The organism is Microbacterium petrolearium (assembly GCF_054782875.1).
Map to the genome: position 1 here is coordinate 167299 of NZ_BAAGRQ010000003.1, position 43405 is coordinate 210703.

The window sequence follows — 43405 nt, forward strand, 5'->3', positions numbered from 1 at the left end:
CTCGGCATCGATGTCGACCCGCCGTCGGTCGAGCAGTACACGGCGGATCGGTCCACCGTGATCCAGATCCTCGGCGAGGACGAGGTCGTGTGGGTCGAGGGCGGGGGCGTCTACCACGTGTGCGCCGAGGTGCCCGATGTCGAGAACGCGAGCACGCCGCAGGCCACCGGGACGACGGCCGACGCGGTAGCGGCGGGCAAGACGCGCCTGACGCTGGAGTTCGCCTCCGAGCTGGCGGCATGCGGCCTGCCCGTGCCGGAGAACTCGGCCGAGATCGCGGACGCGATCCGGGCGATCCGCGACGGGGCGACCGACACGGTGCTGCCCGCACCCGTCTACGCCGACGGGGTCACGCCGCCCTTCACGCCCGCGTCGTAGGGCGGGCGGCTCGGGTTACCTGCGCCCGCCGAAGAAGCCGCCCAGCACGTCGCCGATCGCGCCGAGGTCGATCCCGCCGCCGGTCGATCCGCCCGAGGATCCGCCGCCGACGAGTCCGCCGATCAGGCCGCCCAGGTCGAAGCCCCCGTCCTGCTCGGCCTGCTTCTCGCTCTTCCGGTTCGCCACGACGTTCATGACGATCGGCGCGAGCAGCGGCAGGAGCTTGGCGAAGTCGATCCCGCCGGTGGTCTTCTCGGAGGCCGTCAGCTTCTGGGCGACCTGGTCCTGCTGCCCGCCGAAGATGTGCCCGAGGATGCCCTTGCCGTCCTCCTCGTCGATGTCGTCCGCCGACGCGACGCGCTTCTCGCCGGCGTGCTTCGCGAGTGCGCTCTCGAGCGCGGCGGCGCCCTCCTGCGTCTGCGTCTCCTTCTGCAGGCCGCCGAGGATCGTCTGGCTCCCCTCGCGCGCGGCCGAGAGCGCGGTGCCCTCGTCCACGCCGAGCTTGGCGGCGATGTCGCCGATCGGCAGGTTCTTCAGGATGTCGTCGAGGCCGGCCATGTGCCCTCCCGGGTGTGGGCGGCGCGGCCCGATCGGCCGCCGTCCCGCTGCGCTCACCGTATTGCCGCCGCCGACCGCGCGCCAGACCCTGGAGCGGCGGTGGGTTGCACCCATCGGCTGCGGAACTCCAGCGGCGGAGTCGCGGAGATGAAGCGACCACCGCAGCCGGCGTGGAGTTGCTGTGGTCGCTTCATCTTCGTTCGCTGGCGCTCACTTCGTTCCGCAACCGAGGGGTGGCACTGATCGGCTGCGGAACACCGCGGCGCCGCGTCAGGGGAGCAGGGCCGCCGTGCGGGGGCCCAGGCCGAGGGCGCGGGCCTCATCCAGCTGGGCGGCCGTGTCGACGTCGTGCCGCAGCGTGCTCGTCTCGGCGATGTCGAGGCGGGCGGCGCCGGCGGCGAGGTGCCGCGCGAACGAGTCCGCACCGAAGCGCAGGATCGCCGGCTCGGCGTGCGCGAGCAGCGTCGTCCCCGTGCCCTCGGCATCCGGCACCGCGGCCGGCCCCTCGCCGGCGGCGGCCAGCGCCGCGTCGAGATCGTCCGGACGCAGCGCCGGCAGGTCGCCGAGCAGCGCCGCCTTCGCGCCCCCGGCGGCCGCCGCCAGGCCCGCCGCGATCGCCGCGTTCAGCCCGCCGCCCGGGTCCGCGACGGCGCGCGGCCTGCACAACGAAGGAGATCCCTCCGCCGCACCCCCGGATCGGGCCGGATCCGCCCGATCCCCGCCCCGTTCTCCTTCGTTGTGCAGGGCGGCGAGGGCCGTGCGCACGCCGTGGTCGTCCGTCACCACGACCACCTCGGCCACGCTCCCCGCGCGGGCGACGGCCGCGACGGTGTCGAGCGCGATGGCGCGGGCCAGCGCGGCGCGGTCGACGCCGGGCACCTCCAGCCGCGACTTGCCGATCGCCGCGGGCTTGACGGGGACGACGACGCTCCAGGACCTCGACTCCGGCCGCTGCGCGGCCTCCGCTCGGCCCGTCTCCGCTGCGGCGCTTCGCGCCTCCGGTCGACGACCGAGGTCGCTCACGAGCGGTGCCGCTCGCGCAGGCGCGGCAGCACCTCCTCGCCGTAGAGGCGCAGGAAGGCCTCCTGGTCGTGACCCGGGTCGTGGAACACGAGGTGGCGGAAGCCGAGGTCGAGATAGCGCTCGATCGCGGCGATGTGCTCCTCGACGTCGTCGCTCACGATGAAGCGGCTCGCGGCGCGCTCGATCGGCAGCTCCTGCGCCAGGCGCTGCATCTCCATCGGATCGTGCACGCCCGTCTTCTCCTCGGGCTTCAGCGCCAGCGGCGCCCAGAAGCGCGTGTTCTCGAGCGCCTTCGCCTTGTCGGGGCGGAACGAGACCTTGACCTCGATCATCGTGTCGACGTCGTCGCGGCGGCGCCCGCCCTTCTCGAGCCCCTCCTCGAAGGCCGGGATGAGCTTGTCGGTGTAGAGCTCGTCGCCCTTGCCGCTCGTCGTGATCCAGCCGTCCGCCATCCGCCCCGCCAGGCGCGTCGCCGCGGGCCCCGAGGCGCCGATGTACACCGGCACGGGCTGCTCGGGTCGGTCGTAGATCGTCGCGTTGCTCACGGAGTAGTAGGTGCCCTCGAAGGTGACCCGCTCGCCCTCCCAGAGCCGGCGGATGAGGGTGATCGCCTCCTTCATGCGCTGGAACCGCTCGGGCGGCTCCGGCCACTCGAGGCCGAGGGTCACCTCGTTGAGCGCCTCACCCGTGCCCACGCCCAGGATCATGCGGCCCGGGTACATCGCCCCGAGCGTGCCGAACGCCTGCGCGACGACGCCGGGGTGGTAGCGGAAGGTCGGCGTGAGCACCGAGGTGCCCAGCAGCACGCGCGAGGTGCGCTCGCCGACGGATCCGAGCCACGGCAGCGCGGCGGGGGCGTGGCCGCCCTCGTGCATCCACGGCTGCAGGTGGTCGCTGAGGAAGACGGAGTCGAAGCCGACCTCCTCGGCCAGCACGGCGTAGTCGAGCAGCTCGCGCGGGCCGAACTGCTCGGAGGAGGCCTTGTAGCCGAATCGGATGGGAACGGTCATGGTGCTCCTACGGTCGTGGCGGATGGGATGGTGCGGATCACACGGTCGCGCACGCGGTCGAGGCGCGCGCGGAACGCGTCGACGGTGCCCGGCCACAGCAGGGTGAGCCGGCCGCTGCGCTCGTCGACGTACCAGCTGCGGCAGCCCCCGGTGAGCCAGGGGGTGCCGGCGGCGAGGGCGTCGATCTCGCTCGAGGCCTCGGCTTCTTCCTCGGCCGTGACCCGCACGGGGGCGCCGACGGCGACGAGCTCCGCGGCGAACGCGGCCTGCGCCTCGAGCACGAGCACGGCCGAGTTGTGCCCGAGCGCGGCGTTGGGCCCGCCGAGCACGAAGAGGTTCGGGAAGCCGTGCACGAGCGTCGAGCCGACGGCGGTGTATCCGCCCGACCAGTGCTCGTCGAGCGTGCGGCCGTGCGCGCCGGTCACGAGGTGCGCGTACGGCTGGCGCGCGGCCTGGAAGCCGGTGGCGAGGACGAGCGCGTCGGCCTCGTGCCGGGTGCCGTCGGCGGCGATGAGCGCGGATCCGTCGGCGGCGGCCAGCGCGCTCGGCACGAGGGTGACGGCGCCCGAGGCGATCGCGGGGTAGAAGTCGTCGCTGAGCAGCACGCGCCGGCACCCGAACGCGTACTCGGGCGTGAGGGCGCGGCGCAGGGCCGGATCGGGCACCTGCGCCTCGAGATGCGCGAGCGCGATCGCCCGCGCCTCCGCCGCCGCGCGCGGATCCCCCGAGCGCGACGCGAAGCGCGCCTCGCCCTCCGCGTAGAGGCGCTCGCGGACCTCCCGCAGCGCCGCGGGATCCTCGCGCCACGCCCGCTGCTCGTTCGGCGAGACGGCCCGGTCGCCGCGCGGCACGATCCACGCCGGCGTGCGCTGCATGAGCGTGACCCGCGCGCCGCGGCGCACGAGCTCCGGCACGAGCTGCACGGCGCTGGCCCCGGTGCCGGCCACCGCGATGCGCGCGCCGTGCAGCGGCACGTCGTCGCGCCAGCGCGCGGAGTGCACCACGGGGCCGGGGAACGTCTCCAGCCCCACGATGTGGGGGATGCGCGGCTCGGTGAGCCGCCCGCACGCCAGGATCAGGTGATCGGCGGTGAACTCGTCGCTGCACAACGAAGGAAGATCGTGCGGATCGGACGCCGCGGAGGCCCTTCCGGTGGGGGATGCGGCCGCATCTCCTTCGTTGTGCATCCGCGCGCCGCCCGCGGTGCGGACGATCCACCGCGCGCCGTCCCAACGGGCGCCGGCGAGCGCGGTGCCCAGGCGCAGGTGACGCTCGAGGCACTCGGTGCGGACGACGTGCTCGAGGTAGGCGCGGATCTCGTGGCCCGGCGCAAAGGTGCGCGACCACTCCGGCCACGGGTGTGACGCGAGGCCGTACAGGTGCGAGGGCACGTCGCACGCGACGCCCGGGTACGTGTTGTCGCGCCACGTGCCCCCGACGGCGTCGGCGCGCTCGAGCAGCACGAAGTCGTCGATCCCCCGCCGCCGCAGCGCGATCGCCGCGGCGATCCCGGCGAAGCCGGCGCCGACGATGACCGTGGTCATCCGGTCGTCTCCGAGGGATCGGGCGTGCCGACGGCGAGCGTGCCGGCGGCGCCGGCCTCGGCCGCCGCCTTGCGCTCGGCGGTCGGCTCGGCATACGTCGTCGTGCGCAGCCGGAAGGGGCGGAACAGGCGCTGCGCGATGCGGCGCGCCTCGGCCAGCGGCAGCTCCTGCCCGGCCTCGATGCCCGCCCGCGGCAGCACGCGCCCGTCGAGCAGCGTGCCGCCCAGGTCGTCGGCGCCGCTGCGCAGCAGCTCGGCCGTGGCGGCGCGGTCGTGGCGCGTCCACGGCACCTGCAGGTGCCGGATCGACTCCCCGAGCATGAGGCGCGAGACGGCCATCATCGCCCGGTGCTCGTCGAGCGCCGCGCGTCCCGGGACGAGCGGCACGCCGCCGGCCGGGCCGGGCAGGGGGATCGGCACGAACTCCGCGAAGCCGCGCGTGTGCGCCTGAATGGCCAGCAACGTGCGCAGGTGCGCGACGCGCTCGGCGGCGGTCTCGACGTGGCCGTAGAACATCACCGATGTCGACGAGAAGCCCGCCTCGTGTGCGGCCGTGATCGTCTCGATCCAGCGCTCGATCTCCAGGTCGCCCGGCGCGACGAGGGCGCGCACACGCTCGCTGGCGAGCTTGATGCCGGTCCCGGGCACGGAGTCGACCCCCGCCTCGCGCAGGGCGCGGAGCGCGCCCTCGACGTCCTGGCCGGATCGCGCGGCGAGGTCGACGACGTCCTGCGGGCGGTACGCGTGCAGGTGCATGCCGGGTGCGGCATGCTTCACGGTGCGCGCGATCGCGAGGTAGCTCTCGGCCGGCTCGGCGGGGTCGATCAGACCCTGGACGCACACCTCGCCGAGCCCGAGATCCCACGCGTCCCGCGTGGCCTCCGCGAGCGTGTCGAGGTCGAAGGCCTCGCCCTCCTGCTGCACGCCGGCCGCGCGGACGGTCGCCGGGCCGCGTCCCGTCGACCGATACCCGGACGAGGCGATGTTGCGGTTCGCGACGATGCTCACCGCCTCGCCCACCGTGTAGCGCCGCACGTCGTCGGCCGTGCGCACGAGGGCCTCGAGGTCGTCGCCCGTGGCGAGCAGCAGGCGCTCCCACTCGTCGTCCTCGAGCGAGGCGGGGTCCTGCGCCGCCCGGTCGATGACGGCGGCGATGAGGCCGGTGGAGCCGGACGAGATGACCCTGCCGGGTTGCCGTGCGGCTGCGCCGTTCCGTTCGGTTACCGGGGAGGGGGAACCCATCGGTTGCTGAACGGAGGCGCGCAGCGCCGGAGATGAAGCGACCACAGAAAGCGCCCCGGTCGGCCGCAGCCCCTCGACCGCCAGCCCGGCCTCGTCGGCCAGCGCGAGCACGGCCGGACGCAGGGCGGGATCGATCCATTCCGCGTCGCGCACGTACCGCGGGTGCGCGGTCAGCCGCTCGCGCAGCGTGAAGCCCAGCTCCGCGGTCGCCGCCGCGAGGTCGTCGAGGTGCGGCCACGGGCGCTCGGGGTTCACGTGGTCGGCGGTGAGCGGCGAGACGCCGCCCCAGTCGTCGATGCCGGCGCGCACGAGCAGGCCGAACTCCGCAGGGTCCGAGAGGTTCGGCGGCACCTGCACCCGCATGCCGGGCCCCATGACGATCCGCGTCACCGCCACGGCCGCGGCGTACTCGAGCAGCGACGCGTCCGGCGCCCCGGCGGCGGCCGTGCGCGGCTTGGCCCGGAAGTTCTGGACGATGACCTCCTGGATGTGCCCGTGGCGGTCGTGCGCGTCGCGCAGCGCCACGATCGACTCGGCGCGGTCGCGCAGCTCCTCGCCGATGCTCACGAGGATGCCCGTCGTGAACGGGATCCGCGCGCGGCCGGCGTCGTCGATGAGCTTCAGGCGCACGGCCGGATCCTTGTCGGGCGAGCCGTAGTGCACCTGACCCGGCTCCTCGAACACGCGGCGCGACGTGGTCTCGAGCATCACGCCCATCGACGGCGCGGTCGGCCGCAGCATTTCGAGCTCGTCGGGGCGCATGACGCCCGGGTTCAGATGGGCGAGCATGCCCGTCTCGGCCGTGATGAGGCGCGCCATGGCCCCGACGTACTCGAGCGTGGAGGAGTAGCCGTGCTCGTCGAGCCACGCGCGGGCCTCGGGCCAGCGGTCCTCGGGCCGGTCGCCGAGGGTGAGCAGCGCCTCCTTGCAGCCCATGGCGGCGCCGCGGCGGGCGACGGCGAGCACCTGCTCCTCGGACATGTACGCGGGCTTGTGCTTCTTGAGCAGCTGGCCGGGGGTGTCGATGAAGACGCAGTAGTGGCAGCGGTCGCGGCACAGCGTGGTGAGCGGGATGAACACCTTGCGCGAGTAGGTGATGATGCCCGCGCGTCCGGCCGCCTCGAGGCCCTCGTCGCGCATCCGGGCGGCGAGCCCGAGCACCTGCTCGAACTCGTCTCCCTCGGCGCGCAGCAGCGCAAGGGCGTCATCGGCGCCCAGCCGGGCGCCGCGCGCCGCGCGGGCGAGCGCGTCGGCCGTGGTGGGGGCCGGGTCGATCAGCGTCACCGCTTCAGTCTCTCACCGCGGGAGCGGGGTAGCTCGACGGTGCGGAACGCCGTCGCCGCGCCGGATCGCCGAGTGTGGGAAGCGGCCAAGGGGCGCCGTGCGCGTTCGTCGCGGACCGACGGCTCGGCGCGGGCCGCCGCATGCCAGGATGGGTCCATGGTGACGCTGCTCCTCGATCAGACGCGGCTCGAGATCGTGCTGTCGCCGACCGAGCGCGCTCTCGCCTTCCGCAGGGAATCGCTCAAGATCGAGCGCCAGGCGATCCGTCGCGTGCAGCTCACGGACGAGCCCTGGACGTGGCTGCGCGGGATCCGCGCGGCCGGCACGCACCTGCCCGGCACGCTGGCCATGGGCACCTGGCGCGCGTCGAAGGGCACGGACTTCGTGGTGCTCAACGGCCGCAAGCGTCACGGCGTGGTCATCGAGCTGCACGGTACCGAGCTGCACGGCACCGAGCCGAACGGTGGCGAGGCGTTCTCGCGCGTGATCCTCTCGACGCGGCACGGCGTGGCGCTCGTGCAGGCGCTGCGGCTCGACGAGGTTCCCGAGGCGGCCGACGTCGCGCAGCTGGCCGGCACGGCGGCCCCGAGGAAGCCGGCGACCAAGAAGGCGCCGAACGGCGAGCCCGCCCCCGCGAAGAAGCCCGCGCCCAAGCGCGCACCCGCCGCACGGCCCGCGCCCGCGAGCTGAGCCCGCCGGGGCGTCGACGCGAGCGGTGCGCTCAGTCGCGCCGCTCGGTGTCCTCGCCGTGCGGCGCGTCGCCGTCCGCCTCGCCCTGCTCGGGACCCTGATCCGCGTCGCGCTGCTCCTCAGCGCCGTGCGGGTCGTCGATCAGCTCCGCCTCGACGACCTCCGCGTCCGCCTCCGGATCGGCATCCGCGACCACGTCCATCGCCTGCGTCTCGAGCAGATGGCTCGGGAGGAACTCCGCATCGAAGGGCTCATCGCCCGCCGGCGCGTCCGCCGCGCCGCCGAGGCGATCGGCGAAGCTCGGGCCCACGGCCCACGGGCTGTCGGCGGCATCCTCGGATCCCGCCTCGGCGGGGGCCTCCGCAGGCGTCCCCTCCGCGCCCTCGGTCGTCTCCTCCCGCGGGCCGTCGAACTCGGCCGACTCCCGCTCCACGGCGGCCAGCACGTCGGCGAAGCTCGGCGCGGCGTCCGCCGGGGTCGCGGGCGCCGCATCCTCCGTGCCGGGTTCGGCCGACGCCTCCGCGTCGTCCGTGTGCGCGTCGGCGGGTTCCGCGAACGTCGACGCGGCCTCCTCCGCCGGCTCCGCACTGCCGTGGTCCGCGTCGCCGGCGGACTCGCCGTCCTGGTCGCCGTCGCCGGCGGCCTCGTCCGGGCGCCCCTCGTCCGTCTGCGCCTCGTCCGTCTCGTCCGCGTCAGCGCCCGCGTCGTCCAGCTCGGCCGCGGTGCGCGCGCCCGGCAGCGGCTCGGGGTCGCTCGTGGCATCGGCGGCGAATGCCGTGGCCGCCGCGCCCGCGAGGCCCGTCACGCCCGCCGCGCCGCCCAGCCCGGCGATCGCGGCGAGGTCGACCTCGGCGTCCGGGTCGCCCGCGGGCTCCGCGGTCCCGGCCGCGTCGCGCGCGGGGTCGTCGGCGACCGCGGGCTCCTCGTCCGCCGTCGGCGCGATGATCCGCTCCTCGACCGCCGGCACCGCGGCGGGCGTCGCGGGCGAGGCCGTCGGCGCACCCAGCGCGGCGGTCTGCTGCGAGCGGCGGCCGCTCACGAGGTCGAGGAACACGTCCTCCAGGCTCGGCGTGCGCTGGTGCAGCGTCGACAGGGGGATGCCGGCCGATGCGGCGAGCATGCCGATCTCCTCGGCGGTCGCGCCGCGCACGTTCACGCCCGAGCGCAGCACCTCGCAGTCGAAGCCGCGCTCGCGCAGCAGGGCCGAGAGCGCGGCGCGGTCGGGCGAGTCCACCGCGACGACGGGCGCCTCGACCTCGGCGAGCTGCTCGATGCCGCCGTTGAACACGAGGTTGCCGTTCGACATGATCAGGATGCGATCGGCGATCTGCTGCACCTCGCTGAGCAGGTGCGACGACATCAGCACCGTGCGGCCCTCGTCGGCCAGGCTGCGCATGAGCAGGCGCATCCAGCGGATGCCCTCGGGGTCGAGACCGTTCGCGGGCTCGTCGAACACGAGCACGCCGGGGTCGCCGAGCAGGGCCTGCGCCACGCTCAGGCGCTGGCGCATGCCGAGCGAGTAGCCGCCGATCCGCATGTCGGCCACATCCGCGAGGCCCACGAGGTCGAGCACCTCGCGCACGCGCGCGGTGGGGACGCCGGCCGACTTCGCGATCGACGTGAGGTGGCGCACGGCGGTGCGGCGGGGGCGGAAGCCCATCTCGGACTCGCCCACCCAGCCGACCGTGCGGGCCGGAGCGGAGATGCGCGCGTAGGGCGTGCCGCCGATGGTGGCCTGCCCGCTCGTGGGCTTGAGCTGCCCCAGCAGGATGCGCAGGGTGGTCGTCTTGCCGGCGCCGTTCGGCCCCAGGAAGGCGGTAACGGAACCGGGCTCGATCCGTGCGGTGAGGTCGGAGACGGCGGCGACGTCGCCGAAGACCTTCGTCACCCCGGTGAACTCGAGCACTTTCCCGTCGGCCATGCGGCCCCTCTCGTCATGAAGCGTTCACCTCTATCTTGGCGGATGGACCGGGGGAATACCGGATCGACGGGCCCGCGGCCCGCGCGCGGCGCCCCGACCATCAGCGGCGCCGGCTCGCCGTCGCCCCGGTAACGTGGCCGACGTGAGCGCCACCGACAGCCCCGACCGCGTCCTGGTCCGCACCGCAGGCGGCGTCGGCCGCCTCACGCTGAACCGCCCCGAGGCGATCAACGCCGTCGATGTCGGCATGGTGGAGACGATCCTCGCGACGCTGCGCGCCTGGCGCGACGAACCGGACGTCCAGATCGTCCTCATCGACGGCGCGGGGGATCGGGGCCTGTGCTCCGGCGGCGACGTGCGCGCGCTGCGCGAGGGCATCGCGTCCGGCGACCTCGCGTCCGTCGACGCCTTCTTCCTCGCCGAGTACCGGGCCAACGCGCTCATCGGCGCGTACCCGAAGCCGGTGGTCGCGTTCATGGACGGCGTCACGATGGGCGGCGGCATCGGGCTCTCGGCCCACGCGTCGGTGCGGGTCGTGACCGAGCGCTCGCGGCTGGCCATGCCCGAGACGCGGCTCGGCTTCACGCCGGACGTGGGCGGATCGTGGCTGCTGTCGCACGCGCCGGGCCGGCTCGGCGAGTTCCTGGCGCTCACGAGCTGGACGATGGGGCCGGGCGACGCGATCCACTGCGGCTTCGCCGACCACCTCGTGCCCTCCGCACACCTGGGCGACCTGCGTCACGCGCTCGAGACGCGCGCCGATCCCGGCACGCCGAACGAGCTCGTGCTGCTCTTCGACGAGTCCCCCGAGGCGGGCCCCGTCGAGCGCGCGCGGCCGTGGATCGACGAGGCGTTCTCGGCCGGCTCGGTGACGGAGATCATGGACCGCCTGCGCGGCATGGGCGAGGGCGAGGGCGAGATCACGCCCGCCGCGGCCCTCGCCGAGCTGGAGCGGCGCGCGCCGCTCGCGCTCGAGGTCACCCTGCGCGCCGTGCGCCGCGCGCGCGAGCTGCCCGGGCTGAACGCCGCGATCGAGCAGGAGTACCACCTCGTGTCGTACTTCGTGCGCACGCAGCCCGACATGCCCGAGGGCATCAGGGCGCAGGTGGTGGACAAGGACCGCGACCCGCGCTGGAACCCGGCCACGCTGGCCGAGGTGACGCGGCGGCACGTGGACGAGGCGTTCGCGCATCGCGCGCCGCAGCCACTGTGGGATCGCGTGCCCGGCGAGTAGGGCGGACCGCAAGCAGAAGACCGCAAGCCAGGAGGAGGACGAGCATGACGAGCAAGCAGGACCTCGGGACCTACGGCGTGTGGCGGTGGGAGTCGGGCGTCGACGCCGACTTCGCCGCGGGCGTGGAGCGGCTCGGCTACGGCACGCTCTGGATCGGCGGCAGTCCGGCGGCCGACCTGGAGGTCGTGGAGCGGGCGCTCGACGCGACCGAGCGGATCGTCGTCGCGACGGGCATCGTCAACATCTGGAAGGACGAGGCGCGGCCGGTCGCGGCGTCCTTCCGCCGCATCGAGGAGCGCCACCCCGGCCGCTTCGTGCTGGGCATCGGATCGGGCCACCGCGAGGTGACGCCGGAGCGCGTGCGCCCGCTGACCGCGCTGCGGGAGTACCTCGACGTGCTCGAGGGCGAGGGCGTGCCGCGCGACCAGCTGCTGCTCGCCGCGCTGGGCGATCGCACCCTCGCGCTCGCCGGCGAGCGCACGCTCGGCGCGCACCCGTACCTCACCGTGCCCGCCCACACGGCGCACGCGCGCGAGGTGCTGGGCGCGGAGCCGCTGCTCGCGCCCGAGCTGAAGGCCGTCGTCGGCGTCGACCAGGAGCGGGGCCGGTACATCGCCCGTCGCTACCTGCGCCGCTACTTCGGGCTCGAGAACTACGTCAACGCGCTCATCCGCTTCGGGGTGGATCCGGCGGACTTCGCGGATCTCGGCACCGACCGGCTCATCGACCTCGTCGCGCCCACGACGGCCGACGCGGTGGTCGCGGGCCTGCGCGCCCACCTCGACGCGGGCGCCGACCACGTGAGCGTGCAGATGCTCGGCGACGAGCCGCTCGCGGGCCTCGAGACGGTGGCGCGCGAGCTCGGCCTCGTCTGAGGGGTTCCGCCTCGAGCGGACGCGGGGGTTCCCCGGGTACCGGATGTCGGTGGTCCGTGGCACGATCGGACGGTGCTCCGTTCGGGCACGCCTCTCTTCTGTGATCCGGAGAACCCGTGCTCGGAAAGCTCCTCGTCCGCTACCTGAGGCGATACCGCCTCATGCTCGTCGGCGTGCTCGTGTTGCAGCTCGCCTCGGCGCTCGCCGCCCTCTACCTGCCCACCCTGAACGCCGCGATCATCGATCAGGGCGTCGCCCAGGGCGACGTCGGCTACATCGTCCGCACGGGCCTGCTCATGCTGCTCGTCGCGCTGGGCCAGATCGTCGCGGGCATCATCGCGACGTTCTGCGCCGCGCGCGCCGCGATGGGCGTCGGCCGCGACGTGCGGCGCGACGTGTTCGAGCGCGTCAGCGCGTTCAGCGAGCGCGAGGTGTCGCACTTCGGCGCCGGATCGCTCATCACCCGCAACACGAACGACGTGCAGCAGGTGCAGATGCTGGCCATGATGGGCGCCACGATGCTCGTGATGGCGCCCATGATGGCCATCGGCGGCATCATCATGGCGCTGCGCCAGGACGTGGGGCTCAGCTGGATCCTCGGGGTGTCGATCCCCGTGCTGCTGATCCTCGCCGGCCTGATCATCTGGCGGATGGTGCCGCTGTTCCGCACCTACCAGGGCAGGCTCGACGCGGTGAACCGCGTGATGCGCGAGCAGCTCACGGGCGTGCGCGTCGTGCGGGCGTTCGTGCGCGAGGCGATCGAGGAGGAGCGCTTCCGGCTCGCGAACGTCGACATCATGGTCGTCGGGCGCAAGGTCGGCTCGCTGTTCGTGCTCATGTTCCCGCTCGTCGTGCTCGTGCTGAACGTCACGGTCGTGGCCGTCGTGTGGTTCGGCGCGTTCGAGGTGAACACGGGCGACACGCAGATCGGCACGATCTTCGCCTTCATGCAGTACGTCGGCCAGATCCTCGGCGGCGTCATGATGGCGAGCTTCATGGCGATCATGATCCCGCGCGCGTCCGTCTCGGCCGACCGCATCGGCGAGGTGCTCGACAGCGAGAGCACCCTCGTGCGGCCCGCCGACCCGGTGCGCGAGATGCCCCTCCCCGGCACGGTCGAGTTCGACGACGTCGCGTTCACGTACCCGGGCGCCGATCAGCCGGTGCTGCAGGGCATCTCGTTCTCGGCGGCGCCGGGCGAGACGGTGGCGATCATCGGATCGACCGGCGCGGGCAAGACCACGCTCGTGTCGCTCATCCCGCGCCTGTTCGACGCGACGGCCGGCACGGTGCGCGTGCAGGGCGTGGACGTGCGCGAGGCCGACCTCGACGCGCTGTGGCAGGGCATCGGCCTCGTGCCGCAGCGCCCGTTCCTGTTCAGCGGCACGATCGCCTCGAACCTGCGGTTCGGGCGCGAGGACGCCACCGACGAGGAGCTCTGGCACGCGCTCGAGATCGCCCAGGCGGCGGACTTCGTGCGCGAGAAGCCCGAGCAGCTCGACAGCCCGATCTCGCAGGGCGGCACGAACGTCTCGGGCGGCCAGCGCCAGCGCCTCGCGATCGCCAGGGCCATCGTGCACCAGCCCGACATCCTCGTCTTCGACGACTCGTTCTCGGCCCTCGACCTCACGACCGACGCCCGGCTGCGGCAGGCGCTGTGGCGCGAGCTGCCGCGGGTGACGAAGATCGTCGTCGCGCAGCGCGTGTCGACGATCACGGACGCCGACCGGATCGTCGTGCTGGAGGACGGCCGCATGGTGGGGGTCGGCACCCACGAGGAGCTGCTCGAGGCGAGCCAGACCTACCGAGAGATCGTCGAGTCGCAGATGGGGGTGGCCTCGTGAGCACGACCGACGAGCGGACCGAGGAGCTCGAGGCGCAGGAGGCCATGATCGCCTCCGGCGGGTTCGAGCCCGGCGCGCTGGGCGGCAAGCCCCAGAACTTCTGGCCGAGCTTCCTGCGGTTCATCGGGCTGCTGAAGCCGTACGCGTGGGTGTTCGCCCTCGCGACCCTGCTCGGGGCCGTCGGCGTGGTGCTCGCCGTCGCCGGACCGAAGATCCTCGGCGAGGCCACCAACGTCGTGTTCGAGGGTGCCGTGGGCCTGCTCATCGGCGACCAGTTCGCCGGCATGACGCAGGAGCAGGTCGTGCAGGCGCTCGAGGCCGCCGGCCAGCAGGACTTCGCCAACATGGTCGCCGCCATGCAGAGCTTCACCCCGGGCAGCGGCATCGACTTCGAGGCGCTGCGCACCGTCGTCATGTGGGCGATCGCGGTGTACGTCGTGAGCGCGCTGCTGCAATGGGTCCAGGGCTACATCATGAACGTCGTCATGGTGCGCACCATGTTCCGCGTGCGCGAGCGCATCGAGGCCAAGATCCACCGGCTGCCGCTGCGCTACTTCGACCGCGTGCAGCGCGGCGAGCTGATCAGCCGCGTCACGAACGACGTCGACAACATGACGCAGACGCTGCAGCAGTCGCTGTCGGGCGCCATCACGTCGCTGCTGATGGTCGTCGGCGTCGTCGGCATGATGTTCTCGATCTCGTGGCAGCTGGCGCTCGTGGCGCTCGTCTCGCTCCCGCTCATCGGCGTGATCATGGGCGTCATCGGGCCGAAGTCGCAGAAGGCCTTCCAGACGCAGTGGAAGAAGGTCGGCCGGCTCAACTCGCGCGTCGAGGAGTCGTTCTCGGGCCACGCGCTCGTGAAGGTCTTCGGCCGCGAGAAGGCGGTGTCCGAGGCGTTCCAGGCCGAGAACGAGGAGCTGTACGGCGCCTCGTTCAAGGCGCAGTTCCTCTCCGGCATCATGATGCCGTCGATGCAGTTCGTCGGCTACCTCACGTACGCGGGCATCGCGGTGCTCGGCGGGATCATGGTGGCCAGCGGGCAGATCCGGATCGGCGACGTGCAGGCGTTCGTGCAGTACTCCCAGCAGTTCACGCAGCCCCTCACGGAGCTGGGCGGCATGCTGCCCGTCGTGCAGTCGGGCACGGCCTCGGCCGAGCGGGTGTTCGCCCTGCTCGACGAGGACGAGGAGGAGCCCGACGCCGAGAACGCGCCGACGGCCCCGGCCGACGGCCGCGGCGTCATCGAGTTCCGCGATGTGACGTTCTCGTACTCGTCGGACCAGCCGCTCATCCGCGACCTGTCGTTCCGGGTGGAGCCGGGGCACACCGTCGCGATCGTCGGCCCCACGGGCGCGGGCAAGACGACGCTCGTGAACCTGCTCATGCGCTTCTACGAGCTCGACGGCGGCGCGATCCTGCTCGACGGGCAGGACACGGGCGAGATGACGCGGGCCGATCTGCGCTCGCGCACGGGCATGGTGCTGCAGGACCCGTGGCTGTTCGCCGGCACGATTCGCGACAACATCCGCTACGGGAACGAGGCGGCGTCGGACGACGAGATCCAGCAGGCCGCCGAGGCGACCTACGTCGACCGGTTCGTGCACTCGCTTCCGGACGGCTACGACACGGTCCTCGAGGAGGACGCGGCGAACGTGTCGGCGGGCGAGCGTCAGCTCGTCACGATCGCGCGCGCGTTCGTGCGCCGCCCGCAGGTGCTGATCCTCGACGAGGCGACGAGCTCCGTCGACACCCGCACCGAGCTGCTGCTGCAGAAGGCCATGGCGGCGCTGCGGCAGGGGCGCACGTCGTTCGTCATCGCGCACCGCCTCTCGACCATCCGCGACGCCGATCTCATCCTCGTGATGGAGCACGGCGCGATCGTGGAGCAGGGCACCCACGACGAGCTGATCGCCCGGGAGGGCGCGTACTGGCGCCTGTACCAGAGCCAGTTCGAGCACGCCGCCGTCGACGTCGAGGAGGCGCCGGCCGCCCAGGCCTGATCGGGCGGGGCCGGCGCCGCGCCGTCGGCCTCGCCGCTCAGCGCAGGCCGATCAGCGCAGGCGGCTCAGCGGAGGCGGCTGGTCAGCGCAGGCCGCCGCTCAGCGCAGGCCGAGCAGGTCGAGCGGATGGGTCAGGCGCCAGCCCAGGCTCGGCACGCCGATGTCGTCCGACAGCTCGAGCGCGATGGTCTCGGTCGCGAACGATCCGGTCGCCGTCAGCTCCCCCACGGCGTCGCCGCTCAGCTCGCCCAGCACGTCGCCGACGGCGTGCTCGACGGGTGCGACGGCGCCGTTCCACAGCACGAGCGAGGCATCCTCGGCCGCGACGACGTCGGCCGCGGCGCCCCACTCTGTCCGCACCGAGGCGACGACGGTGCCGGCGGGCACCACGGTGGTCGGCTGCAACGAGGCGACGGCCGCGTCGAGCAGCTGGCGGCTCGCGTTCGTGCGGGCCTCGGCATCGGGCTGGCCGAGCACCGCGGCGAGCAGCGTCACGCTCTCGCCGTCGACGTCCACGCGCTTCGCGGAGACGAGGTTCCACTCGTCGAGGGTGCCGGTCTTGATGCCGACGATGCCCTCCTCGCCGAGCAGCGGATTCGAGTTCCTCACCGGCTCCGCGTTGCCGGGCAGGGTCGTCTCCTGCTTGGCGACGATCTCGGCGACGACGGGGTTCTCCAGCGCGAGCTGGCCGAGCAGCAGCACGTCGGAGGCCGTGGCGGTGTTCGCGGGATCCATCCCGCTCGGCTCGACGATCGTCGTGTGCGCGAGCCCGTGTGCCGCGAGCCACTCGGCGGCCTCGGCGGCGAAGGCCTCGTTCGATCCCCAGATCTCCGCGACGAGGCGATTGACGTAGTTGTTCGCGGAGCCCATCAGGATGCCCTCGAGCATCTGGTACTGCGTCAGCGAGCCGTCGACGGGCACGTCCAGCGAGGACTGGCCCGCCCACAGGTAGTTGTCGAGGTAGTCGCGGTAGTCGCTCCACGTGAAGCCGTAGGAAGGGCCCTCCTCACCGGGGGCGAGCGGCTGCTTCTCGAGGATCATGAGCACCGACACGAGCTTGGTGATGCTCGCGATCGGAAGCGAGGCGCTCGAATCGGCGGCGGCACGGTCGAGCAGGCCCACCGGCGCGACGGCCGCGGAGCCCGCGGCGGGCCAGTCCACCGTGAGCGGTGCGGCGGGCGCGACGGCGACCTGCTGGGCCGTCACCGTCGGGGCCACGGCATCGAGGGGCCAGAGCACGCACGTGGCGACGTACCCGGCCGCGAGCACGCCGGCCGTCGCGACGGGCGCGAGCGCCGAGAGCGTGCGGCTCCGGCGCGGTGGCAGCAGGTCGGGTCCGGTCACGGCCCGGTGCGGCGCGGTCGAGAACGCCGCGGTCGACGACCGCACGGCCACGGCCTCGGGGTCGACCCACGCGAGGGCGCGGGGAGCGTGAGCGGGTGCGGGCCCATCGCCCGGCACGGGCAGGGGCTCGCCCTCGGCGGCGTACCGCAGCGGCGGCACGTCCGGACCCGTCGGCGCGGGGACCAGCGCGGTGAGGTCATCGGCGCGCGGCGCGGCCACGGGCTCGGGGACGGACGGCGACTCGGGGGAGGATGCCGGCTCGGGAGCGTCCGACGGATCCAGGACCGCGGTCCGCGGCTGCCCCGCCGGTGACGCGGGTTCGGCCGGGCCAGGTGCCACGCCGCCGGCCGTCGCGGGCGCGGCGAACGCCGCCTCGCGGAGCGGGGCGGGGGCGGGGGTGGCGGGCGGCGCGGCGGAGGCGCGCTTGCCGAACAGACCCCGCCTCGCGCCGGGAGCGGGCTCCTCGGCGGGCGGCGCGAGCACCGGCGGTGCGGCGACGGGCGGCGCGCTCTCGCGCGCGCGAAGCTCGCGCTGGCGCGCTTCGCGCATCGCCCGCCGGGACAGGTGCGACGGCCGCGAATCGAGGGGACCGGGCTCGGGGGAGAGCTCCGCGGCCGACGTCGCCCGGGGCAGATCGTCGGGGGTCACGGTCCTACGGTACCGCGGCTGCGGCGCGTCCCCTGCAACGGCGCTGAAGGTGCCGGCTGCGCCCGGGCACCCGGTCGGTCGAGCCCCGCGGCCGCTCGCACCCCTGCGGGGGATCTACACTGGTCGCACACATCACACGGGAGTCCGGCGAGCCGGGCTGAGAGGAAGCGATCCGCGCTTCGACCGTCGAACCTGATCCGGATCATGCCGGCGCAGGGAGGAGAAAGTATGAACACGTCCACGTCCGTGCCCGAGACCGCCTCGGGCGCACCGTCCCGCCGCTTCACCTGGCGGGTCGTCGACATCGTCGTCGCCAGCGTCATCGGCGTCGCCTGTTCCGTGATCTTCCTGATCTGGAACGTCGGCTACGAGTTGCCGGGCGACCTCATCGGCGCGCTGCTGCCCGGTCTGGGCGGCCTGCTGGCCGGCCCGTGGCTGATCGCCGGCGTGATCGGCGGCCTCGTCATCCGCAAGCCCGGCGCGGCGCTGTACACCGAGCTGCTCGCGGCGGTCATCTCGGCGCTCGTCGGCAACCAGTGGGGCCCGCTCACCATCGTGTCCGGCCTCGTGCAGGGCCTCGGCGCCGAGCTGATCTTCGCCGTCTTCCTCTACGCCTCGTTCCGCCTCCCCGTCGCGCTCCTCGCGGGCGCGGGTGCCGGCCTCGGAGGCGGCATCAACGACCGCATCAGCTGGTACCCCGGCGCGGACGCGCTGTTCACGACCGTCTACATCGCGTCCACGACGGTCTCGGGCCTCGTCATCGCCGGCCTCGGCGGCTGGGCGATCGTGCGGGGGCTCGCCGCGACCGGTGCGCTGAACCGCTTCGCCGCCGGCCGCGCGGCCGGGAAGCGCGTCTGAGCGCGCCGACGCCCGGCCCGATGCCCGCCTCCTCGACGGTGCCCGCCGCCGTCGAGGCGGCGGGCTGGGGCTGGCGGTACGCGACGCGGCTGCGCTGGGCCGCGCGTCGGCTCGATCTGCGCATCGCGCCGGGCGAGCGCGTGCTGCTGCTCGGGGCGAGCGGATCGGGCAAGTCCACGCTGCTGCACGCGCTCGCGGGCGTGCTGGGCGGCGACGACGAGGGCGAACAGGAGGGCTTCCTGCGCGTGGAAGGGCGCGAGCCCGCGTCCGCCCGCGGGCGGGTGGGGCTCGTGCAGCAGGATCCCGACGCGCAGGCCGTGCTCGCGCGCGTGGGCGACGACGTCGCGTTCGGCTGCGAGAACCTCGGGGTGCCGCGCGACGAGATCTGGTCGCGCGTGCGGAGCGCCCTCGAGCTCGTCGGGCTCGACGTGCCGCTGGACCGCTCGACGTCCGCCCTGTCGGGCGGGCAGAAGCAGCGGCTCGCGCTGGCCGGGGCGCTCGCGATGCGGCCGGGCCTGCTGCTGCTCGACGAGCCCACCGCCAATCTCGACCCCGCGGGCGTCGCCGAGGTGCGCGACGCCGTCGGGCGCGTGCTCGACCGCACGGGCGCGACCCTCGTCGTCGTGGAGCACCGCGTCGACGTGTGGCTGCCGGTCGTCGACCGCATCGTGGTGCTCGGGGCGGACGACGACGAGCCGGGCGTGATCGCCGACGGCCCGCCGGCCGAGGTCCTCGGGGCGCGCGGCGCGCAGCTCACCGCGCGCGGTGTCTGGGTGCCCGGCATCCCGCCCCGGCATCCCGCTCCCCCCGCATCCGCCCCGGGCGAGGTGCTCGTCGCCGGTCGGGCGCTCGAGGTCGCCCGCGTGCGCGGCCGCGCCGTGGCGGGCCCCCTCGACGTCGACGTGCGCGCGGGCGAGGTGCTCGGCATCATCGGCCCCAACGGTGCGGGCAAGTCGACGCTCGGTCGCACGCTCGCGGGCCTCCTGCCGCCCGCGGACGGCGAGGTGCGCGCGGCCGCCGGGGTGGCCCGCGACGCCGGGCCGGCGCCCATCCGCTGGACGTCGCGCCAGCTGCTCACCCGCATCGGCACGGTGCTGCAGTCGCCGGAGCACCAGCTGCTCGCCACGACGGTGCGCCGGGAGCTGGAGGTCGGGCCGCGGGCGCTCGGCCTGCCCGAGGCCGAGATCGCCGCGCGCGTGGGCGAGCTGCTCGAGCGCCTGCGGTTGTCGGCGTTCGCCGAGGCCAACCCCCACACGCTCTCCGGGGGCGAGAAGCGGCGTCTCACGGTCGCGGCGATGCTCGCGACCCGCCCGCGCGTGATGGTGCTCGACGAGCCGACGTTCGGGCAGGACGCGCGCACGTGGGCCGAGCTGGTCGCGATCATCGCCGCGCTGCGCGACGGCGCCGGCGACGATCCGGGCGCGGGCATCGTCGCGGTCACGCACGACGCCGACGTGCTCCAGGCCCTCCACGCGCGCCGCCTCGCGCTCACGGGAGCGCGCCGATGATGATGCCGGCGCCGCCGCGGGCCAGGGGCCCGATCGCGGGGGCGAATCCCGCCGCCAAGCTCGCCGCCGCGCTCGTCATCGCGTTCCCGCTCGTCTTCACGATCGACTGGGTCTCGGCCGCCGTGGCGCTCGCGCTCGAGATCCCGCTGCTTCTCGCGGCCGGTCTGACGAGCCGGCAGTTCTGGATGCGCACGCTGCCGGTGTGGATCGCCGCGCCGCTCGCCGGGGTCACGATCGCGCTGTACGGCCAGGCCGACGGCGCCGTGCACGTGGAGTGGCTGTTCGTGCGGATCACCGACGGCTCGCTCGCGCTCGCCGTCGCCACCGTCTTCCGCGTGCTCGCGATCGCGCTGCCCGGCATCGCGCTGTTCGCGACCGTGGATCCCACCGACCTCGCCGACGCGCTATCGCAGCGGGTGCGGCTGCCGGCCCGCTTCGTGCTCGGCGCCCTGGGCGGCATGCGCCTCATCGGGCTGCTCGTCGACGACTGGCGCGAGCTCGAGGTGGCGCGCCGCGCGCGCGGCGTGGCCGACACCGGCCGGGTGCGGCGCGTGCTCGGGATGGCGTTCGCGCTCGTCGTGCTGGCGATCCGGCGCGGGTCGACGCTCGCGACCTCGATGGAGGCGCGGGGCTTCGGCGCGCCCGTCGAGCGGACCTGGGCGCGCACGTCGCCGTGGGGTGCGCGCGAGTGGGCGCTGATCGCGGCGGGCGCCCTCATCTCGGGCATCGCGGTCGCGGCGGCCGTCGTCACCGGCTCCTGGAACTTCATCCTCGGCCCGTCCTGAGCGGTGGCGGGTTCGGCGCAGGAGGCGGCAGGTCAGTCCGGCACGTCGACGACGCGCTCCTCGCCCACCGCGGGGGCGAGAGCCCCGAGGGTCCAGGCCGCCAGGTCGGCGCGCAGGGCGTCGAGCGCGGCGGCGGGGACCCACGCCGTCAGCTGCGCGACGGCGCCGTACTCCGGCGGATCGAGGACCGCGTCGTGCGCGTGCGCCCAGTCGCGCAGGAGGTTGTCGAGCCGGCCGGCGTCGGCGTGCGGCGCGTCGATCCGCACGCGGGTGAGGGAGCGGCGATGCACGATGCGCGCCGCGTCGAGCGCGTCCGAGACCGCCTGGCCGTACGCGCGCACGAGGCCGCCGGCGCCCAGCTTGACGCCGCCGAAGTAGCGCGTCACGACGGCCACGACATCCGTCATCCGTCGCCGCCGCAGCACCTCGAGCATTGGCACCCCGGCCGTGCCCGACGGCTCGCCGTCGTCGGAGGAGCGCGCGTGCTCGCCGCGCACGCCCGTGATCATCGCGACGCAGTTGTGCCGCGCGTCCCAGAACTCCCGGCGGATCCCCGCGATGAACGCGTCCGCCTCGGCGACCGACGCCACCGGCGCGAGGTGGCAGAGGAACCGCGACCTCTTGATCTCGAGCTCGCGATCCACCCGCTCGGCGATCGTCGCGGGGTGCTCCTCGGCCATCCGTCGAGGCTAACGCGCGGCCGGGCCGGGCGCGCGGGTCAGGTCGCGTGCCAGAGCCGGTCGTAGTAGTCCAACCGGGCCGGGTCGGGGTCCACGCCGTACGCCTCGAGCAGCGCGCCATCCCAGCCGGGCCCGAAGTTGTACCCCGCGCTCCACACGGCCGGCGCGAGATCCGCCCAGCGGTCGGCCACGCCGAGGCTGCCGAGGTCGACGTGCGCCGCCCATCCGCGCTCGTCGACGAGCGTGTTCGGGCAGCACGCGTCGCCGTGGCAGACGACGAGCCGGTCGATCGGCGGCGGATCGCGCAGCTCGGGCGGCACGACGGTGCCGCGCTCGGCGGCCGCGGCGATCCGTGCCGGCACGCCCCAGTCCCACGGGCACTCGGCCACGGGGAGGGCGTCGTGCATCGCCCGCAGCCCCGCGCCGACGGCCCGCACCGCCTCGGCCGGATTCGCGAAGCCCCACTCCGACACCGCCGACCACGCCGGGATCGCCTCGGTCACGAGCCACTGCTCGTCGCCGGTCGCCCCGTGCGCGAGCACGCGCGGCACGCGCACGAACCGCCCGGCCCACGCCAGCCGCTCCGCCTCGCGCGGCAGATCCAGCCCCGGGCGCCGCGGCGCCCACTTCACGTACCGGTCGCCGGCGCGGAACGTGAGCCCGCCGAGCACGTTCCGCCACACCGGCTCGACGGGGCCGGGGCCGGCGAGCGCACGGACGCGCTCGGGCACGTCGATGCCGGGCAGCGGAACGCTCATCCCCCGATGATGCCACCGCGTCCACCCCGCCGAGCCCGCGCCCGATCCGCGAACCCGCCCCGGATCGGGCGCGGGTTCGGCGAACGAGGGCGGGTTCGGCGGAGGAGGAGGGAGGGGTCAGCCGCCGAAGAGCGGGGTGAGCGCGGTGATCAGCTGGTAGACGCCCAGGGCGACGAACACCACCGTCGTGACGACGAGCGCGGTGTTCGTGTGCCAGCGGTTGCGGAACTCGCGCGGCACGCGATCCGTGTTCAGGATCGGCAGCAGCGTGATCGCGAGGAACGGCATGAACAGCGCGCCGAGGGCCCCGTACAGCAGCACGAGGAAGATCGGCTGCTCGAGGAACAGCAGCAGCATCGCGGGGAAGGTCAGCCAGATCAGGTACACGCGGAACCACTTGCCGTTCAGGCGCGAGTCGGGGTGGGCCGAGCCCTTGCCCGTGACGTTGCCCATGAAGTCGGCGAACATCAGCGAGACGCCGTTCCACACGCCCAGCACCGACGAGAAGCCCGCGGCCCAGAAGCCGATGAGGAACCAGACGCCGATGAAGTCGCCGTAGCGCTCGCGCAGCACGGTGTCGAGGTCGAGCAGGCCCGCGTCGCCCGACGACAGCGCGACACCGGCGGCCTGCACCACCTCGACGCCCACGATGAGCATCGAGATGACGAAGATGCCGGTCACGATGTAGGCGACGGTGTTGTCGATGCGCATGACGCGCATGAACTGGGGCTTGTCCCAGCCCTTCTCGCGCAGCCAGTAGCCGTAGGCGGCGAGCGTGATGGTGCCGCCGACGCCGCCCGCGAGGCCGAGCGTGTAGAAGATCGAGTTGTCGCCCTCGGGCAGCAGCGGCACGAGGCCCGTGAGCACCTGGAGCACGTTGGGCGCGGCGATGACCGCGAGGATGACGATCGTCACGAACATGATGCCGACGAGCGTGGCGGTGATCTTCTCGAAGACCTTGTACTTGTTGAACCAGACGAGCACGAAGCCCAGCAGGCCCGTGAGGATCGCCCACGGCCACAGCTCGGTGAAGACCGTGCCCTGCAGCGCCGGCACGTCGCGCACCAGCGCCGCGATCGGCAGCGCCGTGGAGCTCATGGCGCTCGCCGCGTAGACGACGCCCCAGACGACGATGTACGGCGCGAAATACCAGACCGGCCAGCGGCCGAGCGAGCGCCAGCCCTCGAAGATCGTCCGGCCGGTCGCCACGGTGTAGCGGCCGGCGCCCTCCACGAGCACGATCTTCAGGATGACGCCGAGGACCACGGCCCACAGCAGCGCGTACCCGTAGTTCGATCCCGCCACGAGGGTGGCCACCATGTCGGCGGAGCCCACGCCCGTCGCGGCCACCACCAAGCCGGGGCCGATGACCTTCCATTTGGGGGTCTGATCCTGCGGTACGGACATGGTCCTCCTCGTTGGGGACGGTGGGGCCGCATCGCTGCGGCGGCGGATGACGGGGCTCCGGGTCGCGGAGCCGTGCCGATTCTAGTCAGGCGTGCGCGCGCGGTCCGCACGGGCGTTCTCGCAGGGCGCGCCCGATAGCCTGGGGGCATGGCCGAGATCCCCACCCCGACGCGCGCCGACGAGCCGCGCGGCACCGCCGGCGCCGTGCGCCAGGTGCGGCCGCGCACCGAGGGGTGGCAGCAGGCCAAGGACGAGACCGGCCGCCCGCTGCTGCAGTTCGCCAGCCCCAAGCGCGGCAAGCCGCCCGTGCACCTCGCCGACCTCACGCCGGAGCAGCGCGTGGAGAAGGCGAAGGAGCTGGGCCTGCCCGGCTTCCGCGCCAAGCAGCTCGAGACGCACTACTTCCAGCATTGGACGAGCGACGCGTCCGCGATGACGGATCTGCCGAAGGACGGCCGCGAGGAGCTCGTCGCCGGCCTGCTGCCCACGCTGCTCACCGAGGTGCGCCGCCTGCAGACCGACGACGGGAACACGATCAAGTTCCTGTGGAAGCTGCACGACGGCGCGCTCGTCGAGTCGGTGCTCATGCGCTACCCGGGCCGCATCACGCTGTGCGTGAGCTCGCAGGCCGGCTGCGGCATGAACTGCCCGTTCTGTGCGACCGGGCAGGCGGGCCTGACCCGCAACATGTCGGCCGCCGAGATCGTGGAGCAGGTCGTGCGCGCGAACGCGCTGATCCGCGAGGGTCACCTGGGCACTGCCGAGCACCCGGACGAGCGGGTCACGAACATCGTCTTCATGGGCATGGGAGAGCCGCTGGCCAACTACGCCCGCGTCATGCACGCCCTGCGCGTGATGACCGACAAGGATCACGGGCTCGGCATGAGCGCGCGTGGCATCACGGTGTCGACGGTGGGCCTCGCCCCCGCGATCCGCAAGCTCACGGACGAGGGCCTCCCCGTCACCTTCGCGCTCTCGCTGCACGCGCCCGACGACGAGCTGCGCGACGAGATGATCCCCGTGAACTCGCGCTGGAAGGTCGACGAGGTGCTCGACGCCGCGCGCGCCTACTTCGACAGGACGGGGCGCCGCGTCTCGATCGAGTACGCGCTCATCCGCGACATGAACGATCACCCGTGGCGCGCGACGATGCTGGCCGAGAAGCTCAACGCCCGCGGCCGCGGCTGGGTGCACGTGAACCCGATCCCGCTGAACCCGACGCCCGGCTCGGTGTGGGACGCGTCGACCAAGGCGGCGCAGAACGAGTTCGTGCGCATCCTCAACGACGCCGGCATCCCCACGACGATCCGCGACACCCGCGGCAAGGAGATCGACGGCGCGTGCGGCCAGCTCGTCGCGACGGAAGAGGACGAGGCCGCCGCCGCGACCGCCTGATCCGGCATGCGGGCGGGGCGTGATCGCCTAGGCTCGGAATCGCCCGGCGACGCGGCCGGGCGATGACGCCGAGGGAGAGCTCATGTCGGACGCACCCGTGCTGCTGGAGGTCGAGGGCGGCTTCGCTCGCATCACGCTGAATCGCCCGGATCGCCTCAACGCGTTCGACGCCGAAATGGCGCGCGCGTGGGAGCGGGTCACCGCAGAGGCGGTCGGCCGCGACGACGTGCGGGCGATCATCCTGCAGGGCGCCGGGCGTGCGTTCTGCGCCGGCGGCGACGTGCGCGCGATGGCGGCCGAGCTGAGCTCGGGCGCGCAGGTGGGCGAGCTGGCCCGCGTGATCAACCGCGGCATCCTGGCCCTCACCGAGTCGGCGATCCCCGTGGTCGCCGCCGCGCACGGCACGACCGTGGGCGGCGGGCTCGGCATCCTGCTCAGCAGCGACTGGGCCGTGGTGGGCGAGGACTCCCGCATCGGCTGCGGCTACGCGGCCGTGGGCCTCACGCCCGACCTGTCGGTGTCGGCGCACCTGGCCGCCGCGGTCGGCGAGCGGCGCGCGCTGCAGCTGGCGCTCGGCGACCGGCTGCTGCCGGCGGCCGAGGCGCGCGAGTGGGGCCTCGTGGCCGAGGTCGTCGCGCCCGAGAGCGTCGCCGCGCGGGCCGAGGAGGTCGCCCGCGCGTGGGCCGCCGGTGCCTCGCGGGCGCTCGGCGAGGCGAAGCGGCTGCTGCGCTCGCGCCCCGGCCGGTCGTTCGCGGCGCAGCTCGACGAGGAGGCCCGCACGATCGGCGAGGCCTTCGAGCGCGCCGAGGCCCGCGAGCGGATCGCCGCCTTCGCGGCCCGCTCGCGCGGCTGACTCGGGTCAGCGCTCGAGCAGGCGCACGTCGCCGAAGCGCGCCGCGACCTTCGCGATCCAGTCGTCGCGGCGCATCGCGTACCAGCCGAACGCCATGAGCACGACGGTGGCGGCGAAGACCCCGAGCCCCACCCAGTTGACGGCGTCCTGGCCGCCGTACATGTGGTTGAGATTGCGCAGCGCGCCGGTGGCGAGCACGAGCCCGACGTGCACGACCGTGAAGGCGACGAAGAAGAGCATGGTCGGCCAGTGCAGGGCCTTCGCGAGGCGCGCGGAGAGCAGGCCGTCGAGCCGCGCGGGCCAGAACGCGCTGAGTCGCCAGCCGGTCACCGCCGCGACCGGCGCGGCGAGGAAGACGATCGCGAAGTACGCCAGCTGCTGCAGCGCGTTGTAGTGCACCCAGCCGTTGTGCGTGGGCCAGTCCAGCGACACGTACTGCAGCAGCGCCGAGACCGCGTTCGGCAGCACCTCCCAGCTCGTCGGCACGATGCGCACCCAGTGGCCGCTCGCGAACAGCAGCACGACGAACACGACGCCGTTCGCGAGCCACAGCAGGTCGACGGCGAGGTGGCCCCACAGCGCGAGCGACAGGCGGCGGCGCCTCACGCGCCGCGAGGTCCACAGCCCGCCCGAGCGGCTCTCGAAGCGGAACCGCAGCCCGGAGCGGACGATCAGCACGAGGAAGAACGCGTTCAGGAAGTGCGTCCACGACACGAAGGCCGGGATGCCCTCGGCCGTGTCGGCGGGCAGTGGCGCATCGCCGGGGAACGCCTCGAGGAACGAGCGGATCGGCTCCGTCGGCAGCAGCGCGCGCACCGCGAACACGGCGCACCAGGCGAGGACGACGAGCGCGGCCGCCGCGAACACACCCGACAGCGCCTGGATCCAGGTGGGGCGCGGGCGGGGCGTGGTCACCCCGCCATTCTCCCGGATGTCGCCCGGGAACCCGTCGCACACCGGGGAGCGCGGCTCGAAGGGGGAAATCGGCTGAGCTCGAGGGTAGACGGGTAGACGGGTAGAAGGCGCGGGGTAGAATGGCACCCGTGAGCCTGAACATCAAGAACGACGCGGTCGTCGCATTGGCCCGCGAGCTCGCCGCGCGGCTGGGCTCGACGCAGGTGAGTGCCCTGGAGGTGGCGCTGCGCGAGAAGCTCGAGCGCCTGGACGCCGGCGAGCCGATGCCCGACGAGCAGGATCGCCGCCGCGAGATCGACACGCTGCTGTCGCGCGTGTGGCAGGAGACGGAGGCGTGGCCGTCGTCGGGCGCGCTCCGCGCGGAGTTGTACGACGAGAACGGCCTGCCCGCATGATCCTCGACACCTCGGCGGTCCTCGCCGTGCTGCTGCGCGAGGAGGGGTGGTCGGAGGTGGATCGGGCCGCCTTCTCCGCGGAACGGCTGTCGATGTCGGCCGCGACCTCGGTGGAGCTGGCCGCCGTGCTGGCCGGGCGCCGCAATCCGGTCGTCGAGCGTCTCGCCGACGACCTGCTGCGGCTCTGGCGCGTGGAGATCGTGCCGTTCGACGCCGACCATGCTCGCATCGCCCAGCAGGCCTACCGCGACTTCGGTCGGGGCTGCGGGCACCCGGCCCGGCTGAACCTGGGCGATTGCTTCAGCTACGCGCTCGCGCGCGCCCGGGGGGAAGAGCTGCTGTTCGTCGGGGAGGACTTCGGCCACACCGACGTCCGACCGGCGCTGTCCTAGCCGGCGACGCTCTGCGCCGTGAGCGAGATGGCGGCGGCCGACGTGCGCAGCAGCTCGAGCTCGGCGTCGTCGAAGCGCGTCTCGCGGATCGGGAACGCGCCGGCCGCGTTCACGATCGACGGCACCGACAGCGCGACGCCGTCGATGCCGTGGAAGCCGCTGAGCACCGTCGATACGGGCAGCACGGCCCCCTCGTCATCCAGGATCGCCTCCACGATGCGCGTCACCGACAGGCCGATGCCGTAGTTCGTCGCGCCCTTGCCCTGGATCACCCGGTAGGCGGCGTCGCGCACCTCGATCGCGATGGCGTCGAGCTCCTCGCGGCGGAAGCCGTCGAAGCCCGGCGCGCGCCAGTCGAGCAGCGGCACGGGGCCGATCGTGGCGCTCGTCCACAGCGGGAACTCGGTGTCGCCGTGCTCGCCCACGATGTGCGCGTGCACCGACCGCGTGGCCACGCCGGCGGCCTCGGCCAGCTGCACGCGCAGCCGCGAGGTGTCGAGCACGGTGCCGGATGCCATCACCCGCTCCGGCGGCAGGCCGGTCGCCTGCTGCGCGATCACCGCGAGCACGTCGCACGGATTCGTCACGATGACGAAGATCGCGTCGGGCGAGGCCTCGAGCAGCCGCGGCATCATCGTGGCGATGATCCGCGCGTTCGTCGCGGCGAGGTCCATGCGCGTCTGGCCGGGCGCCTGCTTCGCGCCGGCCGTGATGACGACGACGTGCGACCCCGCCGTCACGGCGATGTCGGAGCCGCCCGTGATGCGGCTCGATCCGGTGAAGCTCGTGCCGTGGGCGAGATCGAGCACCTCGGCCTCGACCTTCTGCGCGGCGATGTCGTACAGCACCACGTGGCGGGCCGCCTTGCGGATGAGCATGGCGTACGCGCTGCTCGACCCCACGGCTCCGGCCCCGACGACGGTGACCTTGGCGTTCTCGATGGCACCCATGCGGCCAGTCTGTCAGCGGGGCGCCGGCGCGGGAAGGCCCGATCCGGCGCCGGGGAGGGGCTCAGGGAGCGGTCAGCCGCGCGCGGCGACGCCGGCCGCGTAGCCGGCGGCGTAGGACTCCTCCGCGCCGGTGTGGAACATGTCGCGCTCGGCGGGGCGGACGATCGAGCGCGCGCCCGGCAGGTCGAGCGGGCCCACGAGGTCGGCGCGGCCGCGCACCACCGCCACGGGGCGCCCCGCCGTCTTGCGCTTGACGAGGTCGGCGGCGGCGGCCAGCTCGTCCGCGACGCACGGCAGCGTGACGGCGAGCTCGCGCCCCTGCGCGTCGACCTGGCCGCGCAGGTCCTCGAACACGCGCACGCCGGCGGCGCCGATCGCGTGGTCGGTCTGGCCGTCCCGCCATGCGCGCCCGAGGGTGTCCGAGACGATCACGCCCACCTCGGCGCCGAGCCCCAGCCGCAGGCCGGTCGCGAGCGCACGGGCGGACGCATCCGGATCCTCGGGGAGCAGCAGGACCGTCCCTTCGGGGGTGTTCGACGCGTCGACGCCTGCGGCGGCGGCGATGATGCCGAGGCGGCTCTCGACGATGCGCGTGCGCGAGCCGTTCGGCCAGGTGCGCTCGGCGACGACCCGCACGGTCTCGGCGGTGATGGCGTCCTCGCGGTCGTCCGCCCGCACGAAGCGGCCCTCGGCCTTGGAGACGATCTTGCTCGTGACGACCAGGATGTCGCCGTCGCGCAGGGTGTCGCCCGCGGCGGCGGCGATGACGGCGACGAGGTCGTCGCCCGCGCGGACCTCGCCGATCCCCTCGAGCGCCCAGACCTGCAGCGATCCGGGGATCGACTCAGGCACGGGAGAAGCGCACCTCGGTGAGCGTCTCGCCCAGGAAGGGCTCCTGGCGCTCGACGCCGTCGAGCCGGAAGCCGCGCTTCTCGTAGAAGCCGGTGCCGCCCGGGTAGTTCTTCGCGATCCAGCCGTACAGCGGCTCGCCGTCGTCGACCACGGCGTCGAAGAGGGCGCGGCCGATGCCCCTGCGGTGCCACGAGTCGAGCAGGTACACGAAGTAGAGCTCGCGGGGCGCCGGCGCGTCGTCGTCGCGGGCGGGGCCGGAGGCGGCGAAGCCCACGATCTCGCCGTCGACGAGGGCCGCGGCGTGGCGGTGCTCGGGGCCGCGCTGCGCGTAGTGGGTCCACAGGTCGGCCAGGCGCTTGGGCGAGACGGCCTCGAGCGTGGCCTTCGACACCATGCCGTCGTAGGTCTCGTGCCACACCTGGGCGTGGACACGGCCCATCGCCTCGGCGTCGACGTCTCGGATGGGGCGGATCAGCACGTCGGTGGCTTCCATGGCCAGACACTAACCCCATGCGGGGAACGGAGCGAAATCGGTCTCGTCTCGTAGGCTGGGCCCATGCCTGCCGCGCCGCACAGCGACCTGATCGACGAGGCCGTCGCCCTCGCCCGGCGCTGGGTGCTGCAGGCCGCCGAGGTCGAGCAGGACCCGGCCGCGGAGCGCCTCGCGGGAGTGCTGCGCGATCCGAACGGGCTCGACTTCACGGTCGGCTTCGTCGACGGGGTGATGCGGCCGGAGAGCCTCACCGCCGCGGCCCGCAACCTCGCGAGGATCGCGCCGCTGGCCCCCGGCTTCCTGCCGCTGCCGCTGCGGGCGGCCGTGCGCGCGGGCGGTGCCGTCGGGCCGATCGCGCCGGCCGCCGTCATCCCCCTCGCCCGCCGCGTGCTGCGCGCGATGGTCGGGCATCTCATCGTCGACGCGCGCCCGGAGAAGCTGGGGCCGGCGATCGAGCGGCTCCGCCAGGGCGGCGCACGGCTGAACCTCAACCTGCTCGGCGAGGCCGTGCTGGGCGAGCAGGAGGCGCAGCACCGCCTGGCGGGCATCCACGCGCTCGTGGAGCGCGACGACGTGGACTACGTCTCGGTGAAGGTGTCGGCGATCGCCTCGCACCTGTCGATGTGGGCGTTCGACGAGATCGTCGAGCGCGTCGTCGAGCGGCTCACGCCGCTGTACCTCACCGCGGCGGGCAACGGCACGTTCCTGAACCTCGACATGGAGGAGTACCGCGACCTCGACCTCACGATCGCGGTGTTCACGCGGCTGCTCGAGAAGCCCGAGCTGCGCCGGCTGCGCGCCGGCATCGTGCTGCAGGCGTATCTGCCCGACGCCCTGCCGGCGCTCGACGAGCTCACCGCCTGGGCGACCGCGCGCGTCGACGCCGGCGGCGCCCCCATCAAGGTGCGCCTCGTGAAGGGCGCGAACCTCGCGATGGAGCGGGTCGACGCGGCGATGCACGACTGGCCGCTCGCCCCCTACTCCTCGAAGCTCGACACCGACGCCAACTACGTGCGCTGCCTCGACGCCGCGCTCACCCCCGAGCGGACGCGGGCGGTGCAGCTGGGCGTCGCCGGGCACAACCTCTTCGACATCGCGTACGCGTGGCACCTCGCGAACCGCCGCGGCGTGGCGGGCGCCGTCGAGTTCGAGATGCTGCTCGGCATGGCGCAGGGCCAGGTGAAGGCGGTGTCGAACACGGTCGGCCCCGTGCTGCTCTACGTGCCGGTGGTCGCCCCGGCCGAGTTCGACGTGGCGATCAGCTACCTCGTGCGGCGCCTCGAGGAGAACGCCTCGAGCGAGAACTTCCTCTCGGCGGCGTTCGGGATGGCCGAGGACGGATCGCTCTTCGCGCGCGAACGGGATCGGTTCGTGGCGTCCGTGCGCCGATCGGTCGATCCCTCGCTGCCGACGGGCCCGAACCGCCGCGCCCGCCGCCGCGCGACCGAGGCCTCGGACGCCGCGCCCGCGGCCGAGGAGCAGCTGACGCAGGCGGTGCTCGACATCGCACGCGGGCACGACGAGCCCGACCGCCGGTTCGAGCAGGACACATGGGTGGAGACGGCCGTGTTCCAGGCGGTGGAGTCGGCCGACGCCACGGGGGCACCCGGCTTCCGCAACACCCCCGACACGGATCCGGCGCTGCCGGAGAACCGCGAGTGGGCGCGGGAGGTGCTCGCCCGGGTGCCGGCCTCGACGGCCGGCACGGCGACCGTCGAGGCCGCGCGCGTGACCGACCGCGACGCGCTGGAGCGGATCGTGCAGCGCGTACGAGCGGCGGGCGAGGCATGGGGCGCCACCCCCGCCGCCGAGCGCGCCGAGGCGCTGCGCCGGGCCGCCCAGGCGCTCGACGCGCGCCGGGGCGCCCTCATCGAGGTGGCAGCCTCCGAGACGGGCAAGGTGTTCGCCGAGGCCGACGTCGAGGTGAGCGAGGCCGTCGACTTCGCGAACTACTACGCGGCGAACGCGTCCGAGCTCGACGCGGTGCCGGGCGCCCGGTTCGAGCCGTCGCGCGTGACCGTGGTGGCGCCGCCGTGGAACTTCCCCCTCGCGATCCCGGCCGGCGGTGTGCTCGCGGCGCTCGCCGCGGGATCCGGCGTCGTCTTCAAGCCGGCCCCGCAGGCGCGGCGGTGCGCGGCCGTCGTGGCGGAGGCCCTGTGGGACGCCGGCATCCCGCGCGAGCTGCTCGCGCTCGTCGACCTCGACGAGGACGAGCTGGGGCGCGAGCTCGTCTCGCACGCGGACGTGGACCGCGTGATCCTCACGGGATCGTGGGAGACGGCGCAGCTGTTCCGCAGCTGGCGGCCGGACCTGCCGCTGCTGGCGGAGACGAGCGGCAAGAACGCGATGATCGTCGCCCCGTCGGCCGACCTCGACCTGGCGGCCGCCGATCTCGTGCGCAGCGCCTTCTCGCACGCGGGGCAGAAGTGCTCGGCGGCGTCGCTCGCGATCCTCGTCGGTCCCGTCGGTCGCTCCAAGCGCTTCGCGAGGCAGCTCGTCGACGCCACGCGCTCGCTGCGCGTGGGGCCGCCGTCCGATCCCCTCAGCGAGGTCGGGCCGCTCATCGAGACGCCGCGGCCCTCGAGCAAGCTGCACTGGGCGCTGACGACGCTCGACGCGGGCGAGCAGTGGCTCGTGAAGCCGCAGGAGGTGCCGGGCGGCGACGGCCGGTACTGGACCCCCGGCATCCGCGTGGGCGTGCGCGCCGGCTCCCGCTTCCACACCGAGGAGTTCTTCGGCCCCGTGCTCGGCGTCATGCACGCGCCCACGCTCGAGGCTGCCATCCGCCTGCAGAACGCCGTCGACTACGGCCTCACCGCCGGGCTGTACACGCAGGATCCGGAGGACCTGGCGGCGTGGCTGCGCCGGGTCGAGGCGGGCAACCTCTACGTCAACCGCGGCATCACGGGGGCGATCGTGCAGCGCCAGCCGTTCGGCGGCTGGAAGCGCTCGTCCGTCGGCGCCGGCACGAAGGCCGGCGGGCCGCACTACCTGATCGGGCTCGGCGACTGGCGCGCGACGAACGGCGGCGCCGCGGGGCGCAACCTCCACCTTCGGGGGCTCGACACCCGCATCACGGCGCTCATCGAGGCCGCCCAGCCCTCGCTCGGCTACGACGAGTTCGAGTGGCTGCGTCGCGCGGCGCTGTCGGACGCGGTCGCGTGGGATCGCGAGTTCGGCCGGATCAAGGACGTCTCGCGCCTCGGTGTGGAGCGCAACCTGTTCCGCTACCGGCCGGTGCCCGTGGCGGTACGGGCGACGGCCGACGCCGGCCGGCAGGAGGTGCTGCGCGTGCTCATCGCGGGCATCCGCACCGGCGGTGCGTTCACGCTGAGCCTGCCGGTGGGGCTGCCGGCGCCGGTGCGCCGCGCGCTGGGCGACCTGCGCATCCCGGTTCACGTCGAGTCGGACGAGGACTGGATCGCCCGGATGGCACGCCCGGCCGCCGACGCCGGGTCGGCCGCGGACCTCGGATCGGTGGCGGAACGCAGCGGCGACGCCGCGGAGGCGAGGCGAGCACCGCAGCCTTCCGACGCGGACGACGCCGAGGCCCAGCTGGTCGACCTCGTCGATCCGCGCGCGGCGGACGTCGCCCGCCCGCCGCGCGTGCGCCTGATCGGTCCGCGCACGTCCGTGCGCGCCCTGCATGGCGCGCTCGCCGAGGCGGTGCACGGCGACCCCGACCTCGCGATCTACGCGGGCGAGGTCACCACGGCCGGCCGCCTCGAGCTGCTGCCGTTCCTGCGCGAGCAGGCCATCTCGATCACCGCCCACCGCTTCGGCACCCCGGACCGCACCTTCGCCGACGTCATCTGATCCGCTACACCCGGCCGCGGCAACCGACGGGCGCAACCGATCAGTTCAACCGAACGGTGAAACCCCACGGTCGCTGAACCCCAGCAAGTCCAAGACGGTTGTGGTGGTCGCTTCATCTCCGCGGCTGCGCCGCTCCGTTCAGCAACCGATCAGTTCAACCGATTCGCGCGCCCCTCCACACCAACCGGTCACTGTGCGAGCGCGAAGCGCGAGCGTGCGGCCGCCGATGCGGCGCGCAGCGCCGCCTCGCCGGCGCGGGACGCGACGGCGCGAGCACGCGAGCGGCACCCGCGAAGCGGGTGCCCGAGCGGCGCAGATCAAAAAAGGACAACGCGTTCAGCGGCGGCGGACGGGGCGGCGCGTGCCGAGGCGGCCGATGACGAGCGCGGTGAGCGAGACGGCCACGCCCCCCGCGAGCGTCCAGGCCACGATCTCCCTCGCGCCGGCGAGCGGATCGCGGGGCGCCTCGATGCGGATCTCGCTGTCGTCGATGACGACGTCGGCCGGCCGTTCGTGCGTGGGCGAGTCCGGGCCGGGCACGCCGCCGTCGTCGACGAACGCGACGGCCTCGTAGGGGCGCGCCTCGCCCCAGCCGACGGTGTCCTTGCGCGCGTCGGGCGTGGTCCGCAGCGCCGTCGCCATGATCCGGTGCGCCCACTGCTCGGGAGATTCGTCGGGGTGCGCCGACGCCACGAGCGCCGCGATGCCCGAGACGACCGCGGTGGCCCAGCTGGCCGACACCTCGTCGCCCAGCGACGTGTCGCCGCCACCGCACCACGGCGCGAGCAGCCCCTGGCCCGGCGCCACGACGTCCACGTGCTCGCCGGCGAACGACGCCCCGAAGTCCCACTCCCCGGCGAGGGTCACCCCGCTCACGCCGAGCACGCCGTCGTACGCGGCGGGGTAGCGCACGCCGTCGGCGTCGTCCTCGCTCGTGCCGCGGTTGCCGGCGCTGGCCACGATGAGCGCGCCCCGGTCCTGCGCGTACTGCACCGCACCCTGGATCTCGCCGCTCGGCGCGGCCTGCGAGAGCGAGAGGTTGATGATCTGCGCGCCCTGATCGGCCGCGATCCGGATCGCGTTCGCCACCGAGGCGGCGGAGGGGCCCACGTTCTGGTCGTCCTCGGTGGAGGGCACCTGGAACGCGCGCAGCGGCAGCACGGTCGCGGCGGGGGCCACGCCCACCACGTCGGAGCCGTCGATCCTGCGCGCCGCGATGAGACCGGCGGCCGCCGTGCCGTGCCCGTACAGGTCCGATCCGGGGTCGACGGACGGGTTCTGGCCGGGGGCGGGGGCGAACGTCGTCTGCCCGCCCGCGAGCGCGCCCCGCAGGTGCGCGTTGTCGGCGTCGACGCCGCTGTCGACGACGGCGACCGTCACGCCCTCGCCGCGCGTGACCTGCCAGGCCTTCGCGAGTCCCAGCCGCTCGACGAGCGAGTTGCCGGAGCCCTCGATGAGCGGCTGCGCCTGCAGGCACGGCTCCTCGGTCTGCGCGACGGCCGGCTGCGCCGGTGCGACCGCGAGCCCGCCGACGGCGAGGGCGACGGCCAGTGCGCCGATCGGCCCGCGCCGGCTCACGAGCCCTCCGAGGCCACCACTCCCGTGGCGTCCTGACTGAGCTCGGGGCCGATGGGGAACAGCCGCGCCCAGCCGGCGGGGACGATCACGATGTCATCGCGCGCGTACCCGAGCCGCTCGACGTCGGCGAAGGTCGCGATCGGGAAGTACACGCCGTTCTCGGAGATGTAGCCGAAGGCGTCGCCGCCACCGGCCGACACGGCGTCGACGAGGGCGCCGCCGCCGGGCTCGACGACGGGGCCGGGCGTGAGGTCGGCCGGAGCGGCGCTCACCGTCACGGTGGGGCGCAGCACCTCGGCGCCGTCGGTCGCCGGGAACTCCGAGGGCTCCATGCGCACGCACGTCGCCCCCTCGGCCGGGGCCGCGAGGTAGGTGGGCCAGTCCTCCGGGATCGCGCTCTCCTCCGAAATGAGCGGTCCCGCCTCGGTCACGCTCATGGTGACCGGCTCCTGGAGCGTCGGATCCTCGCTCACCGACATCGCGGCGAGCTCGCGCGCGAACGCGTTGAGGCGCACGAGCCGCGAGTTGTCGGTGACGATGTAGTCGCCCGTCACGGCGCCCTCCGCGTCCTGCGTCTGCACCATCTGCCCGACCCGCAGGTCCGTGTCCTCGGCAGGCTGACCCAGGCGGTCGAACGAGAGGGCGCGCAGCGGCGTGCCCTGGTCGAGCAGGTTCAGCCAGTTGGCGTTGACGGTGCGCGGCTGGTGCGTCACCTGCAGGGCCAGGCTCATGGCCTCGACCTGCGCGGGGATCTCGTACCGCATCGATCCGGTCACGTAGTACGCGGTGCCGGCCGGGTCGAGCACGATGTCGGCGACGGGGGCGGTGCCGGGCACGCCGGCTGTCGCGATGCGGGTGGACGGAGCCGCCTCGATCGGGTTGCCGTCCTCGCCGTAGACGGTCTCGCCCGCGATCGCGCGGCCGATCTCGTCCGAGACGCACGAGGTCCAGGCGGCGTCGATCAGGCGCGCGGCCTCGGGCAGCGCGTCGGGGGCGTCGGCGATCCCGATCGGGGCGGACTCGCGTGGCATGCCGGCCAGCTGATCCGCCGTCACCTCGAGGATGTCGGACGATCCGGTCGCGAGCCGGGCGCTGGCGAGGTTGAGGAAGGGGTAGAGGGTGCCGTTGATGGCGACGTACCGCGTGCCCTCGCCCTTCACGACGACCACCGAGGCGTCCTTCCAGCCGTCGGGGAGCGTGCCCGTGAACGAGCCGACGACGAGGGTGCCGACCGCGGTCAGCACGGCCAGCGCGAGGCCGACGACCACGCCGCGCAGCGGCTTCGCCGGCGCCAGCTCACGCCCGCCGGGGGCGCCGCTCGTGAAGGCCGTCAGCAGTCGCCGCCGGCTGAAGCGGTGCGCCTGGATGAGCTCCTGCTTCGACGCCATGCGTCAGAACCACCCGCCCACGAGGATCGCCAGCGGCGGCAGCAGCGCGATCGTCACGATCTCGGCCGGGTCGGCGACGCGGTCGAGCCGGAGGCGCTTCTTCGGGGCGAGCAGCCCGAGCCCGATCACGGCGGCGGCCACGACCGCGAGCACGATGATGAGCCCGGTGCTCCAATCGGGGAACGCGGTGACGGCGACGAAGACCGTGAGCACGGCGCCGGCCATGGCGGTGGCCGTCACCGCGACGATGTCGGCGCGCGAGAACACCTGTCGCACGCCCAGCACGAGGGCCACGTACGTGAAGACGGCCAGGGCCAGGCCCGGCAGGCCGGATGCGACGACGGGGGCGGTGGCGAGCAGCGCGATCGCGCCCGTCGCGATCCGCAGCGCGACCTGGAAGCGGTGGCCCATGGCGTAGCGCTCGGCGACCTGCGCGCGCGAGACCTCCGCGGGCGCGGCGTAGATCTCCGAGTCGTCGCGCGCCGACGCGACCCGCAGCGATGTGGAGGCCAGGGCGAGCCACGGAATGCCGAGGCCGGCCATGCCGGCGGCGGCGAGGGCGATCGCGAGGATCGACGCCGGCGCGGCGCCGGTGAGGAAGACGACGAGGCCCGCCAGGCCCATGACGCCGCCGACGACGAGCGGGATGAGCGAGTACTCGCGCGGCTTGGACACGAGCAGCATGGCGACGCCGCCGACGAGGGCGGCGCCCGCGCCCGCCAGGGCGGTCGGCAGGCCCCAGCCGGGAGCCACGCCCAGGGCGGTGAACCCCGCGACGGCCGCGTGCAGGGCCGCGACCTGCACGAGGGCGACCGGCGCCTGCGGCGGTGTGCCGATCTTCTCGAGCACGGTCGCGCAGATGAGCAGCAGGACGGCGGCCAGCCCGGTGCCGATCGGCGCGATGAGCGAGTGCTCGCCCGCGAGCTCGGCGACGAGCACGGGCAGCGCCGCCACGGTCAGCAGCACCGACGCCGTCACGGTCGTGGTGGTCACGGTGTCGGCGGGCGTCCAGGGCTTCGCCTGCTCCTCGACGACGTCGGCGACGGCCTCGACGATGTCGTCGTAGGTCTTGGTCGGGGTCGAGTCGGCGCCGACCTGCAGCGCGATCACATCGCCGTCCTGCACCCGCTGCGCCACGAGCGAGCGGTCGGGGTCGAGCCGCTCGCCGTCCGAGCGCACGAACCAGTAGCCGGCGTGCGCGTCGACGGGGTCGAGCACCCGCAGGCGCTGCGCGACCGACGGCACGATCTCGGCGACGGGGACCCCGCCGGGAAGCGCGACGTCCACGCGGCGTTCGCCTGACTGGATCGTGAGCTTCAGCAGCTGAGGCGCCGCCACTGCGGTGCCTCCGTCGCGTTCGTTCATCCGCTCCCCTGTGTCCCAGCGCCGCACTCAGTATAGGGACGCGTCCGATGGGGAGTGGTACCCATTGGTCCGCCTTGGGCGTCTCTGTATGGTGGGTCGCGTCGCCGGGCATCCGGTGATGGTTCCCGTAGGGGGGATCCGAGGGGTCCATGACCGGGTGACATACGTCGCCCCAGAACTTGGAGATGAATATGGCCAACGAGGTTTCCGCCGCAGATGGTGCTATTGAGCGCGGCGCTCAGATCGTCGCGCAGGCGAAGATTCAGTTGAACACCGACATCACGCAGCTGGAGGGCAAGCTCGCCGGCATCGGCGCGTCGTGGCAGGGTTCCGCCGCGACGGCCTTCACGTCGCTCATGCAGGCCTGGCGCGCCCAGGCCAAGAAGATCACCGACAACCTCGACGCGTTCGAGGCCAACCTCAAGTCCTCGCAGGTGGGCTACACGACGTCCGACGACACGTCGGCGTCGGCGATGAGCAACCTTCAGAGCCGTCTGGGCTGACCGGAACCTAGGGAGAGAGAATCATGACCTTCAAGGCGAACTTCGGTGGCATCGCCACCGCCGCGGCCGACATCTCGTCCGGCGCCAGCACGATCGAGTCCCACCTGGCCGACATGGACCGCGCGCTCGCGCCGCTCCGTTCGGACTGGTCGGGTTCGGCGTCCGAGTCGTACCAGATCGCTCAGCGCAACTGGAACCAGGCGATTGCGGACATGAAGATCCTGCTGACGCAGATCGGCCAGCAGGTTCAGCGCGACGGCGAGCAGTTCCAGCAGACGGAGCAGGCGAACGCCAAGCGCTTCGCCTGAGCCTCAGGCTGACCAGATGGGCGGTGTCCGCGTGAGCGGGCGCCGCCCATCTTCGCGTCCGGCGCCGGACGGGGCACGGACGCGTGGCATCATCGGCGCGCGAGCGCGAGACGGGAAGGCGGCCCATGAAGGGTGAGCTGGCGTATGGGGCGGCCGTGATGGCCGCGGCGCTGCCGACGCTGCTTGCGACGGCGGCCACGGAGTCGGATTCCCTGTGGTACCCCCGGTGGGGGAACAACCGCCCGTCCGACGAGGCGCTGTTGATCGGCGCGATCGGTGGCGGGGTGGTCCTCCTCGCCGTCATCGTGCTGTGGACGGTCGTCCTCCGTCGTGCGCGCCGGAAGCGATGGGAACGTCAGGAGCGGGCGGCGCGGGAGTCCTCCGCGCCACGCCAGGCTCCGGAGGGATCGAGATGAGCGTGCACGCTGAGCGCCGCCGGCGCCGAACGGGACGAATGGCGGCGGCTGCTGCGGGTCTGGTGCTGCTGGTGGGTGCGGCGGCGCCGGCGGGTGCGGCGTCGGACGACGAGAGCGGTCTGTGGTGGTACACGGATGCCGGGGTCGCGGACGCGCACGCGGAGGCGACGGGTGAGGGCGTGAGGATCGCGCTGATGGATTCGCCGGTGAACGCGGATGCGCCGGCGCTGGCGGGCGCGAACATCCGTGCCCGATCAACGCAAGCGTGATCGTCACGGCGGCGCACGACAACTTCGGCGATGTGTACCCGCCCGGTATGGAGGTGTCCACCTTCAACGGTGTCGTGGGCGTGGAGACGCACGGTCCCGGTGGTTCGCGGGATGAGCCGTTGGTGTCGCCGTCGGTGGCGATCGTGGCTCCCGGCGACACTGTGCTGACGTATCGGCGCGGCGACGCGGGCGCGTGGGACGAGCCGCAGCTTCTGGCGGGGACGTCGTTCGCGTCGCCGTTCACGGGCGGAGCCTTGGCGCTGGCGATGGAGAAGTGGCCGGAGGCGACGTCGAATCAGATCCTGCAGTCGATGATCCACACGGCCTCGCACGCGAACCCGGATCCGGTGCACACGGACGAGGAGGGGTACGGGTTCATCGACGTGCCGCGACTGCTGGAGACGGACCCGACCCAGTTCCCGGACGAGAACCCGCTCATCGCCGCCGACGGCGACCCGACACCCGCACAGTTCGAGGCCGGTGTGTATTCGGGCGAGTTCGGTGATTACCCGATCGATCCGCCGATCGGGGAGGCCCCCGCTGCGGGAGCCGACCCCGACGCCGGCGCTGGCGGCGGCGGCTCCGAGGGCGAGCCCTTCCCGATGGGCCTGGTGCTGAGCCTGCTCGGTGGCGGGGTGGTGCTGGTCGGTGTGATCGTGCTGGTCGTGGTGCTGGCCGCGCGTCGCAAGCCGCGCCAGCCGGCGCCCGGTCCGCACCCGCCGCAGGGGTACTACGGCCAGCAACCGCAGGGCCCGCACCCGCCGGGGGCGTACGGCCAGCCCGCCCAGGGCCAGTACCCGCCCCCGCCCAGGCCGCCGCAGGCGCCGCACGGGCAGGGCGGGTAGGAGCGTCCGATCGTACCGGCGGTGTCGCGCGGTCGCGATGGGCACGGCTGCCCGCCCCATTCGCGGGGGAGTTGGGTAGGTTGCTCATGACGGCGTGCCGGCACTGCTCGTGCGATGCGGGTCGCCGGGACGTCTGTCGCGTGAGCGGAAGGGTGGGCGCGTGAAGCGTGGTGTGAGGCGGATGACGGCGGCCGCTGCGGGTCTGGTGTTGCTGCTGGGGGCGGCGGCGCCGGCGGGTGCGGCGTCGGACTATGAGAGCGGCCTGTGGTGGTACACGGATGCCGGGGTCGCGGCCGCGCATGCGGAGGTGACGGGCGAGGGCGTGACGATCGCGCTGATGGACACGCCCGTGAATGCCGATGCGCCGGCGCTGCGGGGAGCGAACATCGTCGGCGCGGGCGCTACCGAGTGCGCCTCGGGGGAGGAGGTGCCGATTCTGGATGATGGCGCCACCGCGCAGCACGGCACGGATGTCGCGACGATGCTCGCGGGCAACGGCCAGCCGGTGGGCGGAAACCCGGGCATCCCGGGCGTTGCAGCGGGCGCCGAAGTGCTCGTGTACACCGCCGTGTACGGCCAGGGAGATGACGTGCCCCTCTGCGCGACAGACGAGGAGTACAGCGTCCAGAACGTGCGTGACGCTGTCGAGCGCGGTGCCGACATCATCCTCTTCACGAGCGGGCAGGGCGTCGACGGGCAGTTCGCAACCGCGCTGATCCAGGCCGTCAAGGCGGGTGTGATCGTTGTCGCCTCCAATCGCAACGCGGGAGCGGATACGAACGAGCTCGGCGATGGCAGCACCACCGCCTCGTTCAACGGCGCCGTCTCGGTGGAGAGCTTCGGCCCCGGCGGCGTGAGGGACGACCCCGTGATCGCGCCGTGGCTCACGATCGTGTCTCCGGGCGACGGCTCGCTGACGTATCAGCGCGGCGATGCGGGCACCTGGGACCGGCCCATGCTGATGAGCGGCACGTCGCTTGCCGCGCCGTTCACCGCAGGCAGCCTTGCCCTGGCGATGCAGAAGTGGCCGGAGGCGACGTCGAATCAGATTCTGCAGTCGCTCATCCACACGGCCTCGCACGCGAATCCCGATCCGGTGCACACGGACGAGGAGGGGTACGGGTTCATCGATCTGCCGCGTCTGCTGGCGACGGACCCGACCCAGTTCCCAGATGAGAACCCGCTGATCACCGCCGAGGGCGTGCCGACGCCCGCGCAGTACGAGGCCGGCGTGTACTCGGGCGAATTCAACGAGTACCCGATCGATCCGCCGATCGGGGATGCCCCCGCCGCGGGAGCCGACTCTGATGAGGGCGCCGGCGGCGGCTCCGAGGGTGAGCCGTTCCCGATGGGTCTGGTGCTGGGGCTGCTCGGTGGCGGGGTGGTGCTGGTCGGTGTGATCGTGCTGGTCGTGGTGCTGGCCGCGCGTCGCAAGCAGCGGCAGCCGGTGCCTGGGCCGCACCCGCCGCAGGGCTACTACGGCCAGCCGCCGCAAGGCTCATACCCGCCGGGGACGTACGGGCAGCAGCCCCCACCTCCCGGCGCGGGGGCGAGCCCCGGGGCGCGACCGCCTCGCTGACGCAGAGTGGGTAGTTCTCTCCATAGGCATGGAGCGGGCCAGCCCCTAGCATTGCCCACGTTGGACGAATCGGGGAGGGAACGATGAGTCAGGAACTCGGCGCGGATCGCGATCAGATCGCGGATCAGGTCAGCAGGCTGAACGAGCTTGCGGAGACGATCACCTTCGCGCGTGGAGAGTTGAGCGGCGCAGACGCTCAGCTGACGGCGACGGTGTGGGCGAACGACCAGATGTCGCAGGACTTCCGCGCACGGTTCACCAAGAACATGTCAGCGGGTGTGCAGCTTCTCTCCGAGGCGCGGGCAGAGGCTCTGTACATCGCGGAGCAGCTCCGCGCCGCGCTGGAGGACGTCGAAGACGCCGATGCCGCCATGGCGCAGGAGTTCCTTGCCGCGGTGAACGCCACGATCGACACACTGGAGGCCTGAGATGGCGGGGACGAATGAGGAGCGCCTCCGCGCTCTTGCGGCGACGTATCACAATGGCGACGCGCGCGAGGCGCTCAGCAACCGGGTGTACGACACGAAGGCCGCTCTGGACGATGTGGTCACTGCCATCCGCAATGTGCGGAGCGCTCCCGGCTTCACGGGGAAGATCGCGGACGCATCCGGCGATCGGCTCGACGCGCTGGCGACGAAGCTCGAAAATCTGAGGACGAATCTGGGCAGTCACACCCCGGCGTGGACCACGGCCACGCGCGCGTTCGGCGACGCCGCTGCGGCGCTCGAGTCGTTGCCCGGTACCGACCTCTCGGAGAGCGATCGCAACACGATCGAGATCGCCCTCAAGACTGGAGGCACGGTTTTCGCGGGGCCGCTCGGGTACGTCGCGGGCGACATCGCGGCGGACTGGCTCATCGGCGAGAATGAGCGACGGCGGGAGGAAGCGGCGGCCAGGGCGCTCGGTGAATTCGAGAGGGGCATGAACAACGCCCGAGCCTCGCTGCCGGAGCCTGTCGACACTGATCTTCCGCCGCGGGATGCCCCCGATCCGATCCCCGGTCCGACCCCTGAGCCGATCGGCACCGGCGGCACCGGCGGACTGCTGGGCCCCGGTGGCGGGTACGGCGGCGGCGTGCCGGGCGGCGGCGGATACGGCGGCGGTCAGGTGCGGCCGATGGATCCGATCCACGGCGGCACGTTCCCGCAGACCCCGTCGACGCCGACGGTCCCGACGCCTGGTCAGACGCTTCCGGACTACCCGCTTCCCTCGCCGACCGTTCCGTCGCTGCCCGGGCCGGGAGGCACGGTTCCTCCCGGCGGCATCGGGATCGGCGACATCGAGGGCGGCCCCATCCGCATCGACGGCGGCCTCACGCCCGGCGCGCCGACGGTGCCCGGTGCGGGCGGCATCGGCGGTGGTCTCGGCGGCGGGATCGGCGGTGGCGTCGGCGGCGGCGCGAACGGAGGCGGCGTGGGCATCGTCGCGGCCCTCGCCGGCGGCGCGATCGGCGCGGGCGTCGCCGCGCGCATCTCCGGCGGCCCCGGCATCTTCGGCGGTGCG

General features: G+C 73.6%; 38 protein-coding genes, 1 pseudogene and 1 riboswitch (1 of these 40 cut by a window edge). Of the genes and pseudogenes, 22 read left to right on the forward strand and 17 right to left on the reverse strand.

The window, feature by feature from the left end:
• Nucleotides 1-378 carry the 3' end of a hypothetical protein gene (locus tag ACYVJ0_RS04120; protein WP_460816165.1) on the forward strand. It extends 513 nt beyond the left edge of the window, so the window shows 378 of its 891 coding nt (coding positions 514-891); the start codon falls outside the window, past its left edge; the stop codon is at nucleotides 376-378.
• 15 nt (nucleotides 379-393) lie between these two features.
• On the opposite strand, the gene ACYVJ0_RS04125 is transcribed toward ACYVJ0_RS04120, so the two are convergent.
• The 5 genes from ACYVJ0_RS04125 to cofG form a co-directional block, all read right to left on the reverse strand.
• Entirely contained in the window at nucleotides 394-936 is a 543-nt protein-coding gene (locus ACYVJ0_RS04125; protein WP_460816167.1) for a DUF937 domain-containing protein, read from the reverse strand.
• 270 nt (nucleotides 937-1206) lie between these two features.
• Entirely contained in the window at nucleotides 1207-1959 is a 753-nt protein-coding gene (gene cofC, locus ACYVJ0_RS04130) for a 2-phospho-L-lactate guanylyltransferase (RefSeq protein WP_460816168.1), read from the reverse strand.
• Nucleotides 1956-2969 carry a glucose-6-phosphate dehydrogenase (coenzyme-F420) gene (fgd, locus tag ACYVJ0_RS04135; protein ID WP_449854402.1) on the reverse strand — a complete coding sequence of 338 codons (1014 nt, stop codon included), beginning with the start codon at nucleotides 2967-2969 and terminating at the stop codon, nucleotides 1956-1958. The genes cofC and fgd overlap by 4 nt, the downstream gene beginning before the upstream one ends.
• Nucleotides 2966-4513, reverse strand: a complete 1548-nt coding sequence (locus tag ACYVJ0_RS04140) for a flavin-containing monooxygenase (RefSeq protein ID WP_460816170.1) — start codon at nucleotides 4511-4513, stop codon at nucleotides 2966-2968. The genes fgd and ACYVJ0_RS04140 overlap by 4 nt, the downstream gene beginning before the upstream one ends.
• The gene (cofG, locus tag ACYVJ0_RS04145; RefSeq protein ID WP_460816172.1) at nucleotides 4510-7038 is read right to left on the reverse strand and encodes a 7,8-didemethyl-8-hydroxy-5-deazariboflavin synthase CofG; all 2529 of its coding nucleotides are present in this window, start codon (nucleotides 7036-7038) and stop codon (nucleotides 4510-4512) included. Before cofG ends, ACYVJ0_RS04140 begins: the two co-directional genes overlap by 4 nt.
• A gap of 156 nt (nucleotides 7039-7194) precedes the next feature.
• Here cofG and ACYVJ0_RS04150 point away from each other — a divergent pair, with 156 nt between their 5' ends.
• The gene (locus ACYVJ0_RS04150; RefSeq protein WP_460816173.1) at nucleotides 7195-7728 is read left to right on the forward strand and encodes a hypothetical protein; all 534 of its coding nucleotides are present in this window, start codon (nucleotides 7195-7197) and stop codon (nucleotides 7726-7728) included.
• Nucleotides 7729-7759: 31 nt separating this feature from the next.
• On the opposite strand, the gene ACYVJ0_RS04155 is transcribed toward ACYVJ0_RS04150, so the two are convergent.
• Entirely contained in the window at nucleotides 7760-9649 is a 1890-nt protein-coding gene (locus ACYVJ0_RS04155) for an ABC transporter ATP-binding protein (RefSeq protein ID WP_460816175.1), read from the reverse strand.
• A gap of 133 nt (nucleotides 9650-9782) precedes the next feature.
• Here ACYVJ0_RS04155 and ACYVJ0_RS04160 point away from each other — a divergent pair, with 133 nt between their 5' ends.
• The 4 genes from ACYVJ0_RS04160 to ACYVJ0_RS04175 all read left to right on the forward strand — a co-directional run bounded on the left by ACYVJ0_RS04160 (nucleotide 9783) and on the right by ACYVJ0_RS04175 (nucleotide 15602).
• Nucleotides 9783-10883, forward strand: coding sequence for an enoyl-CoA hydratase/isomerase family protein (locus ACYVJ0_RS04160; protein WP_460816177.1), 1101 nt, complete (start codon nucleotides 9783-9785; stop codon nucleotides 10881-10883).
• A 44-nt stretch (nucleotides 10884-10927) separates the two neighbouring features.
• On the forward strand, nucleotides 10928-11758 hold the full coding sequence (locus tag ACYVJ0_RS04165) for a TIGR03620 family F420-dependent LLM class oxidoreductase (RefSeq protein WP_460816179.1): 831 nt from the start codon (nucleotides 10928-10930) through the stop codon (nucleotides 11756-11758).
• A gap of 116 nt (nucleotides 11759-11874) precedes the next feature.
• Nucleotides 11875-13602: an ABC transporter ATP-binding protein gene (locus ACYVJ0_RS04170; RefSeq protein ID WP_460816181.1), complete on the forward strand. Its 1728-nt coding sequence runs from the start codon at nucleotides 11875-11877 to the stop codon at nucleotides 13600-13602.
• 44 nt (nucleotides 13603-13646) lie between these two features.
• The gene (locus ACYVJ0_RS04175) at nucleotides 13647-15602 is read left to right on the forward strand and encodes an ABC transporter ATP-binding protein (protein ID WP_460816226.1); all 1956 of its coding nucleotides are present in this window, start codon (nucleotides 13647-13649) and stop codon (nucleotides 15600-15602) included.
• A 99-nt stretch (nucleotides 15603-15701) separates the two neighbouring features.
• Here ACYVJ0_RS04175 and ACYVJ0_RS04180 read toward each other — a convergent pair whose 3' ends face one another.
• A complete protein-coding gene (locus ACYVJ0_RS04180) occupies nucleotides 15702-17594 on the reverse strand; it encodes a D-alanyl-D-alanine carboxypeptidase family protein (protein ID WP_460816183.1) in 1893 nt (630 codons plus the stop codon).
• Between the two features lie 126 nt (nucleotides 17595-17720).
• Nucleotides 17721-17831: riboswitch (TPP riboswitch) on the forward strand.
• Here ACYVJ0_RS04180 and ACYVJ0_RS04185 point away from each other — a divergent pair.
• The 3 genes from ACYVJ0_RS04185 to ACYVJ0_RS04195 all read left to right on the forward strand — a co-directional run bounded on the left by ACYVJ0_RS04185 (nucleotide 17823) and on the right by ACYVJ0_RS04195 (nucleotide 20745).
• Nucleotides 17823-18452, forward strand: a complete 630-nt coding sequence (locus ACYVJ0_RS04185) for an ECF transporter S component (RefSeq protein WP_449854393.1) — start codon at nucleotides 17823-17825, stop codon at nucleotides 18450-18452. It overlaps the preceding riboswitch by 9 nt.
• A 20-nt stretch (nucleotides 18453-18472) precedes the next feature.
• A complete protein-coding gene (locus ACYVJ0_RS04190) occupies nucleotides 18473-19960 on the forward strand; it encodes an ABC transporter ATP-binding protein (protein WP_460816185.1) in 1488 nt (495 codons plus the stop codon).
• Nucleotides 19957-20745 (forward strand): energy-coupling factor transporter transmembrane component T family protein, encoded by a 789-nt coding sequence (locus ACYVJ0_RS04195; RefSeq protein WP_449855217.1) that lies wholly within the window; start codon nucleotides 19957-19959, stop codon nucleotides 20743-20745. Before ACYVJ0_RS04190 ends, ACYVJ0_RS04195 begins: the two co-directional genes overlap by 4 nt.
• 32 nt (nucleotides 20746-20777) lie before the next feature.
• Here ACYVJ0_RS04195 and ACYVJ0_RS04200 read toward each other — a convergent pair whose 3' ends face one another.
• The 3 genes from ACYVJ0_RS04200 to ACYVJ0_RS04210 all read right to left on the reverse strand — a co-directional run bounded on the left by ACYVJ0_RS04200 (nucleotide 20778) and on the right by ACYVJ0_RS04210 (nucleotide 23590).
• A complete protein-coding gene (locus ACYVJ0_RS04200) occupies nucleotides 20778-21425 on the reverse strand; it encodes an IMPACT family protein (protein WP_460816187.1) in 648 nt (215 codons plus the stop codon).
• Nucleotides 21426-21463: 38 nt separating this feature from the next.
• Nucleotides 21464-22183 carry a phosphotransferase gene (locus tag ACYVJ0_RS04205; protein ID WP_460816189.1) on the reverse strand — a complete coding sequence of 240 codons (720 nt, stop codon included), beginning with the start codon at nucleotides 22181-22183 and terminating at the stop codon, nucleotides 21464-21466.
• A 117-nt stretch (nucleotides 22184-22300) separates the two neighbouring features.
• Nucleotides 22301-23590 carry an Nramp family divalent metal transporter gene (locus ACYVJ0_RS04210; RefSeq protein ID WP_449855220.1) on the reverse strand — a complete coding sequence of 430 codons (1290 nt, stop codon included), beginning with the start codon at nucleotides 23588-23590 and terminating at the stop codon, nucleotides 22301-22303.
• A gap of 147 nt (nucleotides 23591-23737) precedes the next feature.
• Here ACYVJ0_RS04210 and rlmN point away from each other — a divergent pair, with 147 nt between their 5' ends.
• Nucleotides 23738-24985 (forward strand): dual-specificity RNA methyltransferase RlmN, encoded by a 1248-nt coding sequence (gene rlmN, locus ACYVJ0_RS04215; RefSeq protein WP_460816191.1) that lies wholly within the window; start codon nucleotides 23738-23740, stop codon nucleotides 24983-24985.
• An 82-nt stretch (nucleotides 24986-25067) separates the two neighbouring features.
• Nucleotides 25068-25838: an enoyl-CoA hydratase/isomerase family protein gene (locus ACYVJ0_RS04220; RefSeq protein WP_460816193.1), complete on the forward strand. Its 771-nt coding sequence runs from the start codon at nucleotides 25068-25070 to the stop codon at nucleotides 25836-25838.
• Between the two features lie 6 nt (nucleotides 25839-25844).
• On the opposite strand, the gene ACYVJ0_RS04225 is transcribed toward ACYVJ0_RS04220, so the two are convergent.
• The gene (locus ACYVJ0_RS04225) at nucleotides 25845-26753 is read right to left on the reverse strand and encodes a cytochrome b/b6 domain-containing protein (protein WP_460816195.1); all 909 of its coding nucleotides are present in this window, start codon (nucleotides 26751-26753) and stop codon (nucleotides 25845-25847) included.
• Nucleotides 26754-26881: 128 nt separating this feature from the next.
• On the opposite strand from ACYVJ0_RS04225, the gene ACYVJ0_RS04230 reads away from it, so the two are divergent.
• Nucleotides 26882-27148, forward strand: a complete 267-nt coding sequence (locus ACYVJ0_RS04230; RefSeq protein WP_460816197.1) for a type II toxin-antitoxin system VapB family antitoxin — start codon at nucleotides 26882-26884, stop codon at nucleotides 27146-27148.
• Nucleotides 27145-27540, forward strand: a complete 396-nt coding sequence (locus ACYVJ0_RS04235) for a type II toxin-antitoxin system VapC family toxin (protein ID WP_460816199.1) — start codon at nucleotides 27145-27147, stop codon at nucleotides 27538-27540. Before ACYVJ0_RS04230 ends, ACYVJ0_RS04235 begins: the two co-directional genes overlap by 4 nt.
• On the opposite strand, the gene ACYVJ0_RS04240 is transcribed toward ACYVJ0_RS04235, so the two are convergent.
• From ACYVJ0_RS04240 to ACYVJ0_RS04250, 3 genes are all read right to left on the reverse strand, one after another.
• On the reverse strand, nucleotides 27537-28490 hold the full coding sequence (locus tag ACYVJ0_RS04240; RefSeq protein WP_460816201.1) for an L-lactate dehydrogenase: 954 nt from the start codon (nucleotides 28488-28490) through the stop codon (nucleotides 27537-27539). The two genes, ACYVJ0_RS04235 and ACYVJ0_RS04240, sit on opposite strands and share 4 nt — an antisense overlap.
• 72 nt (nucleotides 28491-28562) lie before the next feature.
• A complete protein-coding gene (gene cofE, locus ACYVJ0_RS04245; RefSeq protein WP_460816203.1) occupies nucleotides 28563-29342 on the reverse strand; it encodes a coenzyme F420-0:L-glutamate ligase in 780 nt (259 codons plus the stop codon).
• Nucleotides 29335-29835: a GNAT family N-acetyltransferase gene (locus ACYVJ0_RS04250; protein ID WP_460816205.1), complete on the reverse strand. Its 501-nt coding sequence runs from the start codon at nucleotides 29833-29835 to the stop codon at nucleotides 29335-29337. The genes cofE and ACYVJ0_RS04250 overlap by 8 nt, the downstream gene beginning before the upstream one ends.
• Nucleotides 29836-29898: 63 nt before the next feature.
• Here ACYVJ0_RS04250 and ACYVJ0_RS04255 point away from each other — a divergent pair, with 63 nt between their 5' ends.
• The gene (locus tag ACYVJ0_RS04255) at nucleotides 29899-33651 is read left to right on the forward strand and encodes a proline dehydrogenase family protein (RefSeq protein ID WP_460816207.1); all 3753 of its coding nucleotides are present in this window, start codon (nucleotides 29899-29901) and stop codon (nucleotides 33649-33651) included.
• Between the two features lie 336 nt (nucleotides 33652-33987).
• Here ACYVJ0_RS04255 and ACYVJ0_RS04260 read toward each other — a convergent pair whose 3' ends face one another.
• The 3 genes from ACYVJ0_RS04260 to eccD are packed head-to-tail and all read right to left on the reverse strand — an operon-like array spanning nucleotide 33988 to nucleotide 37982.
• The gene (locus ACYVJ0_RS04260) at nucleotides 33988-35229 is read right to left on the reverse strand and encodes a S8 family serine peptidase (protein ID WP_460816209.1); all 1242 of its coding nucleotides are present in this window, start codon (nucleotides 35227-35229) and stop codon (nucleotides 33988-33990) included.
• A complete protein-coding gene (gene eccB / locus ACYVJ0_RS04265; protein ID WP_460816211.1) occupies nucleotides 35226-36617 on the reverse strand; it encodes a type VII secretion protein EccB in 1392 nt (463 codons plus the stop codon). Before eccB ends, ACYVJ0_RS04260 begins: the two co-directional genes overlap by 4 nt.
• A gap of 3 nt (nucleotides 36618-36620) precedes the next feature.
• Nucleotides 36621-37982 carry a type VII secretion integral membrane protein EccD gene (gene eccD / locus ACYVJ0_RS04270; RefSeq protein WP_460816212.1) on the reverse strand — a complete coding sequence of 454 codons (1362 nt, stop codon included), beginning with the start codon at nucleotides 37980-37982 and terminating at the stop codon, nucleotides 36621-36623.
• Nucleotides 37983-38173: 191 nt separating this feature from the next.
• On the opposite strand from eccD, the gene ACYVJ0_RS04275 reads away from it, so the two are divergent.
• The 8 genes and pseudogenes from ACYVJ0_RS04275 to ACYVJ0_RS04310 form a co-directional block, all read left to right on the forward strand.
• Nucleotides 38174-38485 (forward strand): WXG100 family type VII secretion target, encoded by a 312-nt coding sequence (locus ACYVJ0_RS04275; protein WP_449853904.1) that lies wholly within the window; start codon nucleotides 38174-38176, stop codon nucleotides 38483-38485.
• 23 nt (nucleotides 38486-38508) lie between these two features.
• A complete protein-coding gene (locus tag ACYVJ0_RS04280) occupies nucleotides 38509-38793 on the forward strand; it encodes a WXG100 family type VII secretion target (protein WP_449853903.1) in 285 nt (94 codons plus the stop codon).
• An 83-nt stretch (nucleotides 38794-38876) separates the two neighbouring features.
• Nucleotides 38877-39209 (forward strand): hypothetical protein, encoded by a 333-nt coding sequence (locus ACYVJ0_RS04285; RefSeq protein ID WP_460816215.1) that lies wholly within the window; start codon nucleotides 38877-38879, stop codon nucleotides 39207-39209.
• The gene (locus tag ACYVJ0_RS04290) at nucleotides 39206-39478 is read left to right on the forward strand and encodes a hypothetical protein (RefSeq protein WP_460816216.1); all 273 of its coding nucleotides are present in this window, start codon (nucleotides 39206-39208) and stop codon (nucleotides 39476-39478) included. Before ACYVJ0_RS04285 ends, ACYVJ0_RS04290 begins: the two co-directional genes overlap by 4 nt.
• Complete coding sequence (locus tag ACYVJ0_RS04295; RefSeq protein WP_460816218.1) at nucleotides 39475-40323, forward strand: S8 family serine peptidase; 849 nt, start codon at nucleotides 39475-39477, stop codon at nucleotides 40321-40323. The genes ACYVJ0_RS04290 and ACYVJ0_RS04295 overlap by 4 nt, the downstream gene beginning before the upstream one ends.
• A 94-nt stretch (nucleotides 40324-40417) precedes the next feature.
• A complete protein-coding gene (locus ACYVJ0_RS04300; RefSeq protein ID WP_460816220.1) occupies nucleotides 40418-41902 on the forward strand; it encodes a S8 family peptidase in 1485 nt (494 codons plus the stop codon).
• Between the two features lie 83 nt (nucleotides 41903-41985).
• Entirely contained in the window at nucleotides 41986-42330 is a 345-nt protein-coding gene (locus ACYVJ0_RS04305) for a hypothetical protein (protein ID WP_449853898.1), read from the forward strand.
• A 1-nt stretch (nucleotide 42331) separates the two neighbouring features.
• Nucleotides 42332-43405: pseudogene (locus ACYVJ0_RS04310) on the forward strand (hypothetical protein); the annotation flags it as partial.

Excerpts from the sequence above, each read along its gene's own strand:
- ACYVJ0_RS04205 (WP_460816189.1), bottom strand. The coding sequence starts at position 22,183 with ATGAGCGTTCCGCTGCCCGGCATCGACGTGCCCGAGCGCGTCCGTGCG.
- ACYVJ0_RS04255 (WP_460816207.1), top strand. The coding sequence starts at position 29,899 with ATGCCTGCCGCGCCGCACAGCGACCTGATCGACGAGGCCGTCGCCCTC.
- ACYVJ0_RS04305 (WP_449853898.1), top strand. The coding sequence starts at position 41,986 with ATGAGTCAGGAACTCGGCGCGGATCGCGATCAGATCGCGGATCAGGTC.
- ACYVJ0_RS04240 (WP_460816201.1), bottom strand. The coding sequence starts at position 28,490 with ATGGGTGCCATCGAGAACGCCAAGGTCACCGTCGTCGGGGCCGGAGCC.
- ACYVJ0_RS04250 (WP_460816205.1), bottom strand. The coding sequence starts at position 29,835 with ATGGAAGCCACCGACGTGCTGATCCGCCCCATCCGAGACGTCGACGCC.
- ACYVJ0_RS04200 (WP_460816187.1), bottom strand. The coding sequence starts at position 21,425 with ATGGCCGAGGAGCACCCCGCGACGATCGCCGAGCGGGTGGATCGCGAG.
- rlmN (WP_460816191.1), top strand. The coding sequence starts at position 23,738 with ATGGCCGAGATCCCCACCCCGACGCGCGCCGACGAGCCGCGCGGCACC.
- fgd (WP_449854402.1), bottom strand. The coding sequence starts at position 2,969 with ATGACCGTTCCCATCCGATTCGGCTACAAGGCCTCCTCCGAGCAGTTC.
- ACYVJ0_RS04140 (WP_460816170.1), bottom strand. The coding sequence starts at position 4,513 with ATGACCACGGTCATCGTCGGCGCCGGCTTCGCCGGGATCGCCGCGGCG.
- ACYVJ0_RS04185 (WP_449854393.1), top strand. The coding sequence starts at position 17,823 with ATGAACACGTCCACGTCCGTGCCCGAGACCGCCTCGGGCGCACCGTCC.
- ACYVJ0_RS04210 (WP_449855220.1), bottom strand. The coding sequence starts at position 23,590 with ATGTCCGTACCGCAGGATCAGACCCCCAAATGGAAGGTCATCGGCCCC.
- ACYVJ0_RS04235 (WP_460816199.1), top strand. The coding sequence starts at position 27,145 with ATGATCCTCGACACCTCGGCGGTCCTCGCCGTGCTGCTGCGCGAGGAG.
- ACYVJ0_RS04275 (WP_449853904.1), top strand. The coding sequence starts at position 38,174 with ATGGCCAACGAGGTTTCCGCCGCAGATGGTGCTATTGAGCGCGGCGCT.
- ACYVJ0_RS04280 (WP_449853903.1), top strand. The coding sequence starts at position 38,509 with ATGACCTTCAAGGCGAACTTCGGTGGCATCGCCACCGCCGCGGCCGAC.
- ACYVJ0_RS04155 (WP_460816175.1), bottom strand. The coding sequence starts at position 9,649 with ATGGCCGACGGGAAAGTGCTCGAGTTCACCGGGGTGACGAAGGTCTTC.
- ACYVJ0_RS04190 (WP_460816185.1), top strand. The coding sequence starts at position 18,473 with ATGCCCGCCTCCTCGACGGTGCCCGCCGCCGTCGAGGCGGCGGGCTGG.
- ACYVJ0_RS04165 (WP_460816179.1), top strand. The coding sequence starts at position 10,928 with ATGACGAGCAAGCAGGACCTCGGGACCTACGGCGTGTGGCGGTGGGAG.
- ACYVJ0_RS04220 (WP_460816193.1), top strand. The coding sequence starts at position 25,068 with ATGTCGGACGCACCCGTGCTGCTGGAGGTCGAGGGCGGCTTCGCTCGC.
- eccD (WP_460816212.1), bottom strand. The coding sequence starts at position 37,982 with ATGAACGAACGCGACGGAGGCACCGCAGTGGCGGCGCCTCAGCTGCTG.
- eccB (WP_460816211.1), bottom strand. The coding sequence starts at position 36,617 with ATGGCGTCGAAGCAGGAGCTCATCCAGGCGCACCGCTTCAGCCGGCGG.
- ACYVJ0_RS04175 (WP_460816226.1), top strand. The coding sequence starts at position 13,647 with ATGATCGCCTCCGGCGGGTTCGAGCCCGGCGCGCTGGGCGGCAAGCCC.
- ACYVJ0_RS04150 (WP_460816173.1), top strand. The coding sequence starts at position 7,195 with ATGGTGACGCTGCTCCTCGATCAGACGCGGCTCGAGATCGTGCTGTCG.
- ACYVJ0_RS04290 (WP_460816216.1), top strand. The coding sequence starts at position 39,206 with ATGAGCGTGCACGCTGAGCGCCGCCGGCGCCGAACGGGACGAATGGCG.
- ACYVJ0_RS04195 (WP_449855217.1), top strand. The coding sequence starts at position 19,957 with ATGATGATGCCGGCGCCGCCGCGGGCCAGGGGCCCGATCGCGGGGGCG.
- ACYVJ0_RS04125 (WP_460816167.1), bottom strand. The coding sequence starts at position 936 with ATGGCCGGCCTCGACGACATCCTGAAGAACCTGCCGATCGGCGACATC.